Source organism: Bradyrhizobium sp. 22 (assembly GCF_000482425.1).
Taxonomy (GTDB): Bacteria; Pseudomonadota; Alphaproteobacteria; order Rhizobiales; family Xanthobacteraceae; genus Bradyrhizobium; species Bradyrhizobium japonicum_B.
Genome location: NZ_KI519399.1, coordinates 2,593,604 through 2,649,073 on the forward strand (window position 1 = coordinate 2,593,604; position 55,470 = coordinate 2,649,073).

57 protein-coding genes (2 of these 57 only partly in view) are annotated in these 55,470 nt (G+C 66.2%); 27 read left to right on the forward strand and 30 right to left on the reverse strand.

The window, feature by feature from the left end:
* Together K410_RS0113490 and K410_RS0113500 are read left to right on the forward strand one after the other, a co-directional pair.
* Positions 1-534, forward strand: partial view of a S8 family serine peptidase gene (locus tag K410_RS0113490; RefSeq protein ID WP_155253382.1) — the end only. Its footprint begins 1,152 nt before the window's first position; only the last 534 of its 1,686 coding nucleotides appear in the window; its start codon lies off the left edge, out of view; the stop codon is at positions 532-534.
* Positions 535-1,140: 606 nt separating this feature from the next.
* On the forward strand, positions 1,141-1,854 hold the full coding sequence (locus K410_RS0113500; protein WP_028135364.1) for a TIGR03809 family protein: 714 nt from the start codon (positions 1,141-1,143) through the stop codon (positions 1,852-1,854).
* A gap of 126 nt (positions 1,855-1,980) precedes the next feature.
* On the opposite strand, the gene K410_RS0113505 is transcribed toward K410_RS0113500, so the two are convergent.
* The 8 genes from K410_RS0113505 to K410_RS0113540 form a co-directional block, all read right to left on the reverse strand.
* A complete protein-coding gene (locus K410_RS0113505) occupies positions 1,981-3,351 on the reverse strand; it encodes a TIGR03808 family TAT-translocated repetitive protein (RefSeq protein ID WP_028135365.1) in 1,371 nt (456 codons plus the stop codon).
* A 198-nt stretch (positions 3,352-3,549) separates the two neighbouring features.
* Positions 3,550-4,206, reverse strand: a complete 657-nt coding sequence (locus tag K410_RS0113510) for a pyroglutamyl-peptidase I (RefSeq protein ID WP_028135366.1) — start codon at positions 4,204-4,206, stop codon at positions 3,550-3,552.
* Complete coding sequence (gene meaB / locus K410_RS0113515) at positions 4,203-5,189, reverse strand: methylmalonyl Co-A mutase-associated GTPase MeaB (protein WP_028135367.1); 987 nt, start codon at positions 5,187-5,189, stop codon at positions 4,203-4,205. Before meaB ends, K410_RS0113510 begins: the two co-directional genes overlap by 4 nt.
* Positions 5,190-5,209: 20 nt before the next feature.
* Positions 5,210-5,554, reverse strand: coding sequence for a HepT-like ribonuclease domain-containing protein (locus tag K410_RS0113520; protein ID WP_028135368.1), 345 nt, complete (start codon positions 5,552-5,554; stop codon positions 5,210-5,212).
* Positions 5,555-5,869, reverse strand: coding sequence for a nucleotidyltransferase family protein (locus tag K410_RS0113525; RefSeq protein ID WP_028135369.1), 315 nt, complete (start codon positions 5,867-5,869; stop codon positions 5,555-5,557).
* An 88-nt stretch (positions 5,870-5,957) separates the two neighbouring features.
* Positions 5,958-7,469 (reverse strand): tripartite tricarboxylate transporter permease, encoded by a 1,512-nt coding sequence (locus tag K410_RS0113530; protein ID WP_028135370.1) that lies wholly within the window; start codon positions 7,467-7,469, stop codon positions 5,958-5,960.
* 4 nt (positions 7,470-7,473) lie between these two features.
* Positions 7,474-7,965, reverse strand: coding sequence for a tripartite tricarboxylate transporter TctB family protein (locus tag K410_RS0113535; protein ID WP_028135371.1), 492 nt, complete (start codon positions 7,963-7,965; stop codon positions 7,474-7,476).
* Between the two features lie 273 nt (positions 7,966-8,238).
* Entirely contained in the window at positions 8,239-9,231 is a 993-nt protein-coding gene (locus tag K410_RS0113540; RefSeq protein ID WP_028135372.1) for a tripartite tricarboxylate transporter substrate binding protein, read from the reverse strand.
* A 38-nt stretch (positions 9,232-9,269) separates the two neighbouring features.
* Between K410_RS0113540 and K410_RS0113545 the strand changes: the two genes are divergently transcribed.
* Positions 9,270-9,926, forward strand: coding sequence for an SRPBCC family protein (locus K410_RS0113545; protein WP_245269373.1), 657 nt, complete (start codon positions 9,270-9,272; stop codon positions 9,924-9,926).
* A 7-nt stretch (positions 9,927-9,933) separates the two neighbouring features.
* Here the strand turns inward: K410_RS0113545 and K410_RS0113550 are convergent, their stop codons facing one another.
* The 9 genes from K410_RS0113550 to K410_RS0113590 form a co-directional block, all read right to left on the reverse strand.
* Positions 9,934-10,707 carry a DUF3298 and DUF4163 domain-containing protein gene (locus tag K410_RS0113550; protein ID WP_028135374.1) on the reverse strand — a complete coding sequence of 258 codons (774 nt, stop codon included), beginning with the start codon at positions 10,705-10,707 and terminating at the stop codon, positions 9,934-9,936.
* A 53-nt stretch (positions 10,708-10,760) separates the two neighbouring features.
* Positions 10,761-12,917 (reverse strand): methylmalonyl-CoA mutase, encoded by a 2,157-nt coding sequence (gene scpA, locus K410_RS0113555; protein WP_028135375.1) that lies wholly within the window; start codon positions 12,915-12,917, stop codon positions 10,761-10,763.
* 23 nt (positions 12,918-12,940) lie between these two features.
* A complete protein-coding gene (locus tag K410_RS0113560; protein WP_028135376.1) occupies positions 12,941-13,405 on the reverse strand; it encodes a GFA family protein in 465 nt (154 codons plus the stop codon).
* Positions 13,402-15,273 (reverse strand): methylmalonyl-CoA mutase family protein, encoded by a 1,872-nt coding sequence (locus tag K410_RS0113565; RefSeq protein ID WP_028135377.1) that lies wholly within the window; start codon positions 15,271-15,273, stop codon positions 13,402-13,404. Before K410_RS0113565 ends, K410_RS0113560 begins: the two co-directional genes overlap by 4 nt.
* 81 nt (positions 15,274-15,354) lie before the next feature.
* On the reverse strand, positions 15,355-15,846 hold the full coding sequence (gene folK / locus K410_RS0113570) for a 2-amino-4-hydroxy-6-hydroxymethyldihydropteridine diphosphokinase (protein WP_028135378.1): 492 nt from the start codon (positions 15,844-15,846) through the stop codon (positions 15,355-15,357).
* A 1-nt stretch (position 15,847) separates the two neighbouring features.
* A complete protein-coding gene (folB, locus tag K410_RS0113575) occupies positions 15,848-16,216 on the reverse strand; it encodes a dihydroneopterin aldolase (RefSeq protein ID WP_028135379.1) in 369 nt (122 codons plus the stop codon).
* Entirely contained in the window at positions 16,213-17,073 is an 861-nt protein-coding gene (folP, locus tag K410_RS0113580; RefSeq protein WP_028135380.1) for a dihydropteroate synthase, read from the reverse strand. The genes folB and folP overlap by 4 nt, the downstream gene beginning before the upstream one ends.
* 228 nt (positions 17,074-17,301) lie before the next feature.
* Positions 17,302-17,709: a DUF4332 domain-containing protein gene (locus K410_RS0113585; protein ID WP_028135381.1), complete on the reverse strand. Its 408-nt coding sequence runs from the start codon at positions 17,707-17,709 to the stop codon at positions 17,302-17,304.
* Positions 17,710-17,735: 26 nt separating this feature from the next.
* Positions 17,736-18,101: a hypothetical protein gene (locus K410_RS0113590; RefSeq protein ID WP_028135382.1), complete on the reverse strand. Its 366-nt coding sequence runs from the start codon at positions 18,099-18,101 to the stop codon at positions 17,736-17,738.
* Between the two features lie 350 nt (positions 18,102-18,451).
* Between K410_RS0113590 and K410_RS0113595 the strand changes: the two genes are divergently transcribed.
* Positions 18,452-20,071, forward strand: coding sequence for a helicase HerA-like domain-containing protein (locus K410_RS0113595; RefSeq protein ID WP_028135383.1), 1,620 nt, complete (start codon positions 18,452-18,454; stop codon positions 20,069-20,071).
* A gap of 117 nt (positions 20,072-20,188) precedes the next feature.
* Positions 20,189-21,583, forward strand: coding sequence for a M20/M25/M40 family metallo-hydrolase (locus K410_RS0113600; protein WP_028135384.1), 1,395 nt, complete (start codon positions 20,189-20,191; stop codon positions 21,581-21,583).
* A gap of 282 nt (positions 21,584-21,865) precedes the next feature.
* On the opposite strand, the gene K410_RS0113605 is transcribed toward K410_RS0113600, so the two are convergent.
* Both K410_RS0113605 and K410_RS0113610 read right to left on the reverse strand, forming a co-directional pair.
* Entirely contained in the window at positions 21,866-22,645 is a 780-nt protein-coding gene (locus K410_RS0113605) for a class II aldolase/adducin family protein (RefSeq protein ID WP_028135385.1), read from the reverse strand.
* A gap of 157 nt (positions 22,646-22,802) precedes the next feature.
* On the reverse strand, positions 22,803-24,452 hold the full coding sequence (locus K410_RS0113610) for a glycosyltransferase family 39 protein (RefSeq protein ID WP_028135386.1): 1,650 nt from the start codon (positions 24,450-24,452) through the stop codon (positions 22,803-22,805).
* Between the two features lie 311 nt (positions 24,453-24,763).
* On the opposite strand from K410_RS0113610, the gene K410_RS0113615 reads away from it, so the two are divergent.
* Positions 24,764-25,621 carry a hypothetical protein gene (locus K410_RS0113615; RefSeq protein WP_028135387.1) on the forward strand — a complete coding sequence of 286 codons (858 nt, stop codon included), beginning with the start codon at positions 24,764-24,766 and terminating at the stop codon, positions 25,619-25,621.
* Positions 25,622-25,749: 128 nt separating this feature from the next.
* Positions 25,750-26,169, forward strand: a complete 420-nt coding sequence (locus K410_RS0113620) for a Ros/MucR family transcriptional regulator (protein WP_028135388.1) — start codon at positions 25,750-25,752, stop codon at positions 26,167-26,169.
* A 113-nt stretch (positions 26,170-26,282) separates the two neighbouring features.
* On the opposite strand, the gene K410_RS0113625 is transcribed toward K410_RS0113620, so the two are convergent.
* Together K410_RS0113625 and K410_RS0113630 are read right to left on the reverse strand one after the other, a co-directional pair.
* Positions 26,283-26,711 carry a SufE family protein gene (locus tag K410_RS0113625; protein WP_028135389.1) on the reverse strand — a complete coding sequence of 143 codons (429 nt, stop codon included), beginning with the start codon at positions 26,709-26,711 and terminating at the stop codon, positions 26,283-26,285.
* 67 nt (positions 26,712-26,778) lie between these two features.
* The gene (locus tag K410_RS0113630; RefSeq protein WP_028135390.1) at positions 26,779-27,222 is read right to left on the reverse strand and encodes a DUF5330 domain-containing protein; all 444 of its coding nucleotides are present in this window, start codon (positions 27,220-27,222) and stop codon (positions 26,779-26,781) included.
* A 410-nt stretch (positions 27,223-27,632) separates the two neighbouring features.
* Here K410_RS0113630 and K410_RS0113635 point away from each other — a divergent pair, with 410 nt between their 5' ends.
* From K410_RS0113635 to K410_RS0113650, 4 genes are all read left to right on the forward strand, one after another.
* Complete coding sequence (locus K410_RS0113635; RefSeq protein WP_028135391.1) at positions 27,633-29,513, forward strand: PAS domain-containing sensor histidine kinase; 1,881 nt, start codon at positions 27,633-27,635, stop codon at positions 29,511-29,513.
* The gene (locus tag K410_RS0113640; RefSeq protein WP_028135392.1) at positions 29,506-30,240 is read left to right on the forward strand and encodes a peptidoglycan-binding domain-containing protein; all 735 of its coding nucleotides are present in this window, start codon (positions 29,506-29,508) and stop codon (positions 30,238-30,240) included. Before K410_RS0113635 ends, K410_RS0113640 begins: the two co-directional genes overlap by 8 nt.
* Positions 30,241-30,383: 143 nt before the next feature.
* The gene (locus tag K410_RS0113645) at positions 30,384-30,593 is read left to right on the forward strand and encodes a hypothetical protein (RefSeq protein WP_028135393.1); all 210 of its coding nucleotides are present in this window, start codon (positions 30,384-30,386) and stop codon (positions 30,591-30,593) included.
* A 53-nt stretch (positions 30,594-30,646) separates the two neighbouring features.
* Positions 30,647-30,991, forward strand: a complete 345-nt coding sequence (locus K410_RS0113650) for a DUF1491 family protein (RefSeq protein ID WP_028135394.1) — start codon at positions 30,647-30,649, stop codon at positions 30,989-30,991.
* 154 nt (positions 30,992-31,145) lie between these two features.
* Here K410_RS0113650 and K410_RS0113655 read toward each other — a convergent pair whose 3' ends face one another.
* Positions 31,146-32,123, reverse strand: coding sequence for a DUF2336 domain-containing protein (locus K410_RS0113655; RefSeq protein WP_028135395.1), 978 nt, complete (start codon positions 32,121-32,123; stop codon positions 31,146-31,148).
* A gap of 254 nt (positions 32,124-32,377) precedes the next feature.
* On the opposite strand from K410_RS0113655, the gene K410_RS0113660 reads away from it, so the two are divergent.
* The 6 genes from K410_RS0113660 to K410_RS0113685 all read left to right on the forward strand — a co-directional run bounded on the left by K410_RS0113660 (position 32,378) and on the right by K410_RS0113685 (position 38,405).
* Entirely contained in the window at positions 32,378-32,566 is a 189-nt protein-coding gene (locus K410_RS0113660; protein WP_028135396.1) for a hypothetical protein, read from the forward strand.
* Positions 32,567-32,582: 16 nt separating this feature from the next.
* Entirely contained in the window at positions 32,583-33,344 is a 762-nt protein-coding gene (locus tag K410_RS0113665; RefSeq protein ID WP_028135397.1) for a hypothetical protein, read from the forward strand.
* Positions 33,345-33,565: 221 nt separating this feature from the next.
* A complete protein-coding gene (locus tag K410_RS0113670) occupies positions 33,566-36,970 on the forward strand; it encodes a CHAT domain-containing protein (RefSeq protein ID WP_028135398.1) in 3,405 nt (1,134 codons plus the stop codon).
* 30 nt (positions 36,971-37,000) lie between these two features.
* Complete coding sequence (locus K410_RS0113675; RefSeq protein ID WP_028135399.1) at positions 37,001-37,444, forward strand: hypothetical protein; 444 nt, start codon at positions 37,001-37,003, stop codon at positions 37,442-37,444.
* A complete protein-coding gene (locus K410_RS38450; RefSeq protein WP_080672157.1) occupies positions 37,441-37,638 on the forward strand; it encodes a hypothetical protein in 198 nt (65 codons plus the stop codon). The genes K410_RS0113675 and K410_RS38450 overlap by 4 nt, the downstream gene beginning before the upstream one ends.
* Before the next feature lie 2 nt (positions 37,639-37,640).
* Complete coding sequence (locus K410_RS0113685) at positions 37,641-38,405, forward strand: hypothetical protein (protein ID WP_028135400.1); 765 nt, start codon at positions 37,641-37,643, stop codon at positions 38,403-38,405.
* 68 nt (positions 38,406-38,473) lie between these two features.
* Here K410_RS0113685 and K410_RS41000 read toward each other — a convergent pair whose 3' ends face one another.
* Positions 38,474-38,647 carry a hypothetical protein gene (locus K410_RS41000; RefSeq protein ID WP_245269487.1) on the reverse strand — a complete coding sequence of 58 codons (174 nt, stop codon included), beginning with the start codon at positions 38,645-38,647 and terminating at the stop codon, positions 38,474-38,476.
* A gap of 4 nt (positions 38,648-38,651) precedes the next feature.
* On the opposite strand from K410_RS41000, the gene K410_RS0113690 reads away from it, so the two are divergent.
* From K410_RS0113690 to K410_RS0113715, 6 genes are all read left to right on the forward strand, one after another.
* Positions 38,652-38,909: a hypothetical protein gene (locus tag K410_RS0113690; protein WP_349509797.1), complete on the forward strand. Its 258-nt coding sequence runs from the start codon at positions 38,652-38,654 to the stop codon at positions 38,907-38,909.
* A gap of 102 nt (positions 38,910-39,011) precedes the next feature.
* Entirely contained in the window at positions 39,012-39,404 is a 393-nt protein-coding gene (locus K410_RS0113695) for a FixH family protein (RefSeq protein ID WP_028135402.1), read from the forward strand.
* A gap of 79 nt (positions 39,405-39,483) precedes the next feature.
* Entirely contained in the window at positions 39,484-40,905 is a 1,422-nt protein-coding gene (locus K410_RS0113700) for an efflux RND transporter periplasmic adaptor subunit (protein ID WP_028135403.1), read from the forward strand.
* Positions 40,902-44,093 (forward strand): efflux RND transporter permease subunit, encoded by a 3,192-nt coding sequence (locus K410_RS0113705; protein WP_028135404.1) that lies wholly within the window; start codon positions 40,902-40,904, stop codon positions 44,091-44,093. The genes K410_RS0113700 and K410_RS0113705 overlap by 4 nt, the downstream gene beginning before the upstream one ends.
* 108 nt (positions 44,094-44,201) lie before the next feature.
* Positions 44,202-44,768, forward strand: coding sequence for a class I SAM-dependent methyltransferase (locus tag K410_RS0113710; RefSeq protein WP_028135405.1), 567 nt, complete (start codon positions 44,202-44,204; stop codon positions 44,766-44,768).
* Positions 44,769-44,868: 100 nt separating this feature from the next.
* The gene (locus K410_RS0113715) at positions 44,869-45,312 is read left to right on the forward strand and encodes a DUF411 domain-containing protein (RefSeq protein WP_245269376.1); all 444 of its coding nucleotides are present in this window, start codon (positions 44,869-44,871) and stop codon (positions 45,310-45,312) included.
* A gap of 338 nt (positions 45,313-45,650) precedes the next feature.
* Here K410_RS0113715 and K410_RS0113720 read toward each other — a convergent pair whose 3' ends face one another.
* The 4 genes from K410_RS0113720 to K410_RS0113735 all read right to left on the reverse strand — a co-directional run bounded on the left by K410_RS0113720 (position 45,651) and on the right by K410_RS0113735 (position 48,163).
* Positions 45,651-46,058: a GFA family protein gene (locus K410_RS0113720; protein WP_028135407.1), complete on the reverse strand. Its 408-nt coding sequence runs from the start codon at positions 46,056-46,058 to the stop codon at positions 45,651-45,653.
* Between the two features lie 164 nt (positions 46,059-46,222).
* Positions 46,223-47,278 carry an ACR3 family arsenite efflux transporter gene (gene arsB / locus K410_RS0113725; RefSeq protein WP_028135408.1) on the reverse strand — a complete coding sequence of 352 codons (1,056 nt, stop codon included), beginning with the start codon at positions 47,276-47,278 and terminating at the stop codon, positions 46,223-46,225.
* Positions 47,279-47,280: 2 nt separating this feature from the next.
* Positions 47,281-47,808: an arsenate reductase ArsC gene (locus tag K410_RS0113730; protein WP_028135409.1), complete on the reverse strand. Its 528-nt coding sequence runs from the start codon at positions 47,806-47,808 to the stop codon at positions 47,281-47,283.
* A complete protein-coding gene (locus K410_RS0113735) occupies positions 47,801-48,163 on the reverse strand; it encodes an ArsR/SmtB family transcription factor (RefSeq protein ID WP_028135410.1) in 363 nt (120 codons plus the stop codon). Before K410_RS0113735 ends, K410_RS0113730 begins: the two co-directional genes overlap by 8 nt.
* A 124-nt stretch (positions 48,164-48,287) precedes the next feature.
* On the opposite strand from K410_RS0113735, the gene K410_RS0113740 reads away from it, so the two are divergent.
* The 4 genes from K410_RS0113740 (at position 48,288) to K410_RS0113755 (ending at position 52,439) form a co-directional block, all read left to right on the forward strand.
* Positions 48,288-48,605 (forward strand): ArsR/SmtB family transcription factor, encoded by a 318-nt coding sequence (locus tag K410_RS0113740; RefSeq protein ID WP_028135411.1) that lies wholly within the window; start codon positions 48,288-48,290, stop codon positions 48,603-48,605.
* 61 nt (positions 48,606-48,666) lie between these two features.
* Positions 48,667-50,025 carry an NAD(P)-binding domain-containing protein gene (locus tag K410_RS0113745; RefSeq protein ID WP_028135412.1) on the forward strand — a complete coding sequence of 453 codons (1,359 nt, stop codon included), beginning with the start codon at positions 48,667-48,669 and terminating at the stop codon, positions 50,023-50,025.
* Positions 50,025-51,212 carry an MFS transporter gene (locus tag K410_RS0113750; RefSeq protein WP_028135413.1) on the forward strand — a complete coding sequence of 396 codons (1,188 nt, stop codon included), beginning with the start codon at positions 50,025-50,027 and terminating at the stop codon, positions 51,210-51,212. Before K410_RS0113745 ends, K410_RS0113750 begins: the two co-directional genes overlap by 1 nt.
* A 54-nt stretch (positions 51,213-51,266) precedes the next feature.
* A complete protein-coding gene (locus K410_RS0113755; protein ID WP_049820035.1) occupies positions 51,267-52,439 on the forward strand; it encodes an MFS transporter in 1,173 nt (390 codons plus the stop codon).
* A gap of 248 nt (positions 52,440-52,687) precedes the next feature.
* Here K410_RS0113755 and K410_RS0113760 read toward each other — a convergent pair whose 3' ends face one another.
* The 3 genes in view from K410_RS0113760 to K410_RS0113770 are tightly spaced (at most 9 nt apart) and all read right to left on the reverse strand, a layout consistent with a single transcriptional unit that may run on beyond the window.
* Positions 52,688-53,272, reverse strand: a complete 585-nt coding sequence (locus tag K410_RS0113760) for a DUF1254 domain-containing protein (protein ID WP_028135415.1) — start codon at positions 53,270-53,272, stop codon at positions 52,688-52,690.
* The gene (locus K410_RS0113765; RefSeq protein WP_028135416.1) at positions 53,269-53,847 is read right to left on the reverse strand and encodes a DUF1214 domain-containing protein; all 579 of its coding nucleotides are present in this window, start codon (positions 53,845-53,847) and stop codon (positions 53,269-53,271) included. The genes K410_RS0113760 and K410_RS0113765 overlap by 4 nt, the downstream gene beginning before the upstream one ends.
* Positions 53,848-53,856: 9 nt before the next feature.
* Positions 53,857-55,470 carry the 3' portion of a transglycosylase domain-containing protein gene (locus K410_RS0113770; protein ID WP_028135417.1) on the reverse strand. 666 nt of this gene lie beyond the right edge of the window, so only the last 1,614 of its 2,280 coding nucleotides appear in the window; its start codon lies beyond the right edge, outside the window; it ends in the stop codon at positions 53,857-53,859.

Here is a 55,470-nt window from a genome sequence, read left to right on the forward strand (position 1 = left end):
GCCGGCGCGAAATCGCCGCCGCTGTATCCGGCCGCCAATCCCAACGTCATCGCGGTCAGCGCGACCGACCAGCAGGACAGGCTGTTCACCGCCTCCAACCGTGGCAATTACATCGCCCTCGCGGCGCCCGGGGTCGACATCTTCCTGCCGGCGCCGGACGGCAAATACCAGATGACGTCCGGCACCTCGTTCTCGGCGGCCTATGTCTCCGGCGTCGCGGCGTTGCTGCTCGAGCGCAATTACGCCTTGAAGCCGGAAGCGCTGCGCATGACGCTGGCGAAGACCGCACGCGACCTCGGCTCGCCCGGGCGTGACGAACTGTTCGGCGACGGTCAGACCGATGCGTTTGCCGCGGTGATGGCCGTTCCCGCCGACAGCGCCACGCCGGTCGCGGCTGCGTCCGGTACAACAAAACGTGAAGATGCCGGCAAGCGTCGCGATGAGCCCAATAGCCGCGCGATCGAACAACCCTCGCTGTCGAGCGCGGAAGAGAAAGCCACGGATTCTCAGGCGGATAGGCCGACGGCGCGATAGCGGCTGCGACAAAGATGCACGCGCGCCGAAGGCCAAAAAAGCGAACGGCGCCTTGAACGTTCAGCTCCCTGCCACGACCAAATTATGTGGGAGCGGTCATCCCTCCCCATAGGTCATATCAGGCGCGAGCGCCCATCCACCCCAAGCGCCCATATGGCTCGACCCGTCCGGTTGTCCCCCCGGACGGGTCTTTTCTTTCCAGGATACTTTTTGAGCGCAGCGGATTCCGGTTCGCGTGACGAAGATGCCTCAAGACCAGAATCCGCAGCATCGATGCTTCGGGGCGTCGAATTCTTTGAAACGCAGCGGACGCTCAGCTTTCGGTTGAAAGGTCACGCCGGCATCCACGTCCGGCCCGGGCAAAGCAAGCAGCAGGTCCGCTATGCCTGTGCGAAGCTTGACTCCAAAACGCAGCAAATCTCCGCACGACTACGGTATTTGACGACGCGGGCAGCGTCGTTGCTGGACAAGTCAAATCTTTTCCACAAAATATTCATGTCGCGTAGAAATTGATTCGTGTGCGTTGCGTCCCCCCATCCGTGTTCTCTCCTGACGGGCTGGTCCATGACACATCGCCAAGAATCCGATTGCGCGTCTGATCGCGTCGTGGCTGCTGGCCGCGATGTCGCGGCGCGCTGGTGCGCTCTCGCCGAGCAGCGGCTGCAGCATCTCTCCGAAATGTTCGAGACCGGCCGCTGGCGCCGATATCACTCCGAGATCGCATTCCTCGAAAACATCCAGGAAGCCAAGCTCGCGGTCCAGACCTGGCGCGCGCTCGCAACCGGTGGAGACGTCGCCGAGGCGGCGGCAAGCGTGACCCCGGCATTCGGCTGGTCGCCGGCGACCATGCCCCGCGTATTTCCGCGCGAGCAGCAGCCGCAGACGGTGCAGCCGAAGTCCGTCCACATCGCCCCCGAGACCGCCGTGCCGGTCAGGCTTGATCCGACGCCGGACGTCCTTGCCGAGGTCACCGAAGCGCTGCCCGCCGCGCCCGTGGCCCCGGCGTCATTTACCGCGCCTGCCGAGATGCCACCGCTCAAGGCTCCCGCTGCGAGGGCGCCGCTCACCGCCCCCGCCGTGAGATCGCCGCTCGCCGCGCCAGCCGCATTGGCTCAGTTCACCGCGCCGGAAGTGAAGCCACCGCTCGCGGTGCCTGCCGCGAAGCCGCCAAAGGCTGTGCCTGCCGCGATGGCGGCGCTCCTGTCGCAATTCGTCCCTCCGGCCGAGGAAGTCGTCGCAGCCCCCGAGCGCGTCGTCGAATTCACCTTCAGCCTCGACGGCCTGGAAGCCAAGTACCCGCTGCTCAGGAATGCGTTCTAACGCTCCGAAGGTTGGCGGAGGGAAGCAACCGCGGCTCTCGCTCCGTCATCCTGAGGCGCGAGCCGGGGGACTCGAGGCGTCCCGTGGCGAGCCTCGAAGGATGAACGGCCCGGCCGCCGGCCGCGCCTACCTTCGGACCGCATTGCCGCCGAGCACCACCTGCGCAAATCGTTGCGCGCCCTCTGCCGACAGATCCGAGGTCACGGCACGGGCGTGATCGAGGCCGACGACGGCGCCGCGCGGGGTCTCCGAGATCATGTTGTTGTTGACGAGCGCGATGCCGGCGCCCGGCATGACGGAGACGCCCACACCCGCCAGTGCCCTGCGGATCACGTTGCCCGTGATTGCGACGTCGCGCAGATATCGGCCCCAGCCGGCGACGATGCCGTAGGACGGCGCGTTCTCGATCACGTTGCCGGTCACCGACGTATCCGCCTCGACGTAGATGCCGACGCCGGCATCGTCGTCCGGCGCGGTGCCGATCGGCCGCTTCGGGATCAGATTGCGGATGATGTTGCCCTGGACCACGGCGATGCGGCCGCCTTCGTTGAAATTGCACACGGAGACGCCGACGGCGGCGCCATCGACCGTGTTGTTGGCGATCACGGCGGCTTCGAACGCGAACTCCGAATAGAGCGCGACCTCGCGCACGTCGCTGACGCTGTTGCCGGTGATGTGGATATTGGAGGCCGAATTGCCGCGCACCGCGGAATAGTCGCAGTTCCTGATGCGGTTGCCGCGCACGATCACGTTGCCGGCACGGAAAGCGTTGATGGCATTGCCGTACTGCCCGGAGCCGCCTGGGCCCGCCTTGATGTTCTCGATGCGGTTATCGGCGACCAACGTGCCGTCGTCGCCGATCGACGTGCGCAGGATCTCGATGCCATTGGCATTGGTGCCGAGAATCGTGTTGCGGGAGACGTTGAGGCCTTTGGCATCGAACGACACCAAAGCCGTCACGGCGATGTCGGTGAAGATATTGCCGGAGATCACGCCGGACACCTGCTCGAGCCAGATGCCGCTGCCGCCCGAATTCGTGATCTCGCAATCGGCGATGCGGACGTCGCGTCCGCCGAGAAGGTGGACCAGGCCGCGCCGGGCCGGCAGCGCAATGCCGCCGCCGTCTAAAGCGATGCCGGAAAGACCGACGGAGTTCGAACCCTCGCTCTGGATCGCCGAGGTCCCGCCGGTGAAGAGAATCTTCGTTGCTCCGCGCACACCGATCAATTGTGCGCCGTGCGGCAGCCGCAGCAGCCCGCTGCGGTAAACGCCGGGCGGCAATGCCAGCGGCATCTGCGCCCGCGCGGCTTCATCGATCGCACGTTGGAGCACGCGGGTCTGATCCTCGCTGCTGCCGGGGCGCACGCCGTATTGCGTGGCATCGCGGCCGAGCAGGGACGTCAGCGGTGCCGCGCGCGCGGCGTCGGCCGGCATGGCCAGCGCACCGGCAATGCCGGCGGTGGAAGCTCCGATGAGGTGACGGCGATTGAGGTCCATGACGCGTCCTCCGGCGGACGCGGGCGTCCGCGAGGCTTAGGTAGCGCAGGGCGGCCGAGGGCGCGGGGATTGTTCGCGGTAGGGTTAAATGTTTACCGCCAAGACGCTGCCGCAGGGTGGGCAAAGCGAAGCGTGCCCACGATTTGCTGGCTGACGGAACGAGATGGTGGGCACGGCGCAAGGGCGCCTTTGCCCACGCTACGAAATCCGCATGGTCCGCTGCTTCCGTGCCAACTGCACCATCTCCATCAACATCGCTTCCCCCGCGTCCACCAGTTCCTCCAGCGTGATCCGCGGCGCCGCCTTGCGGCGCGCGGCGCTGCTGCGCGCGAGCAGGGGGATATGGACGAACGCCGCAAGCTGCGGACGACCCGCCCTGACGTTCTCGATCGCGCGCCAGCTCAAATAATTGCAGAGATAGGCGCCGGCATCGCGCGAGGACCGTGCATCGATGCCGGTGAGGCGCGCGGCGCGCAGCAGTCTTGCCGTGTGCGGGCCGAACGTCATGGCGTCCGCGTGGCCGGCGATGCCGCGCTTGCTCGATCGGGTGTTGGCGGCATCGGGCCAGAGCATGGTGACGGCATTGCGCGCACGGGTCTCGATCCGCAGGTAAGGCGTGCGCGCAGCGAGGCCGAACATCAGAAGCGCATCCGGCTTCGCTTTCGCGAGCAACTCGGGCAATTGCCGGTCGACCGCGGCATAGGTGACCGGGAAGATGTGGCTGGCGATCGCGACATCATCGAGTGCCGGGCGGCGCAATTGCGCCAGCCGCGCCACCAGCGGCTGGGTCGGGTTATGGGGCGCGCCGGGAAACGGCCCGAAGCCGGTGAGGAGAATGCGGAGTTTTTCGCTCATTGCAGCAATCCCAGGATCTGCTCGGCGGCGAGTGCCGGGGTGAGGTGGCCCTCGGCGACCTCGGCTTCGATCTTCCGGACCTTGGTGCGAACCGACGCCTCGCTGCGCAGCCGCGCCAGCATGCGCTGCTCCAGCATCGACCACATCCACTTCACCTGCTGCTCGCGCCGGCGCGCGGCGAAATCGCCGGAGGCATTCATCGCTTTGCGGTGGTCGAGCACCTTCTGCCAGAGCTCGGCGATGCCGGTGCCGGCCAGTGCCGAATAGGTGACGACGGGGGGATGCCAGTGCTCGGATCGCGGAGCCAGGATATGCAGCGCGCCGCGATAGTCCGCGGCGGTGATGTTTGCGCGCTTGAGATTGTCGCCGTCGGCCTTGTTGATCGCGATCATGTCGGCGAGCTCGACGAGGCCCTTCTTGATGCCCTGCAATTCGTCGCCGCCGCCCGGCAGCATCAGGGCGAGAAAGAAATCGGTCATGTCGCAGACCGCGGTCTCGGACTGGCCGATGCCGACGGTCTCGACCAGCACGACGTCAAAGCCGGCCGCCTCGCACAGCAGCATCGCCTCGCGGGTCTTCGCCGCGACGCCGCCGAGCGTGCCCGAGGACGGCGACGGCCGGATGAAGGCGTGGTCGGAGGCCGACAGCCGCGCCATCCGCGTCTTGTCGCCGAGGATCGAGCCGCCGCTGCGCGCCGAGGACGGGTCGACCGCGAGCACCGCGACCTCATGGCCCTGTTCGATGAGATACGTGCCCAGCGCATCGATGGTGGTGGATTTGCCGACGCCGGGCGAGCCGGTGATGCCGACGCGGAACGCCTTGCCGGTGTCCGGCAGCAGCATCTGCACCAGCTCGCGCGCCAGCGCCTGATGGTCGCCGCGCCGGCTCTCCACCAGCGTGATGGCGCGCGCCAGCGCCGCGCGGCTGCCGGCGCGGAGCTCCTTGGCGAGGGTCTTGATGTCGATGGATTTGCCAATAGTCATGATTTTTTCGCGTCCAACCGCTAGCGGCCCGACATGCGAATGTGTCTTTCAGCGCAGGATTTCAACGGTGGAAGGTGAGCTTGAATGATGTCCCAGACGATCTCGGCTTTCGTCATATGGTAGGCATGACGTAGAAGATTTCCGAAGTCGATCATCCTGCGCCAGTCGATTTCAGGCTCGGTTCGCTTGATCTCATCCGGGATGAATCTTGAAGCCTCGCAGATGATTTCGAGAAGGCGTTCGATTGCCAGACGGGCGGTCCTTTCTGAGACGAACTGATCGAAGCTGAGGCCCTTCACGATGCTTTCGATGTCGGTGATGGCTTCCAGAATATCTCGCAGCCGGTCTTCCGCGGTCGGCGGCATTCAGAAGACCTCAACCAAATCATCCGCGATCCGCTCGGCCATGCGTGGCTTCAGCAAGTCTCGCATCGAGATCTGCGCTCGAAGGCCGACCTCATCCTCGATCAGGTGCAGGACCCTGAAATAGTCGAACCGCGGCGTTTCCTCGCGCGAATTGGTCTCGATCAGAACATCAAGATCGCTATCGAGCCGGGCGTCGCCACGGGCGCGGGACCCGAACAGGTACAGGCGGGTGACCCCCGCGGCTCTCAGGGCGGGAGCAAGCTCTCTGAGCTTTCCGACAATCGTCTCGAGCGGAATGTCTGCGACCTCTGTCATGGCCCGATACTAGCACAGGGTTGCAGACTGGCCCAGCCGCCGGCCTCGACCGCCCCGGGGTGGGGCAGGGCGAGAACCCCCGCCGATATCACCTGCTCGCCGCTGCAGCGGCTTGAGGCTGCTTCACCTTGCGCCAGATCCACACCATCACCGGCCAGAGCAGGGCACCGATCGCCATGGCGGCGAGAATGGCTGCGATGGGACGTTCGAAGAACGGCAGAATGCTGCCGTCGGACTTGATCAGCGAGGTCACGAAGGCTTGCTCGACCATGGTGCCCATGACGATGCCGAGCACCATGGCAGCGACGGGATAGCCGTTCGTCTCCATGACATAGCCGATCACGCCGAAGGTGGCGACGGTGACGACGCCGAACATGTTGTTGCCGATCGCGAACGAGCCGACCGCGCAGCACAGCATGATGATCGGCATGATGGCCGAGCGCGGCGCCAGCAGGATGTAGGCGGCGACCCGGATCATGGCGATGCCGAGCGGGATCATCATGATGTTGGCGATGATGAACATCAGGTAGATCGCGTACATGCTCGACGCCTTCTCGGTGAACAGCGTCGGGCCCGGGTTGAGACCCTTCATGTAGAGCACGCCGATCGCGATCGCGGCGATGGTGTCGCCGGGAATGCCGAACAGCAGCGAGGGCACCCAGCCCGAGGCGATGCTGGCATTGTTGCTGGCGCCGGCCTCGACCAGGCCCTCGACGTGGCCGGTGCCGAACTTTTCCGGCTCCTTGGAGAAGCGTTTCGACATCGCATAGGAGACCCAGGCGGCCATGTCGGCACCGGCGCCGGGCAGCACGCCGATGATGATGCCGACGATGTTTCCGCGCGTCATCTGCCAGCGATACAGCTTGGTCAGCTTCCACTGGCCGGCCAGGATGCTGCCGAATTTTCGGCGCGGCAGCGGCGGCGGCTCCGGCGTCAGCATCGCGCGCATCACCTGCGCCACCGCGAACACGCCGACCAGCGCCGGGATCGGCTCGATGCCGCCGAACAGGTCGGTGAGGCCGAAGGTGAAGCGCGGCACACCGCCGGGATTCTCGATGCCGATGCAGGCAACGAGCAGGCCGATGAACATGCCGGCGATCGCCTTCACCGGCGAGGAGCGCGCGACCAGAGTCGCGCACATCAGGCCGAGCAGCGCCAGCCAGAAATATTCGAAGGTCGAGAACGACAGCGCGATCTCGGCGAGCGGCGGCGCCAGGATCATCAGCGACAGCACGCCGGCGATGCCGCCGACGGCGGAAAACCACACGCCGGCCCCGAGCGCGAGTTCGGCCTGGCCCTTGCGCGTCATGGCATAGGCCTCGTCCGCATAGGCGGCGGAGGCGGGCGTGCCGGGAATGCGCAAGAGCGCGCCGGGGATGTCGCCCGAGAAGATCGCCATCGAGGATGCCGCGACGATGGTCGCGATCGCCGCGATCGGCGACAGGTAGAACGTGACCGGGACGAGCAGGGCGGTCGCCATGGTTGCCGACAGGCCCGGCAGCGAGCCGATCACGAGGCCGTACACTGAGGCTGCGAACATCGAGATGATGACCTCCCACGTGGAGATCAGCGCGAACGCATCGAGCAGGGTTTTCAGCATGGGATTACCAGGGCGTCGGCAGCAGGCCGGCGGGCAGCGGCACGCGGAGCAGCTTGCCGAAGATGAGGTGGACGGCGAAGGGCGAGAGCGCGGCGAGCGGCAGGGCCAGCTTCCACCTGGCGCCGAGCGCCGTCGAGGTGACGTAGACCATGATCGCTGCGGTGATGATGAAGCCGAGCCTGTCGGCTGCAACCACGTAGAACAGCAGCAGCAGCGGCGGCAGCAAAGCGCGCAGGCCATAGAGCCTGCCCTGCGGCGGCGGGGCTGCTGCCTGACCGTCCTCCAGCGGGATCAGCTCTTCCTCCTCCTCGAAGGAGTGGCCGATGCCGAACACGATCGCGAGCCCGCATAGTGCAAGGCCGCAGCCGATCACCAGCGGGAACACGTTGGGGCCGACCGGCTGTCCGGGCACCGGCGGCAGGATCCAACCGCCATAGGCGGCCGCCGCGCCGAGGGCGACGAGAAACGATCCCGTGACGGAGTCGGGAAGACGCATGGAAGAAGTCCTGTCAGAATTCCGGGAGGTGGGCTCCGTCTCCCCGCGTGGGCCGGGCCAGCGCATATGCGGAAGGTGCTCGGCCTGCATGGTTCGAGACGCCCGCTTTCGCGGGCTCCTCACCATGAGGGTCTGATATCTCGCCGCAGAACGCGACCTCATCCTGAGGGCCCGCCGCAGGCGGGCATCTCGAAGGATGGGCTGCAAGCGAGCTACTCGCCGCCTTCTTCTCCATACGCGATAGCCTCGCCGCACGCGAGGAGAGGTGAACAATCACGCCTTGCTGAGGCCGGCCGCCTTCATCGCCTCGCCCATCTGGGCGTCGCCCTTGTCCATGAAGCTGGCGAAATGGGCGGCATCGCCCCACACCGTGCCGAAGCCGCGATTGCTCATGAAGTCCTTGAACTCGGCGGAGTCGTAGACCTTCTTCAGCGCCGCAGTGAGCTTGGTTGCGATCTCAGGCGGCAGGTTCTTCGGCCCGGCAATGCCGCGCCAGGCGCCGGTCGCGTAGTCGATGCCCATCGCTTCCTTCAGCGTCGGCACGTCCTTGAAGACCGGGTTGCGCGCCGGCGCCATGATGGCGAGGCTCCTGGCTTTGCCGGCCTCGATGATGGCGCGCGCCTCCGGCACCGAGCAGGTGGTGAGGTCGAGCCCGCCGGCGGCGAGATCCTGCATCGCGGGCGCCGCACCGTTCGACGGCACCCAGGCGACCTGGTTGGCGGGCAGGCCCATCGCCTGCATCCAGCCGACCAGCGCCAGATGCCAGATGCCGCCCTGGCCGGTGCCCGAAGCCTTGAACTTGCCGGGAGGCGCGGCCTTGATCGCGTCAGCGAGTTCCTTGACGGTCTTGTAGGGCGAGGACGAGGAGACCTGGATGCCGGGGGGATCCTCGTTCATCAGGGCCAGCGGCGTGTAGCTCTTCGGCGTCAGCTCGGTGAGGCCCTGCCAGTGCATCATCGAGATTTCGACGGTGAGCATGCCGATCGTGTAGCCGTCGGGCTGCGCGGTCGCGATCGCGCTGTGTCCGACCACGCCGGAGCCGCCGGTGCGGTTGACCACGTTGAAGGGCTGGCCGAGATCCTTCTCCAGCAGTGCGGCGACGATGCGCGCGGTCGCATCGGTGCCGCCGCCGGCGCCCCAGGGCACGATCACGGTGACCGGCCGGGCCGGATAGGCCTGAGCGAGTGCGGGCTTGAATCCGAAAGCGGCGGATGCCGCGACGGCGGCGGTCGAAGCCGCAAAGGTACGGCGCGAAATCTTGGACATTGAATGCCTCCCAGCGGCGCCCGTGATGCCGGGCGCTCTTGATCAATGGCGACATTCTAGTCGGCTTTGCAGCACCGCCGCAAGGTAGCGCTACCAAGGAGATCGACATGTTGTGTGAAAACAGCATGCCCTTCGGATGGACCGTCGGAAATCGGGTGGGTTTTGCCGGCATGCTTGGCCAACCTGAGCGCGTAACCACAGCCAAAGGCAAGCTATCGATGACTCAAGCCTATTACAGCGCCGTGCTGGACTGCCCGCTGGACGACGTCTGGTCGCTGATCCGCGACTTCAACAATTATCCCGCTTACATCGACGGCGTCAGCGAGAGCGTGATCGAGGACGACAAGCGCGGCGATGAAGTCGGCGCCATCAGACGCTTCTGCTATCTCGGGAACTGGATCCGTCAGCGCCTGGTCGATCATTCGGACCGGCAGCACACCCTGACCTATGCCGGTCTCGAAGCGCTGCCGTATCCGCCAGAGGACGGAAACTGGGCGCCCGCGCCGACGCGCTATCAAGGCACCATGCATCTGCGCCCGATCGTGGAAGGCGACCGCACCCTGATCGAATGGTCGGTCGCCCTCGAGACGGAGCCTGCGGACGCCGACCGCTGGCAAGCCCTGTTTGCATCCTGGATTCCCGCTTGGACGGATTCGCTTGCGCGGACATTGGCGCGCACCCATCCGCGGTCTTAGCGATCGCTCACAGCTCCTCGGCGTCACCCTTCGGCCGTGCGCCGCCGAAGATGCGGGTGCCTTCGGCGCTCAGGTAAGGCTTCAGCGTCTCCCACGGCACGAAGGCGACATACTCGCCCTCAGCATAGGGACCGACGGCGTAGGGCGGATAGTGGAAGGTGAGGCCGGAGCTCTTGCCCGCTTCGGTCGAGGGCGCCAGCGTCACGGCGCCGATCTTCAGCAGGCTCGGTTTCAACTCCTTGAACCATTCGTCGGTCGCGGTCTCGCCGGCGTCGCGCTTCTGCTTCTCGGCTTTCAGCGAGGTGATGATGGCCTTCACCATCGCCTTCATGGTCGGCCCGCTATCGGCAGTCTCGGTGAAGAACGGGCGGATCGAGATGCGCTTGGTGTCGACCTTGTCCCACAGGATCGTGTTCACGTCCGAGTTCGGATGCGCACCCCTCGTATTCATGTAGTCGTTGCGCAGGATGCTGACATAGCGGTCCGCAACGACGGAGCGGATCTCATACTTGCGCTCGAACTCCCAGCCACCGTCCCTGGAGAACTGCGGATCGGCCTTGCGCGCGGCGGCAGCTTCCGCGGCATTCTTGTCGAGCCACTTCTTGCCTTCGGCGAGGCAGTTCGCCGCGAGCGCAGCATCTGCCTTGATCCTGTCGTCGAGGAACACGCGTGCCTCGATGCTCCTGGTCTTGACGATCGCGTCGGGCTTGGGGTCGGCGGCGTGGGCGGGACCGAACAGTGCGCTGCAAACCATGGCGACAGCGAGCGCACGCGTGAGCATTGGCGCGAGAAACATCACGCAAAATCCTTCTTGCCGGAAGATAGATGCCGAAGCTACTCCGCCGCCTCGCTATGCCCGAGGCGGGCGTTCAGCTTGCGGATCAGTTCCTCGGCGGCTTCCGCGATCACCGTGCCCGGCGGGAAGATCGCCTCCGCACCAGCGGCATAGAGCGCATCGTAATCCTGCGGCGGCACCACGCCGCCGACGATGATCATGATGTCGTCGCGGCCCTGCTTCTTCAGCGCCGCCTTCAGCTCCGGCACGGCGGTGAGGTGCGCGGCGGCGAGCGAGGAGACGCCGAGGATGTGCACGTCGTTCTCGACCGCCTGCCGGGCGGCTTCGTCGGCGGTCGCAAACAGCGGCCCGATGTCGACGTCGAAGCCGATGTCGGCGAAGGCCGAGGCGATCACCTTCTGGCCGCGGTCGTGCCCGTCCTGGCCGATCTTGGCGACCAGGATGCGCGGGCGGCGGCCTTCCGCCTCCTCGAAGGCGTCGATCAGCGCCTGAACCTTCTCGACCTGGTTGCCCATGCTGGACGCCTCCCGCTTGTAGACGCCGGTGATGGATTTGATCTCGGCGCGGTGCCGGCCGAACACCTTCTCCATCGCGTCCGAGATCTCGCCGACGGTCGCCTTGGCCCGCGCCGCGTCGATGGCGAGCGCGAGCAGATTGCCGTTGCCTTCGCCGGCCGAGCGCGTGATCGCGGCGAGCGCGGCATCGACGTCCTTCTGGTTGCGCTCGGCTTTCAGCCGCGTCAGCTTGTCGATCTGCAGGCGGCGGACGTTGGAATTGTCGACCTTCAGGATCTCGATCTTGTCGTCGTCGGTCGGCTTGTACTTGTTGACGCCGATCACCGCCTGCTTGCCGGCGTCGATGCGTGCCTGCGTCTTGGCCGAAGCCTCCTCGATCCGCAGCTTCGGCAGGCCGGCCTCGATCGCCTTGGCCATGCCGCCGAGCTCCTCGACCTCCTGGATGTGGGCCCACGCCTTGGCCGCGAGGTCGCGCGTCAGCCGCTCGACATAATATGAGCCGCCCCAGGGATCGATGATGCGGGTGGTGCCGCTCTCCTGCTGCAGGAACAGCTGGGTGTTGCGGGCGATGCGCGCCGAGAAGTCGGTCGGCAGCGCCAGGGCTTCGTCGAGCGCATTGGTGTGCAGCGACTGGGTGTGGCCTTGGGTGGCCGCCATCGCCTCGACCGTGGTGCGCATCACGTTGTTGAAGACGTCCTGCGCGGTCAGCGACCAGCCAGAGGTCTGGCTATGCGTACGCAGCGACAGCGAGCGCGGGTCCCTGGGGTTGAACGGTTTCAGGAGCTTCGCCCAGAGCAGGCGCGCGGCGCGCAGCTTGGCGACCTCCATGAAGAAGTTCATGCCGATCGCCCAGAAGAACGACAGGCGCGGCGCGAAGCGGTCGACGTCGAGACCGGCGGCAAGGCCGGCGCGCAAATATTCGACGCCGTCGGCTAGCGTATAGGCAAGCTCGAGGTCCTGCGTCGCCCCGGCCTCCTGCATGTGATAGCCGGAGATCGAGATCGAATTGTATTTCGGCATCTTCTGCGAGGTGTACGCGAAGATGTCCGAGATGATCCGCATCGAGGGCGCGGGCGGATAGATATAGGTGTTGCGCACCATGAACTCTTTCAGAATGTCGTTCTGAATGGTGCCCGATAGCTTCTCCGGCGGCACGCCCTGTTCCTCGGCGGCGGCGACGTAGAGCGCGAGGATCGGCAGCACCGCACCGTTCATGGTCATGGATACGCTCATCTGGTCGAGCGGAATCCCTGCGAACAGCGTGCGCATGTCGTAGATGGAGTCGATGGCGACGCCGGCCATCCCGACGTCGCCGCCAACGCGCGGATGATCCGAGTCGTAGCCGCGATGGGTGGCGAGATCGAACGCGACCGAGAGGCCCTTTTGCCCGGCCGCCAGGTTGCGGCGGTAGAACGCGTTGGAATCCTCTGCCGTGGAGAAGCCGGCATATTGCCTGACGGTCCAGGGCTGGTTGACGTACATCGTCGGGTAGGGACCGCGCAGATAGGGCGCGATGCCGGGATAGGTCTCGAGGAAGTCGAGCCCGGCGAGATCGGCTTCGCCATAAGCGGGCTTCACCAGAATGCCCTCGGGCGTCAGCCACGGCTCGGCGCTGCCGGCGGGTGCGGCAGTGGTTGCGCTCTCGAAGGCGACATCGGCAAAGTTCGGAATGCGGCTCATGGCTTCAACCATATCATAGGCGCTCAATCATGATCCGGATGCTGATGGCTGACGATGGTCGCCATCTTCTCCGGTCCGTAATTCTGCTGCGTGGTCTGGCTCGGCAGGTTGGCGATGCCGACGACCCAGCCGAGGCGGGATTCGGTGCCGAACTGCCGCGTCGGGATCACCCGGTCAGGGCGATCGAAGGCGCCGGTCATGATCTCGATCCGGTCGCCGTCGATGCGGCCGAAGCTCAGCGGCGTGCCGCAGGCGGGGCAAAATCCGCGCTCGGCAATGGTGGAGGAGCGGAAGAACGACGGCTGTCCCCTGGTCCAGGCGAAATCGGACTTGTTGATGTCGGCAAAGGATGCGAACGGCGCGCCGGCTGCCTTCTGGCACATGCGGCAATGGCAGATCGAGACCCGGTTCGGCGCCGTCGTCACGGCAAAGCGCACCGCGCCGCATTGGCAGCCGCCGGTGAGAACGGGTTTGCTGGCGTCGGTCATGGCTGCTCCATCCGTCGGTAGGCGTCCTGCAGCGTGGCAAGCGCATCGCCTCCGGCGAAGACAAAATCCGTGACGCCGGCGGCCCGCAGCGCCGCCTCGGCATCAGCAGGGCGGCCCGCCAGATAGATATGTCGGGCGCCCGCACTTTGCAGGGCCTTCGCGGCAGGTTCCGCCTGACCGGCGTAGACCTTGTCGCTGGAACAGATGCAGGCGAGCCCGGCGCCGGAGGCCTTGAAGGCGGCGGCCAGCCTGGCCGGATCGGCAAAGCCCTCGCTGTCGATGGCCTGGATGCCGCCGGCCTCGAAGAAGCTCTTGGCGAAGGTCGCGCGGGCCGTGAAATCGGCGGGCGTGCCGAGATTGGCAAGGAATACTCTGGGCCGCGCGCCGCGTGCCTTCAGCACGGCGTCCGATTTGTCGCGCAGCGCCTCGAACGGTTCCGCGAGCCGGATCGGCGGCAGCGGATCGAACCTGTATTTCTGCTCGCCGTAAGGTGCCAGCGCAATCGGCGTCGCCGTCAGCACGGTCGCTTCGCTCTCGTGCAGGTTTGGGAACTCGCTGGCGCCGGTCAGCACGTCGCGGCGCTTTGCGATGTTGGCCTCACGCGCCTTGCGCGCGGCCGCGACCTTGCTCTGAAACAGGCCTTGCTGAAGCGCGGCAAAGGCGCCGCCGGCCTTTTCGCTCTCCCGGAACAGGGCCCAGGCGGCCTCGCAGAGCTGCGCCGTCAGCGTCTCGATGCCGCCGCTGCCGGCCGCGGGATCGCTGACCTTGGCGAGGTTGCTTTCTTCCAGGAGCAGCAGCTGCGTGTTGCGCGCCACGCGCCGCGCAAACGGATCGGGCAGACCGAGCGCCAGCGTATGCGGCAGCACCGTGATCGCGTTGGCGCCGGCTAGGCCGGCCGCGAAGGTCGCGATGGTCGCGCGCAGCATGTTCACGTAGGGGTCGCGCTGCGTCAGCATGCGCCAGGCCGTATCGGCGGCGATGAACAGCGGCTTCGGCGCGAGCCCGCACGCCGTTTCGATGCGCGCCCAGAGCAGCCGTAGCGCGCGGAATTTGGCCATGGTCAGGAACTGGTCCGCATCGGCGGAAAGCCGTGCATAGATCATGCCCTGCGCCGCTTCCAGCGGAATGCCGGCGCCTTCGATCGCGCGCAGATAAGCGACGCCGCAGGCGAGCACGAAGCCGAGCTCCTGCACCTCGGAGCCGCCGGCATCGTGGATCACGCGTCCGTCGGCGGAAGCGAACGGCCCCTTGAACCCGAGCGCAGAGAGGCCTTTGATAGCGTCGGTGATTGCGGGCGCGATTTCGTCCCAGGTATAGGGGCTGTGTCCCCACACCGCGCCCGCCGCGAGCGGATCGAGCCCGAAGCGGATGTTGCAGGCGGCGGGATCGATGCCTTGGCTCTTCACATATTCCGCGACATGGATCGCTGCCATCCGAGACTGCGGACCGACCTCGAGCTCGAGGCCGATCCCGGCGTCGAGATGAATATCCTTCAGGACCTTTGCCACCGCGTCGGCTGATGGTTCCAGCCCGAAACCGCGCGCGCCATTGGCGCCGGCGAACACCAGCGCGAGCCCGGTCGCGCCGTTCTCAAGGTCCTGCAACGCCTGCGCATTCGCGAGCGCTGCATCGGGATGGTCGATCCGCTGCATGATTTGCCAGGGCGCGGCGGCCGGCCGCCCCATTACGGGCGCAACGCCCTTGGCGCGCGGATAGAGCGGATCGATCTTGATCCCGTCATAGGTCTTGCCGACCAGCTTCTCGAACGGCGCGCCCTTCAGCACGCCATCGACCAGCTTGCGCCAGTCTTCGACAGTTGCCTTGGGAAAATCCGCCGCCAGCGGCAGGTCGTCAGTCACTGAGGTCATGCGGCGAGAGGCTCCCGAGCGTGTCGTTATTCGCAGGCGAAATTGCCACGGCGGACCGTCCCTGCAAACGGTTGTTTTTGGTTAACCGGTATCCGGAAGCCGCTCAATGCCTTGCGTCGAGACGCTGGCGAGCCCGTCGCGCACACGAATGCCCGAGATCACGCGCTCGGGTGCGATTTCGGCCAGCGGCACCAGCACGAAAGCGCGTTCGAACAGGCGCGGATGCGGCAAGGTCAGGTCGGGCTTCTGCAAGGACACATCGTCATAGGCGATCATGTCGAGATCGAGCGTGCGGGGGCCCCAGCGCCGATCCTTCTGCCGCGTTCGGCCGAACTTCTGTTCGACTTTCTGCAGCACGAACAGAAGCGCGTGCGGATCGAGGCCGGTCTCGATCTCGATGCAGGCGTTGATGAAGGGAGCCTGGTCCTCGTCGCCCCAGGGCGGCGTGGCATAGTCCGAGGAGCGCGCGATCAATGCGCCTTGCGCCATGCCGCAGATATGGGCGATCGCCTTCTTGAACGTCGCGCGGACATCGCCGACATTGCCGCCGAGCGCGATCAGCACGCTCGCCATTTCAGGGATGCCGCGAGCGCGTCAGCACGATGCCGACGTCGTCGAAGATCGCGGCGATCGGCGCATGCGGCTTGTGCACGGTGACCTTCACGGCGCGGATGCGCGGGAAGTGCGACAGGATGGCGTCGGCCACCGCGCCCGCCGCGCGTTCGAGCAGCTTGTAATTGGTGTTCTTGAACGCCGCCGTCGTCGTCGCCACGACTTCGGCGTAGGACACCGTGTCGGAAAGCCGGTCGCTGCGCGAAGGCTCCGACAGGTCGGTATAGAGTTCGAGATCGATGACGAAGCGCTGGCCGACCTCGGTCTCGTGGTCCATCACGCCGTGGCGGGCGTGGATCGACAGGCCGGTGACGAAGATCGTGTCGGTCATTGCTTGCCCTCGATTGCGTTCGCCACACGCAGCGCCTGCAAGGTCTCGGCGACGTCATGGGTGCGGATGATCCTGGCGCCGCGCTGCGCGGCGATCAGATGCGCGGCGATCGAGCCGGCGAGCCGCTCCTTCGGCTCGGACGGCGATACGGAAGAGATGAAGCGCTTGCGCGAGGCGCCAACCAGGATCGGCAGGCCGAACATCTCGAATTCGCGCAGGCGCGCCAGCGCAGTCATGCTCTGCTCGGCGGTCTTGCCGAAGCCGATGCCGGGATCGAGCACGATCCTGTCGCGCGCGATGCCGGCCTTTGCGGCGATGTCGAGCGAGCGCAGGAAGAACGTCTTCATGTCCGTGATGATGTCGATGGCGGGATCGGCGTCGTCGCGGTTGTGCATGACGATGACGGGCACGCCTCTTTTGGCCACCAGCGGCGCCATGGCGGGATCGCGTTGCAGGCCCCAGACGTCATTGGCGATCGTCGCGCCCTGGTCGAGCGCGAAGGCCACCACCTCCGCCTTCATGCTGTCGATCGAGACCGGCACGCCGAGGGCGACGACCCCAGCCAGCACCGGCTTCAGCCGGGCGAGCTCGTCGTCCGCGGTAACGGGCTTGGCTCCCTTGTAGGGCCGGGTGGACTCGGCGCCGATATCGATGATGTCGACGCCGGCCTCGATCATCGCCCGCGCCCGTGCCAGCGCCAGCTCCGGCGTGATGAACTCGCCGCCGTCGGAGAAGGAGTCCGGGGTGACGTTGAGCACGCCCATCACCGCCGGGATCGGCCGTTCCAGCAGCGTCCGCAGCACATCTGGCCCGGCCGAGCCGGCCGGCGGGACGGATGGGGAGGGCGAGGCATTCATGGCGCCCGCTTTAGCGGGCGGGGAGGGGGAGTCAAGCGGAGACGTTGCCTCGTGCCCCGGACGCAGCGCAGCGCTTCCCCGGCGATGCGAAGCATCGTCCGGTGCAGCGGTGCGCTGCAGAGCTGGGGCCCATGTTGCCGAGAGTTGTTTGCGCGGTATGGGTCCCGGCTCTGCGCCGCAACGCCCAGGGCGTTGCAGCGCGTCCGGGACATGAGACCGAACGCGGAGCTAATACGTGATCTTCGGCTGCAGCTTCTTCGCCTTGGCGATGATGTCGCCGACCGACTTCTCTGAGGGCAGGATTCGCAGCAGCTTCTTCTTTTCGTTGGCGTCGCGCATGCTCTGGGCGAGCCTTGCCGGATTCCTGTAGGCGAGCTCGCGCACGGTGGTGACGCCGGCGGCGCGGACCAGGCCGACCTTGGCCCGGCCCATGCCGGGGATGCGCATGTAGTCGGACACGTTGGCCCATTCCAGCAGCAGCTGCTCGCTGATGCCGGTCTTGGCGGAAAGCGCCTTGCGGCCCTTCACCGTGCCGGCCGCCTCGAGCAGCGCGTCGGTGGTGCGGATGCCCTGCGCCTTCAGCTTGTTGGCGGCAAAGGCCGACAGGCCCTCAATCTCGGAGATCGGATATGTCATGATACTCGATATGAAATGCCGAAGCTTCAGGCGAACTGGCTGAGGCCCGGCGTCCCCGCAACGATCCTGCCCATCTGATCCGCTCCGATTTTGTCTCGACCGTAGCGGAAAAGTTCACGGGCGACGTTTTGAATCTCGGACATGCCGAGCCCCAGGCCCATCAGGCGCGTGCCGACCGCCATCAAGCCGCCCCCCATCAGCCGCGACAGCCCGCCGCCGCTCCTGGATGCCTCGATTGCGGCTTCCGCTCCGGGAATCTGATCGATCAGGGCCTGCACGCTATCGGGAGGACCCTCGCTGCGGAGGAAGCCCAGGATGATGCCGACGGTCTTTTCAGCGACAGCACTATCTATGCTGGCGTTTGTCGCCAGCCGCCCGATCAGTTCGTCCATAAGGTCCGCCCCTCAGCCGGTTTCATGCCGGAGTATTTCTTTCGAGAATGATCTTGAGCCGGTGTGATGTGAAATTCAAGCGATGAACGCGGGCGCCGGAGCGATTCATCCTCCAAGGCGCGAAAAGTGTTGCAGCGGTGCAAGAGCGGAGATGGAATCGGCGAAAAATTGCCGCGTTGCGAACGGTCCGCTCCTACTTTCGGCTGATGTCGTCCGTCTGTTTCCGGCGATGTCGCGTGCTTCGAGCGCGTTGAATGGTTTTAATCGGCCCGCGACATGCGTTAAACTACGGAACTGGTGCATTCGAGTTTCGATACGTGAAACCCGGCAAGAAGAGATCAGAGAGAAGAATGACCGCACAGGACAGCAAGCTCGGCGATACCGACGACAAGATCTTCGTCGGCAAGGGAGACGAGCAGGCCTGGCTGACGCTGGCGCTCGCCAATCGCCACGGCCTCGTCACCGGTGCAACCGGAACGGGCAAGACCGTGACGCTCCAGGTGATGGCGGAAGGATTTGCGCGCGCCGGTGTTCCGGTCTTCGCCGCCGACATCAAGGGCGACCTCTCCGGCATCTCGGAGGTCGGCGTGCCCGCGGACTTCATCCTCAAGCGCGCCTCCGCAATGGGGCTGAATTTCCAACCCGACCAGTTCTCGACGGTGTTCTGGGACGTGTTCGGCGAGCAGGGCCATCCGGTGCGCGCGACCGTCACCGAGATGGGGCCGCTTCTGCTGGCGCGCATGCTCGATCTGAACGACGTGCAGGAAGGCGTGCTCAACGTCGCCTTTCGTGTCGCCGACGACGCCGGGCTCACCCTCGTCGATATGAAGGATCTGCGCGCGCTGCTCGACGCCATCGTGCCCAATGGCGGGAAGAAAGCGGCGGACGCGGAGGAGGATCCGCTCGCCGTCATCCGCAAGGCCGCGCAGGGGTTCGGCAACGTCACCAAGGCCACCGTCGGCACCATCCAGCGCCAGCTGCTGGTGCTGGAGAACCAGGGCGGCACCAAATTCTTCGGCGAGCCGGCGCTGGCGCTGGAGGATTTCATGAAGACCGACCGCGACGGCCGCGGCATGGTCAATATCCTGGTCGCCGACAAGCTGCTGCAGAACCCAAGGCTCTATGCGACCTTCCTGCTCTGGATGTTGTCGGAGCTGTTCGAAGAGCTGCCCGAGGCCGGCGATCTGCCCAAGCCGAAGCTGGTGTTCTTCTTCGACGAGGCGCATCTGCTGTTCAATGACGCGCCCAAGGCGCTGCTCGACAAGATCGAGCAGGTGGTGCGCCTGATCCGCTCCAAGGGCATCGGCGTCTACTTCGTGACGCAGAATCCGATCGACGTGCCGGACCGTGTACTCGGACAGCTGGGTAACCGGGTGCAGCACGCGCTGCGCGCCTTCACCCCGCGCGACCAGAAGGCGGTCGCGGCTGCGGCCCAGACCTTCCGGCCCAACCCGAAGCTCGACACGGCCAAGGTGATCACGGAACTCGGCAAGGGCGAGGCGCTGGTGTCCTTCCTCGAGGGCAATGGCACGCCGGCCATGGTCGAGCGGGTGATGATCCGTCCGCCGTCGGCCCGCATCGGATCGATCACGCCCGACGAGCGCAAGGCGATCATGGCTGCGAGCCCGGTGAAGGGCAAATACGACACCGCCGTCGACGAAGAATCCGCCTACGAGATGATCCAGAAGCGCATTGCCGGCACCGCGGCGACGGCCGACAGCCCGGCTGGCGGGAGCGGCGGCATTCTCGGCCAGATCGGCTCGATCGTCGGCACCGTGTTCGGCACCAACGTCAAGCGCGGACGGCTGTCGACCGGCCAGGTCATCGCGCGCGACGTGACGCGATCGGTCACCAACCAGGTGATCGGCGGGATGGCGGCCAATATCGGCAAATCGCTCGGCGGCCAGCTCGGCGGCTCGATCGGTCGCACGCTGGTACGCGGCGCGCTCGGCGGATTGCTGCGGCGCTAAAGCGCATCCTTCCGGAGGCGCGCCTTCGGCGGGGTTGCGATGTCGTGACGTGGCTGGCACCGCCGCGGCGGCAGCGCTAAAAGCGCATCTCGATACCCGGCAATCAGGAATACGATCATGGCCAATGCGCAGCTTCAATCCGTGCTCGACCACATCGACAAGGATTTCGACAACAGCCTGGAGCGTCTGTTCGCGCTGCTCAGGATCAAGTCGATCTCGGCGGATCCGGCCTTTGCCGGGGATTGCAAGGCGGCGGCGGACCATCTCGCCAAGGACATTGCGAGCCTCGGTGTTGCCACCGAGGTGAGGCCGACCGCGGGCCATCCCGCCATCGTCGGCAAGACCGGGGCCGGCGGGCGGCCGCATGTGATCTTCTACGGTCATTACGACGTGCAGCCGGTCGATCCGCTCGATCTCTGGCACCGCCCACCGTTCGAGCCCGTGGTGACCGACCACGCCGACGGCCGCAAGATCATCGTCGCGCGCGGCGCCGAGGACGACAAGGGCCAGGTGATGACCTTCGTGGAAGCCTGCCGCGCCTGGAAGAAGGTGACGGGCTCGCTGCCGATCGACGTCACCTTCCTGATCGAGGGTGAGGAGGAGGTCGGCTCGAAGAATTTCGTGCCCTTCATCGAGGCCAACAAGGACGAGTTCAAGGCCGACTACGTGCTGGTCTGCGACACTGGCATGTGGGACCGCAACACGCCGGCGATCACGACCTCGCTGCGCGGCCTGCTCTATGAAGAGCTGAAGATCACCGCCGCCAATCGCGACCTGCATTCCGGCGTGTTCGGCGGCAGCGCGATGAACCCGATCCGGGTGCTGACGAAAATCCTGGGCGGGCTGTTCGACGACGACAACCGCATCACCATTCCGGGCTTCTATGACGGGGTGAAGGATCTGCCGCCCGACATCCTCGCGCAATGGAAGAAGCTCAACCTGACGCCCGAGATGTTCCTGAAGCCGATCGGCCTGTCGATCCCTGCCGGCGAGAAGGGGCGCCTCTTGATCGAGCAGGCCTCGTCGCGCCCGACCTGCGACGTCAACGGCATTTGGGGCGGCTATATCGGCGAGGGTTCCAAGACGGTGATCCCCTCGCATGCCTCCGCCAAGGTCTCGTTCCGCCTGGTCGAAGGGCAGGACCCGCAAAAGATCCGCAAAGCCTTCCGCGATTACGTCACCGCACGGCTCCCGGGCGACTGCAAGGTCGAGTTCGGCGACCATTCCGCCGCGCCCGCCGTCGCCCTCGACTGGAACATGAAGCCGCTCGCCGCCGCCAGCAAGGCGCTCACGGAAGAATGGGGCAAGGAGACCGTGCTGATGGGCTCCGGCGCCTCGATCCCGATCGTCGCCGACTTCAAGCGCACGCTCGGCCTCGACTCGCTGCTGGTCGGCTTCGGCCTCGACGACGACAACATCCACTCTCCGAACGAGAAGTACGACCTGCGCAGCTTCCAGAAAGGCATCCGCTCCTGGGCCCGCATCCTGGCGGCCCTGGCGGAGGTGAAATAGGCACGGGTGCAGTCGTGCTGCAGGGTGGGCAAAGCGCAGCGTGCCCACCCTGCGAGACCTCTCCTCGTCATTGCGAGCGCAATCCAGAAATCCCTCCGCGGAAGCAGTCTGGATTGCTTCGTCGCATCAGCGCAAAATTGCTATGCAATTTTGTCGCGAACTCCTCGCAATGACGGCGGAGTGCGTCCCCAAACAAAAACGCCGCCCGGAATTGGGCGGCGTTTCATTCCATGACGTGCAGAGGTAGTTCGACGAAGAGACTACCTCAAATTCTTGAAAATCTCAAGACCGGTAGCCCGGAAGCTCGCGGTCGAGCTTGCGCAGCAGCGGCGGCCACACGAGGTTGTTCGCGCGCAGCTCGGCGCGGTCGCGGTTGGCGAGCAACTCGGCGTTCTTCTCGATCGCGATCTGCTCGACCGGATAGACCGGCGTGCCGAGCGCGCGGGTGCGCACCTGCATCGAGCAGGCGCGCTCGAGGTGGTACATGCGCTCGAAGGCGGAGGCGACCGAGCGGCCGACCGTGAGCGTGCCGTGATTGCGCAGTAGCATGTGGTTGTGGTCGCCGAGATCCTTCTGCAGCCGCGGCCGCTCTTCGTGGTCCAGTGCGATGCCTTCGTAGTCGTGATAGGCGAGGTCGTGGGTGACGAGCTGAGCGGTCTGGTTCAGCGGCAACAGGCCTTCGGCGCTGCTCGACACCGCGGTGCCGTCGAGCGTGTGGAGGTGCAGCACGCAGATCGCGTCCTCGCGGACCTCGTGGATCGCCGAATGAATGGTGAAGCCCGCCGGATTGATGCTGTATTCGCTCTCGGAGAGCTGGTTGCCGTGCAAATCGACCTTGACGAGGCTCGACGCCGTGATCTCCTCGAACATCAATCCGTAGGGGTTGATGAGGAAGTGATGGTCGGGACCGGGCACGCGCGCGGAGATGTGGGTGTCGACCAGATCGTCCCAGCCGTACAGCGCGACCAGGCGATAGCAGGCGGCGAGATTGACCCGTTGCTGCCACTCGGCCTCCGTCATATCAGACGGCACTTCCTTCAGGCGCGCTTCCGCTGGCGACATGGCTGATCTCTCCGAACATCGTTGTTGCGGGGAGGGAGCGTAGACTTGCAAATGGCTGGCAGCAAGGCGCGTCGGGAGCGCGGCAGTCAAGTGTCACCCGCATGCTTGTCCGCCGTAGCTCGAAGAGCGAAGGCGGAAGCGCTACGGGAGAACATCATTACGGCGCCGGGATCGACAGCAGGCTGGAGATGCTGCGGCCGCGGATGTCGTAGACGCGGGCGAACACCACGTCGTCGCGCTTGATCTCGACCATCACCGGCGCGGTCAGGCCCTTGCAGTAGAACTCGCTGAGCGTCATGGCGAAATCGGCTGCGCTGGAATCCCAGCCGATGGTGAAGTCGGGGCCGAGGGCGACCTGCGCCGGGCGCTGCGGACCGCACACCGCGACCTTCCATTTGCGGTTCGCTGGCGGCACCTCCTGGCGCTCGACGATCTGCTCGCGCAATCCGTCGGAGGCCTGCTTCAGCGCGAGGCCCCAATAGTCCAGCATGAAGCGGCTGTCGGCGCCGCGCACGGTGCCGGCGATGTGGTTGAAGTGTGTGTATTGATAGGGATGCAGCCGGATCATCTCGGCGAGCGGCAACGCGAGGCCGAAGCAGAAGGTGGCGAGCACGACGGGCTGCCAGGTGCGGTGATTGGCACGCAGGCGCTCCATCGCCCGGGCGAAAGCGACGCCGCCGAGCACCGCCATCGGCGGAATCACGAACACGAAATGGCGGATGCCGTTGTACAGCGCCGGCCGCTTCACCATCGCGATCGCAAGCGGCAGGGTCGCAGCCAGCGTCAGCATCAGCATGATGGTCTTGCGCCGCGCCGGCACTTCGCCTCGCGCCAGCATGGCGAAGGTGCTGAACACCGCGCCGGCCATCAACACCAGCATCACCTCGGGCAGCTGGAGCGCGAACAGCGTCGGCAGATAGGACCACGGCATGTCCGGCACCGACACGATCGCGCCGTCGAACATCTCCTTCCACGGCTTCTCGAAGAAGTGCGAGAAGTAGGTCAGCGCCCGGAAGGGATTGCCGGGTTCCATGATCGACCACGGCCAGAGCAGGCCCATCAGGAGATAGCCGAACGCGAGGCCGGGCAGCAGCACATAAACGACATGGGCGAAGCGGCGCGCCGACTCGCGCAGGCCCTGGCTGCGCAGTTCCTCCAGGAACAGCGGGATGAAGCCGAGCATGGCGTAGACCAGGGCGAGCCCGCCGAGAACGCGGCAGCCGAGCGCAAGACCGGCGCCGAGCCCGACGATCAGGATCGTGCGCGGCGAGGGCTGCGGATATTCCTCGGCGAGCCGGACGAGGCCCAGCATCAGGATGATCATGGCCACCGCGAAGGGCGCGTCCTTCGGGTTCATGAACATGTGGCCGTAGAAGATCGGGCACAAAGCGAGCAGCAGGAGCGCGGCAAGACCGGCGAGCGGGCCGCCGATGCGGCGGCCGAGCCGCCATGTCACTGCGAGCCCGATCACGCCGACGATGGCGCCGACCAGGCGTCGCGTTTCGAACAATTCGAGCGGAATGATCTTGTGCAGGAGGGCCGCGACCATGTCGAAGCCGCCGCCATACATGTAGAGATTGGCGAAGGAGAGCGCCGCATTGTCCTTGAAGCCGGAACCGAACATGCGCAGCAGCAGGTCGGCATATTCGGCGTGGGTGTAATCGTCCCAGCCGAGGCCGTAGTCGCGGAAGGTCAGGCCCGCAACGACAGCGACCACGGCCAGCACCAGCATGGCGAGATCGTCGCAAGTCCGTTCGACCGAGCGCCGTTGAGGCGTGTCGATCGCCGACGTCGTGATGGATGTCATGGCTATTGGCGCCCCGGAATCCCCTCTTGGCCCTGCTGGTGCGCGCGGGCCTCAACCCCGGTTTCCCTATAGCGCAGTTCCATTACCAAGTAATTGGGCATTATGGCTAAATTCCTGATGCGCCGCAGCAATTCCCGATTTCAGGGCAAGCCTAGCAGTAGCGAGCCCTGTCTGAAGGGAATGTGAATAAGTCCCTGATTTCCTTCCCGTTAGGAACGCGGGCTGCAATTGGCCGTTGGCGCGGAACGGCGTATGACGATATCGTGGCGTGACGGGTCGCGTGTGGATGTGTGCGGCCGGGGGTGAGTTCGATGACCTTGGCATTGTTGATCGCGGGGATTTTCGCCGTCGTGGCGGGCCTCCTTTCGATCCTGTTCGGCTTCTCCGTGAGGGAGTTCAGCCTCGGCAGTCCCCTCATAATCGCGGGAACGATCGCCGTCTGCTCCGGACTGTTACTGGCGGGCCTCTATCTCGTGGTCGCGGAGCTGCGGGGCATAGCTCGCCGGCTGGCCGGTGCGCCGTCCGAAGTGCGGGTCAGGCCCGTGCTGCCGGGCCTCGCCGCGTCAGGCGCCGTTGCGCCCGAGCCGATGCCTGCCTCGGCGGCTAGGACCGAGCCGGCGCCACCGCCGTCATCGCCCGCAGGCCCGCCGCCGTGGCAGAGCGAAGCCTCCGCGCGCGAGCGGCCTCGCTCCGAGACAGCGCCGGAGCCGGAAGCTCCGACGCCGCCGGCGACTCCCGAAGCGCCGCGCCGGCGCAACCTGTTGTTCGCCTCGACCTCGCGCAAGGAGCGCGAGCGCGCGGAGGCGAAGACGACCGAGGGAGCGCCGCCGCCTCTCGAAGCGCCCGCGGCGCAGGACGCTCCGCCTGCCAGCTTCGACGACGCTTGGCCGAAGCCGGAGCGCATGCGCCCGCCGGAGCCGCCGGCCGGCTCGCGCCGGCCGCCGCCGCGCCCGCCCTCCGCGGAAGCCGCTCCCGCGCCTCCGCCGCCCGCACCTGAGCCGGCGGCCGCGCCCGAGCAGCCGCCCGTGACCGTGCTCAAGTCCGGAATCGTCGACGGCATGGCCTATTCGCTCTATTCCGACGGCTCGATCGAAGCGCAGATGCCGGAGGGCATGATGCGCTTTGCCTCCATCGACGAGCTCCGTTCCCATCTCGACCAGCGCGGCTGAGCAGAAGTGAGCGCCGCCGTTGTTGTGGCCTCGTCGGTCGTCGACTTGTTTCGGCCGAACGGCTTGTTGACAGGCAATGGTCCGGCGTCGTCTATCCCGTAAGGCGCAAGGTGGAGAGAGGCGGGCCGATGTCGGACGCTGGGGCGAAGAATTTCATCGAGCTGACGGCGAGCATCGTGTCGGCCTATCTCAGCAACAATCCGACGCCGGCCGCGGAGATTCCGAACTTGATCAGCCAGGTGCATGGCGCCCTGGTGCGGGTGTCGTCAGGCCGCACCGAGACCGCGCCGCTCGAGCCGGCCAAGCCGGCGGTCTCGCTGAAGAAGTCGGTCGCGCCCGATTATCTGGTCTGCCTGGAAGACGGCAAGCGCTTCAAATCGCTGAAGCGCCATCTGCGCACCCAGTACAACATGACGCCGGAGCAATACCGCGAGAAATGGGGCCTGCCGGCCGACTATCCCATGGTCGCGCCGAACTACGCGGTGGCGCGCTCGCAGCTCGCCAAGCAGATGGGCCTCGGACAGCAGCAGCGGAAGAAGGGGAAGTAGCGCGGGTCACTGCTCTCGCAGGGTGGGTCAGCGCAGCGTAACCCACCACTTCTGCTTCTGCGGATAGAGAAGGGTGGGTTACGGCTTCGCCCAACCCACCCTACGAAGCTTCTTCACGTCGCTTCGGCGAGCGCCTCTCTCGCGTCGGTCTTGATGCGCTCGACCATCGAGCGCAGGCCGTTGGAGCGCTGCGGCGTCAGATGATCGCGAAAGCCGAACTCGTCGAACACGGCGATGGCGTCGGTGTCCAGAATCTGCTGCGGCGTCCGGCCCGAATAGAGCGAGAGCACGATCGCCACCAGCCCGCGCACGATATGCGCGTCGCTGTCGCCGCGATACCTCAGGATCGGCGCGCCATGGCTGCGGTCGACCAGCTTCTGCAGCCAGACCTGGCTGACGCAGCCGTTCACCTTGTTCTCGGCGGAGTGCTCGGCCTCCGGCATCGGTTCCAGGGTTCGGCCCAGCTCGATGACGTACCGGTAGCGGTCGTCCCACTCGTCCAGAAGCTCGAAATTGTCCCTGATTTCGTCGATCGTCGTCATGCTGGCCCATGTTCCCGCTTCCCGCCAATATAGGGATGCGAGGCGCCGAAATCGATAGGGTTTGACGCTAATTCGCCGGCTGCGGGCCGCGCCATTCCAGCGCGAGGTCGTCCTGGCTCAGGGTGTCGCGCGGCGCTTCGCTCGAGACGGCATCGCCTTCGCCGGCCATCGCGATCGAGCCGGTATGGTCGGGCGCCTTCTTGTCGGTCTTGTCGATCTTCTCGGTCTTGTCGTGGCCGATCTGCTCTTTCTTGTCGTTGATGATCTGGTAGATCTTGCGCGCGCCGTCCTGGGCGCGCTGGCCGATGATGGTCGCGGCCTGGCCGCCGACCTCGCAGGCCGCCGGCTGGCGCTTGCAGAACTGGGTCATGTCGGAGACGGCCGCGGTCGCAGCCTGAACCGCGTCGGCAGCGCCGATCTGCGGCAGCTTGTCCGATTCGGGCGTCTTGTCCCGTGGCAGGAGCACCAGCACCAGCCCGAGCCAGAATGTGATGCGGAGCAGAAAGCGCATCTTGTCGACCTGTATGGTAGATCCCGTCCGCGGCGATGGTCCGCGCGCGTTCCGACCTAGCAACTCTCGATAAATCGCAAGTCATTGCCTTGAGCTTAATTCGCGGAAAAATGGCGCAAAATTCTTCGGGATCGACGGCGTCGTAAATTTTCGATTGACGCCGCGGCCCGTGATTCTGCCGGCAGGCATATCCACCAATTCGAAACCATCAGCGGGAAGATGAAACCCTGTGTTCACCATCCGCAGCGAAGACGTCGTCAAATCGTCTAAAAAGCCCCGCGATGTTCCGGCGTCCGGTCGCGCGTCCCGCCGCCTTAGCACTCGTTTAAGGTCGCTCTGACACGGTGGCTCAACGACAAGGAGGCGTTCCGGCGCGTCTTCTACGACGATTGAGCCGAAGCGCGAGACCCGTGACAGTTTTGAGTATCATCCGCGATTGTCTCGATGCACTGCTGCATCCCTCCGCGCGTTCCGATGCGCTGATGCGAGCGCGCCATCGTGCCTTCATGGCGCCGCGGCTGCTCGGCAGCCTGGGCGCCTTCGCCGCATTCCCGGTCTATCTCGCCATGCGGGGCGCGCCGAGCGCGGTCGAGGTCGCCGCTTTCGCATGGCTGATCGCGCCGATTTTGTTGTCCTGGTTCCTGTCGCGCACCGGACGCTATGAAGGCGCGCATGTGCTGTCGTCGCTGGCGCTCGCCGGGCTGATCATGGCGGTCGCGGGCAGCACGGGCGGTATCGAATCGTTCGCCGCGGTCTGGCTGGTCGTGGTTCCGCTCGAAGCCGCGCTGTCGGCCTCGCGCCGTGTCGCCGCCTTCGCCTCATTGCTCGCGCTGTCCTGTGCGGGCCTCCTGATCCTGCTCGGTCAGCTCGGCTGGCTGCCGTCCGCCGACATCAGCGCCGCGGAACGCGGCGTGCTGATGGCCTGCGGCGTCGTCTCGGCGACGCTCTATGCCGCGGGCCTTGCCTTCGGCGCGGAATCGCTGGCACGCACCAGCGTGGCGCTGCTCTCGCGCGAAGAGGAGCGCTATCGCCTGCTCGCCCGCAACATGAGCGATGTGATCTCGCGGCATCAGCGCAACGGCGCGGTGCAGTTCATCTCGCCGGCGGCGGAGGCCATGCTCGGCCTGCCGGTGGCGCAATTGCTCGGTCACGGCCTGTTCGACCGCGTCCATGTCGCCGATCGCCCGGCCTATCTCACCGCGTTGTCCGATGCCGCGCGCGGCGAGGTGCGCAGCGTCGAGTTCCGGCTGCGGCGCGAGGCTGATGGTTCGGAGCGCGGTCAGGTCGATTTTCTCTGGGTCCAGATGCGCTGCCGCCCGCTCGACCAGGACATGAGCCACAATTCGGATAGGGACGTCACGCGTGAGGCCGAGGTCGTCGCGGTGATGCGCGACGTCACCGACCACAAGCTGTCCGAGCAGGCGCTCGAGCAGGCGCGCAGCGCCGCCGAAACGGCTGACGCCGCCAAGACGCGCTTCCTCGCCACCATGAGTCACGAGCTGCGGACGCCGCTGAACGCCATCATCGGATTCTCGGAGATGATCGCGCAGGAGCAGGCCCTGATGCTGGGCGCGGCCCAGCGCCGGGAATATGCCCAGCTCATCAACGATTCCGGCCAGCATCTCTTGTCGGTCGTCAACGGCATCCTGGACATGTCGAAGATGGAATCGGGCAATTTCGAGATCGCGTCCGAGCCGTTCGCGCCGCGCGCCTCGCTCCTGCATTGCTGCAATCTGTTAGCGCTGAAGGCGCGGGAGAACGGCATCGACCTCATTACCGACGCGCCGCACGACCTGCCTGTCATGACCGGCGATCCCAGGGCCTTCAAGCAGATCGTGCTCAATCTCGTTGCCAACGCCATCAAGTTCACCGAGCGCGGCGGTCAGGTTTCCGTCTCCGCCGCGGTGACCGGCTCGCAGCTGATGCTGCGCGTCAGCGACACCGGCGTCGGCATCGCGCCCGACGATCTCCAGCGCATCGGCGCGCCGTTCTTCCAGGCGGGCAAGACCTATCAGCGCCGTCACGAAGGCACCGGTCTTGGACTTTCGATCGTGAAGAGCCTCGTGGCGTTGCATCTCGGCGAATTGACGGTACAAAGCAGGTTGGGAGAGGGCACCGCCGTCACCGTCAGGCTGCCGCTGGTCTACACGCCGCCGCAAGTCAGGCCGGCCGAGAGCAAGATCGCGACGCTGACGCCGGTGCTGCGCCAGGAACTTCAAGGTCAGGAGCTTCAAGACCAAGCTCACGACCAGTCTCAGGACCAACCCGCTCTGGTGAAGAAAAGTGCCTAAGAAGTCTGCCAAGGACCAAGCCGCTCCGCGCCGCCGCGGTGCCAAGGCCGCGACGGTCGATGTCGAGACCGAGCGCAACCTCGTGATGCGCGTGCTGCTGCACAGCCCCAAGGACACGCTGGCCGGTCTTGTCGCAGTCGCGGCGGTCGGCGCGATCGTTGCCAATGCGCTGTTCCTGCAGACCGGCCGGCACCCGGCGCCGATGTTCGGCACCGTGATCAATCTGCCCGCGCCGTCATCGATGCAGCTGTCGAATCCCCTGCCGCGTCCGCGCCCCGTCGGCGCCGACAGCTCGCCGCTCGAGCCGCGCGCGACTGAGTTCCGCGCCGAGCCCAAGCCTGCCGAGCCCAAGCCTGCCGAGCCCAAGCCTGCCGAGCGCGCCGCCGAGAAGGCGCCGGAGAAGCCCGTCGAGGCGACCGCATCGACGCGCGCGAACGATCCCATGACCAACCTGGTCAAGCAGACGACCTCGACCCCGCCGTCCGCCATGCGCCCGCCCGCCCCGATTCCCGCGCCGCAGAGCCCGGCGGCACGGCGTGTCGCCGGCGTGCAGCGCGCGCTGTCCGAATACGGCTACGGCAATCTGAAGATCACGGGCACGTTGAACGGCGAGACCCAGTCCGCGATCCAGAAGTTCGAGCGCGAGCACAAGATGCAGGTCACCGGCCAGCTCTCCGATCGGCTGCTGCGCGAGCTCGGTGCCGCGATCGGCCGCCCCGTCGAATAAGCGCGTCGCTGTCATTGACGCCGATCAAGGTGCGGCATCGCCGCGAGGCTGCGTCCCGCTTGGGGCGATTTGCTTGGGATCAATGACAGCCGCCAGCCTTTGCGATCATGATCGCCCGTCTTCAACGAGGAAGAGAGGGTGCCATGTTCAAGGTCTCCGTTCTGGTCTGGATCATGCTGGGTACGGTGCTGGCGGGCGTCAGCCTGATCGTCGTGCTGATGGTGCCTAGCTTCGCCGCCGATTCCATCAGAAACATCCCCTATGCGGTCGCCGTCGGCTTTGCGCTTGCCATGCCGCTGTCATATCTCGTCGCGCGCCAGATCAATGGTGGGCAAGGCATCGGCAAGGCGTGACAATCGGACGCTGACACTGGCGGCGCGCGTCACGCCGGCCTATCGTTCGACTCATGCGCTTGAAATCCAACATATGGGTCGCCGCCTATCTGCGCCGGTGCCAGACCGAAGGCGTGTTCGGCGCGGTGCGCCGGCGCGGCGCCGAGGAGGCGGGAGCGGTGTTCGTGAAGGTGTCGCTGCTCAACGGCCATGCGATGCTTTACGTGCCGGCCCCGCAGACCTCTTACGACGACGGCCGCCCCGTCGATCGCTTCTTCGTGCCGGTGGCGCCGCAACCTCTGCCGGAGCACACCATCGAGGAACGGCTGACCAAGGAAATTCGTTTCGACCCCGATGCCTGGATCGTCGAGACCGAGGATCGCGCCGGACGGCACTTTCTGGAGCTGGCGAAGACGTAACTACCGCCGTCATTGCGAGGAGCGAAGCGACGAAGCAATCCAGAATTTCTCTGCGGAGGGATTCTGGATTGCTTCGCTGCGCTCGCAATGACGGAGCTTTGCAGAGGTGTCAGCGCCCAACGCTCCATCCGGGCTACGGGCTCAACCGTCCGCGCTACCGCTCCGACGACCCGCCGCTGCCCTTCCGCACCGCCGGCAGCGCACCCGGCTGCACGCCGGGCCGCGTCTGGCTCGCGCCGGCGCGGGCGCGCTGGCGTTCGCCATCGTGCAGGGACGGCTGGTACTTGGCGCGGGTGACGGCGAGCGTCGAGCCGCGCCAGGCCGCCAGCATCACCAGCGCCGAGCGGTCGCTGAGGCGGTCGTAGAGCCGCGCCAGCCGGTACACCTCGTTCACGGAATTGCCGATCGCCGGCTTGAAGAACAGCAGGATGCGCTGGAAGTTCGGGCTCGGCATGTCGAGCGCCCGCGCCGCGACCGCGAGGGCTTCGCCGCCGGCATCGTCGACGATCTGGGCTGCGACGCGCGAGGGCAGGATCAGGCTGTCGCCGAGCTCCAGGGCGAAGCTCTCGACGTCGCCCGCGATGGCCGCCATCTCCAGGATCTGAATCGCGCGCTTGGCACGCACGGTCGGGATCCGCGGTGCGGCCTTCAGCGGGGTCTGCGCCAGATTGTGCAGGATCAGCGCGCGCTCGGATGGGCCGGCGCCGAAGAACATGTCGTGGATCTCGGCAGCGTCCTTCGGCTGCATTGCCATGCTGGCGGCCATGCGCCGTTCGGCGTCGCTCGGCGTGCGGGCTGGGGTGGGAGGCGGCGCGGGCGCCGGGATCTCGCGGGCGAGCGGAACCCTGCGACCCTCCTGGGCCGCGACCAGCCCGAGCTTCTGCAGCACCGGGACGGGCGTCAGCGGATAGATCGCGAGCTTGGCCTTGACGGCCGCGCGCGTCGCATCGTCGACCTGGTCGATCAGCCGCGTCGCAAGCTCGGTGAATTGGCGCTGCTCGTCCTCGCTGTGGACGCGGGTCTGGACATAGAGGTCGGTCAGCACGCGCAGCAGCGTCGGCCGAACATCGACGCCTTCGCGGCGGGAGAGGGACATCAGCCCGTCGAATCCGGGAAACAGCGACTTGGTCATGGAGAGATACGCGACCTGGAAAATATACTGGTCGCCAGCCTAGCGCAGGCTCCTTTAAAGGCTCGTTAAGGAAAACGAGGCGTGAAGGAAGCCGCTCGCTTTGGAGCGATCCCGTGCCTGAACGGGACGCCGCGGCCGGCCCGTGCGGCTACGGTCGCTGGGCCGCGTTTACACCCCGTTAACCATGAGCTGATCTTAATGAATCGCATGTTGCAGGGGCGCGTTCGGTCGCGCGGCAATTGAAGAGAGCTGACATGGGGACCATCATTGAATTTCCGGCCGGTCGCCGGGTGGGCTCGTCGGGCGATGTCGCTCCGCGCGCGGACATGGGAACGATCCTGATCCTTCCCGCCATCCGGATCGAGCGCGAGGCGGATGAAACCAGCGGCGACCGCGGCCCAGAGCAGGGCACAGCGCCGGGGCGTCGTCGTCGCCGTCGCTGACATCCGGCTTCAGGCAATGCCGGACACCATCCGCCAGATCCGGCCGGTCAGATCGGCCGTCCTGCTCGCGCTGCTTGCCGCCACGCTCGGCGCCTGCAGCGGCGGCGATTTCGGCCGCACCCGCGAGAGCATGCGCAGCGACGACATGCATCGCTGGCTGGGCGCGGAGGTCACGTCCAGCGTCGGCCTGAAGCCTTCGCAATTCCAGCTCACCGACGAGGAGCGCCAGCTGCGCGACCTCGCCTATCCCATGATCGAGCCGCCGCTGTCGCGCCCCGCATGGAAGAGCGTGTTCGGCGACTACAAGGCGTTACCCTCGCCCTGGCGGCAGAAGGTCGTGTTCGACCGCACCATGTACGGACGCACGCTGATCGACGAGCCGCACCGCTCGCACTCCTCGCGCTACGCGCTGCTGATCGAGGACGTGCGCAACGACATCACCCGCTTCGAGCCGTTCTTCGCCTCCGCGATCCGTGTCATCGACCTCGACAGGAAGCGCGATGCCAGCATGGCCCGCGTCTCCGCGCTTTCGCCGAGGGAGAGGGACGATGCGGTCGCGCGCATGCAGGAGAACTCGCTGATCGTGCAGTGGGTGCAGCAATGCCTGGAGCAGCGCGTCTCGTCCTACCGCTGGGCGCTGGAGCGCCTGGTGATCCAGGCCCCCGACGGCATGGCCGCCGACGCCGACCGCCTGATCGGCGAGCTCGCCGCCCAGACCGCGAACCCGCCGGTCCAGGCGCAACCGCCCTACGGCCGCGCGGTCATTTCGAAAGGCTGAAAGCGCGGGCCGGCCGCCCGTCGACGCGGCGATCGTGCGACGCCGCTTGTCGACGCGAACCGGGCCGGACCCGGCGGTGCTCCAATTCCTGGCCCCCGGACGGACCGTTGAAGCCCTGTTGAGCGCGTTCGGGAACCGCATTGATAGTGCTTGTCCTTCCCGGCCGGCCGGATAGGATTGTCCCGTTTCTTCAAAGTCATTTTACCCGAAGGTCCTTCGAGATGAGCTTAGACGCCGCGCGTCCTTTCAAGAGCCGTCTGGATGTTTCCCCGCGCCACCTGCTGGCACTTGCCATTCTGCTCGGATCGGCCGGCTCCGCCGCCGCGTTGAGCAGGGAAGCAGCGCTGGAGAATTGCCGCATGAGTGTCGGCAAGCCGATCGTGCAGGCCTGCATGCGCGCAGGCGGAGGCGCCAATCTCGAAGCCTGCCGCGCCAAGGCATCGCCTCAGGTCAGAGCCTGTGCGATGGCGGCGCTGAATGCCGCCAATGGCCGCGCCAACGTCGCGGTCGAGCTTCCCAAGGAAGCGGCACCCAAGCTCGAACTCGGTACGGCGCTGCCGAAGGATTTCGTCGCGCCGCCCCGCAGCATCGCCGACATCACGGCCGTCCTCGACGGCGACAAGCCCGACGAGAAGACGATCGCGGAGTTGCAATCGGACGCCGACGCCGTACCGACGGGGAAAGAGTCGCGGGCTGATCTGGCGCAGCTCTATTTCGACCGCGCCAATGCACGTGCCCAGCTCGGCCGGCTCACCGAAGCGATGACCGACGCAGACAAGGCCGTGGAAGTCGGGCGCGGCGCCGTCGGCCCGAACGCGCTGGGGCGGATGCTGCAGCTGCAGTCCTTGCAGCACTCGCTTGCAGGCGATCCGAAACGTGCGCTCGAGATCATGCAAAGGCTGTTGCGTGAATCGGCCAGCATGCCGGGCGCCAAGGGATTGCAGTTCGTGACGAACCGCGGGATTGCGGCCGTCCTCATCCAGATGGGCGACATCGCGCAGGCTGAAGCCTATCTGCGCCGCAGCCAGACCGTGATTCAGGAGGCTCGCACCAGCGGCCATCCCAACTGGCGATCGGCTTATGCCAAGTTCGGCCAGAGCTGGGAAGGCGAGACGGAGCTCACGCGCGCCATGATCTTCGAGGCGCGCGGGCAGTTTGCCGACGCCGAGGCGGCCTATCGCAACGCCGAGCTGCGCAAGCGCGCGAGCACGAAGGCGATCCTGGCAGCGGACAATGCGCCGGCGGAAACCGTTTTGCTGCAGGCGATCGACGGCACCGTGCTGAGCCAGGCGCGCATGAAGGCCAAGCAAGGCCGTCTCGCCGAGGCCGAGGTGGATGCGCGTCGCGCGCTGCTCTCGCGCCTGAAGGACACCGGAAAGTACAACTCGGTTACGCCACGCTTCGTCATGGGCCTGGCGGGCATACTGGTCGACCAGGGTCGCTACGAAGAGGCCGAGAAGCTGGGCCGCGTCGCGCTCGAGATCAACAACAAGGTCGGCGTGCCCGAGCAATCGCAAGCGACGGTGCAATTGCTGTCGCAGCTCGCCGGCATTCTGACGCTCCGCCGCCAGAATGCCGAAGCCAGCGAGATGTTTGCCCGGATCGACAAAGCGGTCGCCGGCTGGGATCCGCAGCGTCGCCAGGTGTTCGAGCTCAATCCCTCCCGCATCCTGTCGCTCTATGGTTCCGGGCAGTTGGACGCGGGCATCGCGGCCGCCGAGCAGCTCCTGAAGAAGCAGATCGCCCGGGTCGGGGAAAATCACTTCGACACCGCGTCGGCTCGCGGCACGCTGGCCGTCGGCCTGATGCGCGCCCGCCGCGATGCCGAGGCGATCCGCGAGTACAAGGCCGCCATTCCGGTGATGATGGCGAGCGCCAACGAGAACGCCGATGATGAGAACACGACGGTGGTCGCGGCGCGCAGCCAGCGGCTGCAGACCATCGTCGAGAGCTACTTGGTGCTGCTTGCGAGGGCCGAAGGGACCGGCAAGGATGTCGGCGAGGAGACGTTCAGCCTCGCCGACGCCATCCGCGGCCGCTCGGTCCAGCAGGCGCTGGCGGCGTCGAGTGCGCGTGCGGCGGCCAAGGATCCCGCGCTCGCCGAGCTCGTGCGCAAGGAGCAGGACCTGACCAAGCAGGTCAACGCCCAGCTCGGCACGCTCAACAATGTGCTCGCGCTTCCAGCAGCGGAACGCGACGAGAAGGGCGTTGCACAAATACAGGCATCGATCGCGGCGTTGCGCAGCCAGCGGGACAAGGCGCGCCTGGAGATCAAGCAGAAGTTCCCGATTTATGCCGACCTCGTCTCGCCCAAGCCGCCGAGCGTCGCCGAGATCCGCGCGACGCTGGCCGATGACGAGGCGATGCTGTCGTTTTATTTCGGCCAGAATGGCAGCTTCGTCTGGGCGGTGCCGAAGTCGGGACCGGTGGCATTCGCCGCCGTGCCTGCCAAGATCGGCGACATCGAGAGCAAGATCCGCAAGCTGCGCGAAGCCCTCGAGCCGCCGGCGGCGATGATCTCGGACATTCCGCCCTTCGACCTCGCGCTCGGCCACGAGCTCTACGAGTTGCTGCTCAAGCCGGTTGAGAGCGGCTGGAAGCCGGCCAGGAACCTGATCGTCGTCACCAATGGCGCGCTCGGCCTGTTGCCGCTGTCCTTGTTGCCCACGGCACCGGCGCAGGTGGCTGCCGAGGAGGACCCGCTCTTCGTCGGCTATCGCAACGTGCCGTGGCTGGCGCGAACCCATGCCGTGTCGACGGTGCCGTCCGCGGCGGCGTTGCGCACGCTCCGGCAATTGCCGCCCGGCAAGCCCGGCCGCGGCGACCTCGTCGCCTTCGGCGATCCCTATTTCAACGGTGAACAGCAGGCCGAGGCGGACGGCGGCGGGGAGAAGATCCAGGTCGCCGACGCCGGCGGCAATGTCACGCGCGGTGGCCCGCTGAAGCGGCGCAACAGTCCGAAGCTGGACGGCGTCGACAGCGCCGAGCTCGGTTTGCTGCCCCGGCTTCCCGATACCGCGGACGAGCTGAAATCGATCGCGCTGGCGCTGCAGGCCGATCCCTCGAAGGTGCTGTTCCTCGGCAAGGACGCCACCGAGAGCACGGTCAAGACCATGAATCTGTCCGGCTTCAGGATCCTGGCCTTCGCCACCCATGGCCTCGTCCCTGGCGAGCTGAACGGTCTGACGCAGCCGGCGCTCGCTCTCTCGTCGCCGGCTGTGACGGGGGAAAGCGGCGACGGTCTTCTGACCATGGAGGAGATTCTCGGCCTCAAGCTCGATGCGGATTGGGTGATCCTGTCGGCCTGCAACACCGGCGCGGGCGCCGGCGCGGGGGCCGAGGCGGCATCCGGACTCGGGCGCGCGTTCTTCTACGCCGGAACGCGTGCGCTGCTGGTGACGAACTGGTCGGTGCATTCGCAATCGGCGCGGCAATTGGTGACGGATCTGTTCAAGCGGCAGGCCGACGATCCGAAACTGTCGCGCAGCGAGGCGCTGCGCCAGGCGGCGATGGCCCTCGTCGATGGCCCCGGCTATCTCGACAGCGAGGGCAAGACCGAGTTTGCCTATGCGCATCCGCTGTTCTGGGCGCCGTACACGATCATCGGCGATGGCGGCGTGCGGTGATGACAAGGTGAGGGAAGGGGTGAACGGACCATGAAGCGGAATGTCTTGTTGGGGGTAATGGCGGCAGCCTTGTTGCTTTCGGCACCTGCGCGCGCCACGCAATTGATCACGGAGGAGGAAGCCAAGCTGCCGCCGCCGAAGGGAGCGGTCGCAGCCGACCGTCGTGGCATCCTGCGCGGTCCGAAGGTCGAATTCATCTCGCCCGGCGGCGCCGTCAGCTCACCGATGCCGCTGGTGTTGAAGTTCGAGTCGTTCGGCGGGGCAAAGATCGATCCGGAGTCGGTCAAGATGATCTTCCTCCGGACGCCGAACGTGGACCTCACCCCGCGGGTCAAGCCGTTCGTGAAGGCGGACGGCATCAACATCCAGGACGCGGAGCTGCCCCCCGGCGAATACGCCGTGCGGGTCGACATCAAGGACAGCGACGGCCGGTCGGGCACGACCGTCTTCACGCTGAAGGTCGCACCCAAGTGAGCTGCCCTTATTGCTGCGCCGAAACCGCGGAGGGTGCTCTGGTTTGCGGCGACTGCGGGCGCGACATCGCCGTTCCCGCGACGCTGATGGCGGAGCGTGACGATCTCCTGCGCAAGCGCCAGGAGCTGCGCGACGAGCTGAAACGGGCCAGAGACGAGGCCGAGGCCTTCATGAGGCGGAGGCATTCGCGCTAGCGATGGAATGTCCGTTCTGCGCCGAGACGATCAAGGACGAGGCCATTGCGTGCATGCACTGCTCGCGCGACCTGCGCGTGGTGCGGCCGACCCTGCTCGAGATCGAAGAGATCGTCGCCGATCTGGACAGGCTCAGGCGCGATCTCGACCGGGTCAATGTCCGGCTCGAACGGTACAAGAATCCGCTGCGCTATTTCACGACGCATGCGGTTCTCTACGTCGCGATACCGTCCCTTCTTCTGGTAATCGCGCATGTACTCGTGACCATCACCTTCAACGTGTCGCCGATCCCGCTCCGGATCGCCTCGATCGTCATACCGCTGCTGTTCGGATTCGTGGCCTACCCGCTGCACCGGGTTTCGACCTTGACGGCCCTGGTGCTGGGGTTCCTGGCAGCAGCCGTCAGCGTCCTGTCGATGCTGACGGTCACGGGAATTCACGACCACGTTCCGATCCTGCCGGAAGCCTGGATCGAATGGCGCGAAGTGTTCGAATATGGCGCCAGCATCCTGCTTGCCTTCGTCTCCGGAAACATCCTCAGCGTCGTGATCTTCCAGGTGCTGCCGCGCGTGCTGACCCAGGGCGGCAAGCCGAACGCGTTCGCCTTCCGCGTGGCGCGCCTGCTCGGGCAGCACGTCGGCGAAGAGCAACTGCGCCGCCGCGCCCGCCTGATCCAGGACCTGATGCAGACGGTCGGCCCGCTGGCTGGCGTCGCCGCGACCGCCGTCGGCTCCATCTATGCCGGCTTGAAGGGCCTGCTGGGATAGCCCGGCCTTTAACCCGGGCCAATTTGTCGACCGCGGTAAAGACCCTGCTCACGAATGCTTGATCCGGATCAACGAGCGCCGCTGGCTTCGGGATATGTTAAAAGAAAGACGTTGCGGCCCCGAAAGGCAAGTCGATCATCGATGAGGTTCGTCCGTACCATCCTGGCATTCGCGATCGCCATATCCTTGGCGATGCTGCCGGCTGGCGTGTCCGCATCCAGCCTTGCGATGTCGTCGGACATGCAGATGGCCATGCCGATCGGCGGCGACGCCGAGATGGCGATGGACGATTGCTGCCCAGACATGACGGGAACGCCTGCCCAGACCATTGGCTACAAATGCGGGATGGGCTTCTGCTGCGTCGGCGGGCTCGTTGCGCTCGACGACGTCAGGCCCGTCGCCGTCGGGTATTTCGCCGTTGCGGCGAGCACGATCGCCATCCCCGAGGATCAGGTCGTCTCCGTCCGCGGCGGCAGTCCTCCCTTCCGGCCTCCTCGAATCTGATCTCGCCAAGCTCAAGGACGCGAGCGGCATTGCCTGCGCGCGTCGACGGCTGACGTGCGCGCTATGCGCCACGGCGAATGAACAGATCATGAGGACAGGACAATGCTTGCCAAATTCAGCACAGCGGCGCTCGCCGCCACCCTTTCGCTTGCCGCTTCCGCCGCCATGGCGGGCGCCGGCGACTACGCCTTCGAGCCCGTCAACGCGCAGATGAAGAAGGGCGACGACGTCACGCTCTCGGTTCGCCTGACCAACAAGCAGACCGGCAAGCCCGTGGCGGACGCCGTCATCTTCAAGACCCGCGTCGACATGGCCCCGGACGGGATGGCGGAGATGGTCTCCGATGTCGCGCCGCTGCCCTCGAAGGAGCCGGGCGTCTACGCCTTCAAGACCGACCTGCCGATGGCGGGCCGTTACCAGGTCACGCTGTCCGCCAAGGTGCAGGGCGAGCCCGAGACCGTCACCGGCAAGGTGATCGTCACGGCGACCAAGTGAGCGTGCGGACGCCGTCGGCGGCGTCCGCACTTCTCTTTCCCATTAAAATGGACGCGCGCCCGGCGCGCGAAGACACACCATGAAGACGCTGCGTCTCCTGACGATTCTCGCGCTCGGCGGCGGCCTCGCCTCAGCCGCGTATTGGTTCTCGCACGAGGGGAGTTGGTCGGTTCATGCCGAGGCGACCCCGGCTGCGGCCGAGGCGAACCGGTCTCCGCTCTATTACCGCGACCCGAGTGGCGCGCCGCTCTGGTCCGCCGCTCCGAGGAAGGACGACCGCGGCCGCGACTATCTGCCGGTCTACGACGACGATCAGGCTGCCGCGGCGGCCTCGAAACCGGCGCAGGCGGAATCATCGCGAAAGATCCTCTACTACCGCAATCCCATGGGTCTGCCCGACACCTCGCCGGTGCCGAAGAAGGATCCGATGGGGATGAACTATATCCCCGTCTACGAAGGCGACGAGGTCGACGACGGCACGGTGAAGCTCTCGCCGGGCAAGATCCAGCGCACCGGCGTGAGATCCGAGCCGGTCGAACGGCGCGCGATCCGCGTTACGGTCAAGGCGCCCGGCACGATCCAGCTCGACGAGCGCCGCGTCTCGGTGATCGCGATGCGCGCCGAGAGCTTCGTGCAGAAGGTCGCCGACGTCACCACCGGCACGCGCGTGAAGGCGGGCCAGCCCCTGATGGAAATCTACAGTTCGGCGGTCGCCTCCGCCGCGGCGGAATATCTCTCCACCATCACCTCGAAGACGGTGGGCGGCGTCGAGATGTACGGGCGCGGCTCGCGGCAACGGCTGGTCAATCTCGACGTGCCCGAGCCGGTCATCGCCGAGATGGAGAAGACGCGCGTCACCCCCGTCACCGTCCATTGGTCGGCACCGCGCGACGGCATCGTGCTCGAGCGCAGCGCGATCGAAGGCATGCGCGCCAATCCCGGCGACGTGCTGTTCAGGATCGCGGACATCTCGCAGGTCTGGGCGCTGGTCGACGTCGCCGAGCGCGATCTCGGCAATGTCGCGGTGGGGCAGTCGGTGGCGGTGCGCGCGCGGAGCTTTCCCGGGCGTACCTTCAGCGGCAGGATCGCCGTGGTCTATCCGCAGGTGAACCGCGAGACGAGGACGGTTCGCGTCCGGATCGAGCTCGCCAATCCGGATGCGGCGCTGCTGCCGGACATGTACGTCGATGCCGACATCGACACGGCCGACGGCGCGCCGGTGCTGGCGATCCAGGACAGCTCGGTGCTCGACACCGGTACGCGCCAGGCCGTTCTCGTCGACAAGGGCGAGGGGCGCTTCGAGCCGCGCGAGGTGAAGCTCGGCCGGCGCGGCGGCGGCTACATCGAGGTGCGGGATGGACTCGGCGAGGGCGAGGCCGTGGTCACATCCGCCAACTTCCTGATCGATGCGGAAAGCAACCTGAAGGCCGCGCTCAAGGGCTTTGCGGAAGGAGCGCCTCAGGCTCCCGAACCCGGTCATGCGACGGGAGAGCACAAATGATCGCCCGCATCATCGCCTGGTCGGCGCGCAATCTGCTGCTGGTGCTGTTCGGCACCGCCTTTGCGGCCGCGGCCGGTCTCTATGCGCTGATCCATCTGCCGCTGGATGCGATCCCGGACCTCTCGGACACCCAGGTCATCGTCTACACCGAATATCCCGGCCAGGCGCCGCAGGTGATCGAGGACCAGGTCACCTATCCCTTGACCACGGCGATGCTGACTGTGCCGAAATCCAAGGTCGTGCGCGGCTTCTCGTTCTTCGGCGCCTCGTTCGTCTACGTGATCTTCGAGGACGGCACCGACATCTACTGGGCGCGCTCGCGCGTCCTGGAGTTCCTGAACGGCGCTGCGTCGCGGCTGCCCGCCGGCGTCAGCCCGACCATCGGTCCCGATGCGACCGGCGTCGGCTGGGTCTACCAATATGCGGTGCTGTCGAAGGAATTGAACCTGGCGGACACCCGAACGATCCAGGACTGGAATCTGAAGTTCGCGCTGGCCAAGGCCGAAGGCGTCGCCGAGGTCGCCAGCATCGGCGGCTTCGTCAAGCAGTACAACGTGGTGCTCGATCCGCAGCGGATGCGCGATCGCGGCATCAGCATGCAGAAGATCCGTGAAGCCATCCGCGCCAGCAACGCCGATGTCGGCGGCCGCACGGTCGAGCTCGCCGAGTTCGAATACGTCATCCGCGGCAAGGGCTACATCAAGAGCATCAACGATCTCGGCAACATCGTGCTGAAGACGAGCAACGGCACGCCGGTGCTGCTCCGCGACGTCGCCAATGTCGAGCTCGGCCCGGACGAGCGCAGGGGCATCACCGAGCTGAACGGCGAGGGTGAGGTCGCGAGCGGCATCGTGTTGCAGCGCTTCGGCGTCAACGCCCTCGACGTCATCGAGAACGTCAAGAGCCGATTCAAGGAGATCGCGAGCAGCCTGCCGAAATCGGTCGAGATCGTCCCGGTCTACGACCGCTCCGGCCTGATCTACGCGGCCATCGACACGCTCAAGCACACCTTGTTCGAGGAGAGCATCGTCGTCGCGCTGGTCTGCATCGTGTTCCTGCTGCACGTCCGCAGCGCGCTGGTCGCGATCCTGATGCTGCCGGTCGGCGTGCTGATGGCGTTCGGCGCCATGAAGCTGCTCGGCCTCGGCTCGAACATCATGAGCTTAGGAGGCATTGCGATCGCGATCGGTGCCATGGTGGATGCCGCGATCGTCATGATCGAGAACGCCCACAAGCATCTCGAACGCGCCGCGCCCGGTCAGTCCCGCGTCCAGATCCTGATCGAGGCCGCATCCGAGGTCGGGCCCGCGCTGTTCTTCAGCCTGCTGATCATCACCGTGTCGTTCATGCCGATCTTCACGCTGGAATCGCAGGAGGGACGGCTGTTCAGCCCGCTCGCCTTCACCAAGACGTTCGCGATGGCGGCTGCGGCCCTCTTGTCCGTCACCCTGGTGCCGGCGCTGATGGTGATCTTCGTCCGCGGCAGGATCGTGCCGGAGCACAGGAATTTCATCAACCGCTTCCTGATCTGGATCTATCGGCCCGTGATCAAGGGCGTGCTCCGCGCCAGGACGCTGGTGATCCTGGCCTCGCTCGTCGTGCTCGCCGTCACGATCTGGCCCGCCCGGCAGCTCGGCACCGAGTTCATGCCGACGCTGAACGAGGGCACGCTGCTCTACATGCCGACGACGCTGCCCGGCATCTCCGTCACCAAGGCGGCCGAGCTGATGCAGACGCAGGACCGCATCATCAAGTCGTTCCCCGAGATCGCCTCGGTCTACGGCAAGGCGGGGCGAGCGGCGACCGCGACCGATCCGGCGCCGACCGAGATGTTCGAGACCGTGGTCAACCTGAAGCCTAGGGAGCAATGGCGTCCCGGCGTCACCGTCGACAGCCTGATCGCTGAGATGGACAAGGCGCTGCAATTCCCGGGCGTCTCCAACGCCTGGACCATGCCGATCAAGGCACGCATCGACATGCTGTCGACCGGCATCCGCACGCCCGTCGGCGTCAAGGTCATGGGCACCGACCTCGTCGAGATCGACCGGCTGGCGCGGCAGGTCGAGCGGGTGATCAAGACCGTGCCGGGCACGTCCTCGGCCTACGCCGAGCGCGGCATCGGCGGCTATTATCTCGAGATCGTCCCCGACCGCGAAGCGCTCGCCCGCTACGGCATCTTGATCCAGGACGTGCAGGACACCATCGCCGCCGCGCTCGGCGGCCAGACGGTGACGACCACCGTGGAGGGCCGGCAGCGCTTCACCGTGAACATGCGCTATCCGCGCGACCTGCGCGACAATCCCAAGGCCATCGCCAGCGACATCCTGGTGCCGATGCCGGCGGGCGGCGCCGTGCCGCTCGGCGAGGTCGCCAAGGTCGAGCCGGCGCGCGGGCCGACCTCGATCCGGACCGAGAATGGCCAGCTCGCGACCTACATCTACGTCGACATCCGCGATCGCGACATCGGCAGCTACGTCGCGGACGCGCAACGCGCGGTGACGGAGAGCATCCAGTTTCCCGCCGGCACTTATGTGGTCTGGAGCGGCCAGTACGAATACCTCCAGCGCGCGGCAGCGCGCCTCAAGATCGTCGTGCCGGTGACGCTGACGATCATCTTCCTGCTGCTGTACCTGAACTTCAAGGCGCTGACCGAGACCCTGATCGTGATGCTGTCGTTGCCGTTCGCGCTGGTCGGCGGCATCTGGATGATGTGGTGGTTCGGCTTCAACCTGTCGGTCGCGGTCGCCGTCGGCTTCATCGCGCTCGCAGGCGTCGCCGCCGAGACCGGCGTCGTGATGCTGATCTACCTCGATCACGCCCTGGCCGAGACGAAGGCGAGGCGCGACGCCGAGGGCAGGGTCTTCACCCGAGCCGATCTCCACGGCGCCATCATGGTGGGCGCGGTCGAGCGCGTCAGGCCCAAGATGATGACCGTGGTCGCCATCATGGCGGGCCTGCTGCCGATCATGTGGAGCACCGGAGCCGGATCGGAGATCATGCAGCGCATCGCGCTGCCGATGATCGGCGGGATGATCTCATCGACGCTGCTGACGCTGATCGTGATCCCCGCGATTTTCGGCCTGGTCAAGGGCGTCCACCTGCCGCCCGAGGCCGAGGACAAGGGACAACCGACCGAAATGACAAAGCCGATCAGTCCGGAATTGCGGGTGCTGCAGTCTGCCGAATGAGGTCAGTGATGTCGAACGACTGTCAGGAATGGCAGGGCGATGGAATTGATCGCCGCATTGGCCGTCACCGCGCTAGTATTGGGGACGGCATTACCAGGAGATGCGCGCATGGGCTTCTACAACGACGTCATTCTGCCCCGGCAACGCGCGGCTCGCGCGGCCCAGGGCCGGGTCCTCGAGATCGGCGTCGGGTCCGGCCGCAACCTGCCGTTCTACGGAGCTACAGTGACGCAGCTTGTGGGTCTCGAGCCCGCTCCAAGGCTTCTCGATATGGCGCGACACGCGCCGCGTCTGGAGACTCCTGTCGATCTCGTCGAAGCTTCGGCCGAGGCTATGCCGATCGAGAACCGCAGCATCGACACGGTGCTGACGACCTGGACCATGTGCAGCATTCCGGACGTCGATCGCGCGATGACGGAGGCCCGCCGTGTGCTGAAACCGGGAGGGAAGCTGATCTTCGTCGAGCATGGCCGCGCGCCCGAACCGAACGTGCGCTGGTGGCAGGATCGCCTGACCCCCGCATGGATGCGCATCTCGGGCGGTTGTCATCTCAACCGGGACATCGCTGACATCTTGACTCGCAACGGCTTTCGCATCGACGAGATGCGCACCGGCTATATGAACGGGCTGAAGCCCATGACGTTTATGTACGAGGGCCAGGCGAGCCCCCGTTGATGCCTGCGACGCTCCGGCCTCGAGGTCCAGCGATGAAGAAGGGAATCCGAAGATGAGGGAACGCGGACATGTGATGACCCGTCGGTCACTTGCAGGGCTGATGGCGGCGGCAATGGCGGCAGTGCTGGCCAGCCCTGCCGTTGCGGCGCAGGCCCAAGACGGCACCATCACGGTGCATAGGGATCCGAGCTGCGGTTGTTGCGCGGGCTGGGTGCAGCATCTCCGGGACGCAGGATTTCTCGTCCAGGTGGAGGAGACCGCCGATCTCGACGCGGTTCGGAATCGTCTCGGCATCCCCTCGGACCTGGCCGCGTGTCACACGGCGGAGGTCGCAGGTTATCTCATCGAGGGACATGTGCCGGCAGCAGCCGTGCGGCGCCTCCTCTCGGAGCGCCCCATTGCGAAAGGGCTCGCTGTGCCGGGCATGCCGGTCGGATCGCCCGGGATGGAGGGCGGCAAGCCGGAGCCTTACACGGTCGTGCTGTTCGGTGCCGATGGTCAAAGGCCATTCATGCGCTTTTTCGGCTCGCAGGTGATCGGTTGAGCTGGATATGGCGAGCTGCGCGGGTACGCGTCTGGCGATGCTGCGCCACCATCGATGAGCTGATGCACGAGCCGAACGTTGCCAATCCTCCGATGACTAGGGCTATCGCATATGAGAGCTTTTCTCTGCGGCCATCCTTCGAGACGCCGCGCAAGGCGGGCTCCTCAGGATGAGGGCGGAGTGCGCGGCGGCAGATTCAACGGGCACTGACGCCGATGAGCCTCATCCTGAGGAGGCGCGTAAGCGCCGTCTCGAAGGACGAGGCGTGCGCGCAGGCGCCGCCACGAGTCATACCTGCCCTTGATGACGCCAAAAGAGCCGGCGGTCATCCTCCGCCGCTATGGCTGTGGCGGATAGCGCTCGAACGCCGGCAGTTCGTGCGCATGCTCCATCCAGTGCAGACGTTCGGCGACCTGGATCTGCATCGTCGGCGGCACGGCCTCGGGATCGTCGTAGGTCGCGCTCTGGATGTCGATCATTCCGGGCACCAGGCTGGCATTGAAGTAGAACAGGCCGGTGCCGCAATTGCCGCAAAAATGCCGCCGACCGTGTTCCGACGAGCTGTAGATCCTGGGCTCGCCCTTGGTCACCTTGACGGCGTTCTCCGGATACATCGTCCAGCCGACCACCGGAGCGCCGGCGTGGAGCCGGCAATCGCGGCAATGGCACAGCGCGTGCACGATCGCGTCGCCCTCGACCTCATAACGGATTGCGCCGCAGTGACAGCCGCCGGTGATGGTGCTCATGCGTTTCTCCCGATCGCGAATTGGCTTTGCCGATCGATAGCTCTCGCAATTTGCGGCAGCAACGGCGCAATCGATTTGCGCTTGCGTCCTACTGTCGCGTGACAGCTGCTGCCATCACGCGCTGATCTGCGATGGGTTCTGGAAAATGTCTCGGGCTGAACGCCTTACTGGCGGGCTTCCAAAGCCGCCGGGGCGCTTGCAGCGCCCGCTTCATACCAGCCCCGCGTCGCCTTGACGATGCGGACGACGGAGAGCATCACGGGCACCTCGACCAGCACGCCGACCACGGTCGCCAGTGCAGCGCCGGAATCCAGGCCGAACAGGCTGATCGCGGCGGCGACCGCCAGCTCGAAGAAATTGCTCGCGCCGATGAGGGCGGCTGGAGCGGCGACACACCAGGCCACGCCAAGCCGTCGGCTCAGCCAGTACGCCAAGCCCGCATTGAGATAGACCTGGACCAGGATCGGCACGGCGAGGATGGCAATGACGAGCGGCTGGCTGACGATCTGCTCGCCCTGGAAACCGAACAGCAGCACCAATGTGGCGAGCAGCGCGACCAGGGACAGAGGCTGCAGCGTGCGCATGACGCGGTCGAAGCCGGCAGTGCCGCTTCGCAGCAGCACCTTGCGCCACAGCTGTGCGACGATCACGGGAACCACGATGTAGAGCAGGACGGAGAGCAGCAGCGTGCCCCAGGGCACGCTGATCGAGGCCACACCCAGCAGCAGTCCCACCAGCGGCGCGAACAGGAACACCATGATCACGTCGTTCAGGGCGACCTGGCTCAGCGTGTAGTGAGGCTCGCCCTCGCACAGGTTCGACCACACGAACACCATCGCGGTGCAGGGCGCGGCCGCCAGCAGGATCAAGCCGGCGATGTAGGACGAAATCTGGCCGGCCGGCAGCAGCGGCGCGAAGAGATGGCCGATGAAGAAGGAGCCGAGCAGCGCCATCGAGAACGGCTTCACCGCCCAATTGATGAAGAGGGTGACGCCGACGCCGCGCCAATGTTTCCGCACCTCGCCCAGCGAGCCGAAGTCGATCTTCAGCAGCATCGGCACGATCATGAGCCAGATCAGGACCGCGACCGGCAGGTTGACCTTGGCGACCTCGGCAGCCGCGACCGTGCCGAAGAAACCGGGCATGACGTGCCCCAGCGCGACGCCGACGACGATGCAAAGCGCGACCCACAGCGTGAGGTATCGTTCGAAGATGCCCATCGTCACGCCACGTCGTCTCTGTTGGACGTCGCGCCGTCGGAGCGGCCGATCTCGCGCAGCCTGGTGCCGAGCGAGAGCTTGTCAATGCTCCGCAGCGGAAGGCTCACGAACGTATCAATCCGGTTCTTCAGATAGCGGAACGCGGTGACGAACGCCGCCTGCTTCTCCAGATCCGTGCCTTCGGCAGCGGCAGGGTCCTCGATGCCCCAGTGCGCGGTCATCGGCTGGCCTGGCCAGATCGGACAGGACTCGCCGGCGGCGTTGTCGCAAACGGTAAAGACGAAATCCATCACCGGGGCATCGGGCGCGGCGAACTCGAGCCAACTCTTCGAGCGCATTCCGTCGGTCGGGTACTCCAGGGTCTCGAGCGTGCGCAGCGCCAGCGGATGCACCGCGCCCTTTGGCGTGCTTCCGGCGGAAAAGGCCCGAAAGCGGCCGGCACCGTCCTTGCGAAGGATTGACTCGGCCAGGATGGATCGCGCCGAATTGCCGGTGCATAGAAACAGGACGTTGTAGATCGGGTCAGGCACGGCTTCGCTCCTTACGTTTCGGCGGGCAGCAGGATTGCAGGGTTTCGACGACGGGATTGCAGACCTCGGGACGTCCGCCGCAGCAATCGCGCAACAGGAACACCGCGATGTCGCGGAATTCGCCGAGATTGGCGCGGTAGACGATCGAGCGGCTGTGCCGCTCGGAGGAGACGAGGCGCGCCCGGCTCAGGATCGCCAGATGCGCGGACAGCGTATTCTGCGGAACCTCCAGCACGCGGGCGAGATCGCCGGCGGCAAGCCCGTCGGGCTCGTGCCTCACCAGCGTCCGGAATGCCTCCAGGCGGGTCGGCTGGGCCAGTGCGGCGAGGGCGAGGACGGCTTCTTCATTTTCCATATATCCAGATTTACGGAAATATGAGGTCGAGTCAAGCCGGAATCTGGTCCCCGGTCACGTCATAATTCGAATATTCTAGAAGTATGGTTTGACAGCGCATGCGAACGAGTGCAGCATGAGTGTCATGAAGATCGCCGACGCAGCAGCACGTCTGGAGGCCCTGGGCAATCAAACCCGGCTCCAGATTTACCGGGCCTTGGTCCGGGCCGGGCACGCGGGCATGCCCGTCGGCCGTCTGCAGGAGAAGCTGAAGATTCCGGCATCGACGCTGTCGCATCACATCAAGGCCCTCGTTGCGGTCGGACTCGTCAGCCAGGTCAGGGAATCGACCACGCTGATCTGCCACGCGAACTTTGACGCGATGCGCGGCCTCCTCGCCTTCATGGTTGCGGAATGCTGCGCCGACGAAGCCGGGTGCAACGGAGCGCAAACGGCGGCGTGATCCTTTTGCGAACTTATTCGATGATTCTAGAAAGATGGGAGAAGCTGGGATGAACGCCAAAATGAACGACAAGACGGTCGCCATCATCGGGGCAGGGCCGGTCGGCCTCGCTGCCGCAGCTCATGTGCTCGAACGCGGCATGTCGCCGATCGTGCTCGAGGCCGGGCCTGAAGCCGCGCACGCGATCCGCCAATGGCAGCATGTCCAGCTGTTCTCGCCATGGGAATACAATGTCGACAAGGCGGCGGCGCGCCTGCTCGCGCCGACGGGATGGAATTCGCCGGACCCGCAATCCTATCCGGCCGGCGGCGAGCTGATCGACCGCTATCTGACGCCGCTCGCCACACGGACGCCGCTGCGCGACACGATCCGGACGTCGAGCCGGGTCACCGCGATCAGCCGCGCCGGCTTCGACAAGGCGAAGACGAAGGGCAGGGAGCAGGCGCCGTTCGAGATCCGCTATCAGAACGGCAGGGGGCCCGAGGTGCTGCGGGCCGATGCCGTGATCGACGTCTCGGGCACGTGGTTCTCGCCCAATCCCGCTGGCAGCAACGGTTTGCCCGCGATCGGCGAACGCGAGCGCGCCGACCGCATCGCCTATGGCATGCCGGATGTGCGGGGCACGGAGCGCGCCAGATACGCCGGCAAGATTGTCGCCGTGCTCGGTGCCGGCCATTCCGCGGTCGGTACGCTGATTGATCTCGCGCAGCTCGCGGGCGAGGTACCGGGCACGCAAGCGATCTGGCTGTTGCGCGGCGCCGATCCCGCCAAGTCTTTCGGCGGCGGCCGCAACGACAAGCTTGCCGCCCGCGGCGAACTGGGCTCCGCCTTTGCCGCGCTCGTGACCGCCGGCAAGATCAGGGTGGAGAGCGAATTCGGTGTCACGCACCTTTCGGAGTCCGAAGGCCGCCTCAGGATCTCGGCCGGCAGCGGCTGCGGTGCGCGCAGCGTGGTGGCGGACGAGCTCGTCGTCTCCACCGGCTTTCGCCCCGATCTGTCGTTCCTGTCCGAATTGCGGCTGCGGCTCGATCCGGCCATCGAGGCGCCTGCCGCGCTGGCGCCGCTGATCGATCCTAACGAGCACAGCTGCGGCACGGTCCGTCCGCACGGCGCGCGCGAGCTCGCGCACGACGAACCGGGCTTCTATCTCGCCGGCATGAAGTCCTACGGCCGTGCGCCGACCTTCCTGATGATGACCGGATACGAACAGGTCCGCTCCATCGTGGCCGACATCGCCGGTGACAAGGCGGCTGCAGCGCGCGTCGAGCTCGTGCTGCCGGAGACCGGCGTCTGCACGCGCGGTGGTGTCGAGGCGGCGGATGCGGGATGCTGTGGCGGTCCAGCGAAGGAGGAGACGTCGGCCTGCTGCGCCGCTGACGAAAAAGCCAAGCAGGCAGGCCGCACCGGCTGCGGCTGCTGATGAGCAGCCTCGCTGCGGCCGGGACTGAGCGGCCGCTCTCTGTTGTTCTCGCGCTCGGAACCGCGCAGACCATTGCGTGGGCATCGAGCTACTATCTTCCGGCCATCCTGGCGGCGCCGATTGCGAGCGATCTCGGACTTGTGCCGACATACGTGTTCGGTGCGCTGTCGGCCGCGCTCGTCATCTCCGGGCTGCTCGGCCCGCGCGTCGGCCACGCCATCGATACGTTCGGAGGGCGCGGCCTGCTTGCCGTATCGAATCTCGTTTTTGCGGCAGGCCTGCTCCTCCTCTCGGCGGCGCATGGCGTGGTGGTGCTGATCGCATCCTGGATAGTGCTCGGGATTGCCATGGGCTTGGGCCTGTATGAGGCGGCCTTTGCGACGCTTGCGCGCATCTATGGCAGCAATGCGCGACGAACGATCACCGGAATCACCCTGATTGCCGGTTTCGCCAGCACCCTCGGCTGGCCGCTCACGACGTGGCTGGCCGCCGAGTATGGCTGGCGCTTCGCCTGCCAGGTCTGGGCGGTGATTCATCTTGGCCTTGCGCTCCCGCTCAATCTGTCGCTGCCGCGCGCCGTTCCACTAGACCAGTCGCATCGGCCCGATCCAGGCGCTAGCCAGAGACCCGGACGGCAGAGCGAGACCTTGGCGATGGTGCTGTTGGCTTACATGTTCGCGGCGGCAGCCTTCGTCAGCTCGGGTGTCTCGGCTATCCTGCCGACCATGCTGGTTGCGTTCGGTGCAACGCCGGCCCAGGCCCTGATTGCAGGAGCACTGGTCGGGCCGGCCCAGGTTGGCGCCCGCCTTCTGGAAGCAGGATGGCTCGGCCGGTTTCATCCGCTGCTGTCGGCAAGGCTGGCCATGCTCATGAATCCGATCGGTGTGATTGCACTGGTCATGGGCGGTCCCTTCTTCGCATCGACTTTCACGGTGCTGTATGGCGCAGGCAACGGCATCATCACCATTGCCCGCGGTACGCTTCCGCTGGCATTGTTCGGTCCGTCAGGGTTCGGCAGGCGGGTCGGCATGATCTCGCTGCCTTCGCGAGCCACCGGCGCGCTCGCGCCACTCGCACTCGGCGTGATGGTGGAGCATTTTGGCAGCAGCGCGCTATGGATCAGCGCGCTGGCCTCGATCTCCGCATTTTTCGCACTGCTGATGCTGCGTGCTGACCAGACCAGATAGGACCGACGGGAGGAGAGCATTCGCAGCCTGAGCGGAGGACCGTTGATTGCGGCGATGTGCATCGGGCAGCTCGGCAATCTGCTGCCGCACGTGACGCTGTCCGCGAATCTGGCGCAGCATCTGATGCCGGCATGGGGGCTGTCCGCCGCCGAAGGCGGGTTGATGGCGAGCGGCTATGCGTTCGGCTACATGCTGGCCGTCCCGGTGCTGACGACGCTGACCGATCGCATCGACGCGCGGATCGTGCTGCTGTGCGGCTCCATCGTCAGCGGGCTTGCGACCATCGCCTTCGGCATCTTTGCCGAGGGATTCTGGTCGGGGACCGTCATCTGGTCGCTCGCAGGATTGGGCTTCGCCGGCGCCTACATGCCGGGGCTGAAGGCGCTGACGGACCGGTTACCCGCCGGCGACAGCTCGCGGGCGGTGACGCTGTACACGTCGAGCTTCTCGGTCGGCGTCGGCCTGTCGTTCCTGCTCGCGCAGGTCCTCGCCGACCGCTGGGGATGGCGGAGCGCGTTCTACGTCACCGGCGCCGGCCCCGTCGCGATGGTGATCGCGTGCCTGCTGATCGAGGGACGGCAGCCAGCGCCGAAGTCCGGGCGTCTTCTCGACTTCGCACCCGTCCTCGCCAATCGCGAGGCGCTCGGCTACATCCTCGGTTACGGCGCCCACTGCTTCGAGCTCTACGGCATTCGCACCTGGCTGGTCGGGTTCTGGACCTTCGTCGTTGCGCATCAAGGCGAGCCGTCCTGGATGACGCCGGTGCTGATGAGCTTCTGCTTCGCGGTGATCTCGATGCCCGCCAGCATCCTCGGCAACGAGGCCGCGCTGAAATTCGGACGGCATCGCGCCATCACCGTCGTGATGATGGCGTCGGCCTGCGTCGCGCTGGTGATCGGCTTCAACGCGAGCGCCCCGGCCTGGGTGCTCGCGCTGCTGCTGATGATCTACGGCGTGACCGTGCCCGCCGATTCAGGCGCGCTCACCGCCGGCATGTCCGCGGCGGCCGTCTCCGAGCATCGCGGCGCCACCCTGGCCCTGCACTCGACGGTCGGCTTCGGTCTGTCGGCGCTCGGCGCCTGGGGAACCGGCGTCGCACTCGATCTCGCCGGCGGCCCGCAGAGTGCAAGCGGCTGGCTGCTGGTGTTCACCGTGCTCGCGGCCGGAATCGCGCTGGGGCCAGTGGCGCTGCTGTGGGCGCGAAGAGGGCATTCCGGCAAGCCGTGAGCACACTTGCTCGGCGTGAGAAAGTCGCGCTCCCGCCAAGCCGTCCGCGACGGATTGCTCCGCGCTGGCGCAACGCACTCTCGATGATCGAAGCGTGCCGGTGTTTTGCCCGACGTGTGAAAGCGGGCAGATTCAGCCTGAAGCCTCAACAACATCGCTGCGAAGAGCACAATGATTTCAACACCCCCGCACCTGTGCATGGGGTTGTTTTCGCAATTTTTTGTTTGGCACTGCCGAACCGGCAGCCCTCAGCGCCGGCCGCGCTTGGTGTCGGCCTTGGCCGGCGGCTCGGTCTGCGGCGCGCAGGTCGCGGCTTGCAGCGTTGCCTGCGCCTGCGGCATCAGGCCGGGCTCGGGGGCGAGCGCCTTCATCACGATCAGGCCGGTGGCGGTCGGGGAATCGATGATCAGGCGGTCGGCCGCGGTGACCTCCTCGTCCTCGGGCAGCTCGCTGTGCTGCGCCTCGGTCATCAAATCGAGCTCGATCACCTTGCGACCCGCCGAGCGGTCGTTGATGGCGTAATAGGCGATCTCGTTGCGGGTGTAGAACGACACCGAGGTGTAGGCCTGACTGACCGGCACGGTGAGCTTGATCGGTCCGCCCGAGAGGTCATAGCGGCAGATCGCCAGCGCGAACGCCGGGTCCATGAACGGCATCGGCGAAGTGTTGGGATCGGCGAGGGGAAGCTGGGTGACGCCGTTCACCTTCGTCATCGGCGTCAGCCGCGAATAGGCGTCCTGCGTCGCGATCCGCGGCAGCGCCAGCACGCTGACGAGATGGACCACGAGGCCCAGCACGATGCCGGCAACGATGGTGAAGGCCAGGCGGATCATGAGCAGCCCGCCGTGCTGATGCTGGGCATCGGCGCATCGCGCTGGGTGCGCGTGGCGACGCCGACCGGGGTGTCGTAGAGGCGCAGCATCAGGGCGTAGCGCTCGATGCCGCCGGTCGGCAGCCAGTTCCCGGCGCGCGAGCGCGAGGCGATGCGGATCTCGAACGAGCCGTCGGAGGACCGCACGATCTCCTGGCTGGTGAAGCCGTAGCGCTGCAGCGAGTTCGCAACGAGATGGCCCTTGCGGTCGTACAGCGTCAGCGTCCAGAACCGCGCCGGCGGCGTCACGCCGGAGACGATCACGTCGCAGCGGCCGTCGAGCGGCTTCTTCTTGTCGTCGGTGGTGGCGGTGAAGGCGACGCCGTCGCCGGTGCCGATCGGCAGCTCGCCGCTGCGGACGATGGTGGCGCGCGAATAGGGATCGACGTCGGCGGTGCCGGTGCGCGGCCGCGCGGTCCAGGCGCCGATGGTCAGCGCGCCGATGTCGGTGCCGCGCGTCGTCGTCATCCAGGTCGCGCCGACGCCGACCACCGTCGCGAGCAGAAGGGCCGTCAATGTGATCAGGATCAGCCGCACTTGTTTCGATCAGTTCTTGCGCGGGGCCGAGGCGTTGGCCTTCTCTTCCGCATAGTTCTGCGGGAACGCGAGCGCGCTCGTCGCCGGGGATGGTTTGCTGTCGGCATCCGCCGATTTCCGCGCCGTCCTGGCTGCGTCGTCCAGCAGCTTCTCGACCCGCACCAGGATGTCGGCGCCGCGCTTGGTCAGCACCGGCGGCGGACCCGGCTTGGTCTCCAGGATCTTCGGCGCCGCGTTGGCCTGCGCGTTGCTGACATGCTGCGGCGGCAGCTTCTGGCCCATGCCGATGCCGGGGATCTCCCGGACCTCGACGCCCTGATGCGCCGCCAGCATGATGTCGTGCCAGGTCTGCGCCGGCAGCGAGCCGCCGGTCATGCGGTTGGTCGGCGAGTAATCGTCGTTGCCGTACCACACCGCGCAGGTGAAGTTGCCGGTGTAGCCGACGAACCAGGCGTCGCGATACGCATTGGTCGTGCCGGTCTTGCCCGCGGTCGGGATGCCGTCGAGCGCGGCGCGGCGCGCGGTGCCCTCGCTGACCACGTGGCTCATCATGCCGGCCATGTCGGCGGCGACGGAAGCCGGGATCGCCTGCCGCGGCTTCGGCCCGTCGCGGTCCCAGCGCCAGACCAGGTCGCCGGCGCCGGTGCGCACCTCCAGCACCGCATGCGGCGTCACCGCCTTGCCGCGGTTGGGGAAGGTCGCGTAGGCCACGGCGTGCTCGAGCACGGTGACCTCGTCCGAGCCGATCGGCAGCGACGGCGTGTCGGGCAGTGGCGCCTTGAGACCGAAGCGGCGCGCCACCTCGACGATCTTGGCGCGGCCGACCTTGGCGGGGTTCTGCGTCTTGGGCTCGTTCTTCCGGCCGATCTCGATCGACAGCTTCACCGGCACCACGTTGATCGAGCGCGTGATCGCCTGCGTCAGCGTCACCGAGCCCGAATAGGAATGGCCATAGTTCTGCGGGCACCAATTGCCGATGCAGACCGGGCCGTCGACCACGATCGAGTTCGGCGTGTAACCGTTCAGCAGCGCGGTGGTGTAGACGTAGGGCTTGAACGAGGAGCCGGGCTGGCGATAGGCGTCGGTGGCGCGGTTGAACTGGCTGGCGCCGTAGTCGCGGCCGCCGACCATGGCGCGGATGCCGCCGTCGAGATCGGCGACCACGGTCGCAGCCTGCGTCGCGTGATAGTCGCGGCCGAACTGGCGCAGCTGGTTCTCGACCGCGTCTTCGGCCGCCTTCTGCACGTTGGTGTCGATCGCGGTGCGGACCACGAAGACGCGCTCGGTGTAGGACTTCGGGAAGGTGTCGACCAGCTTGCGCATCTCCTCGAAGGCGTAGTCGAGATAATAGTTCGGCGAGGCCTCGTCGCGGCGGTCGACCGCGAAAGCCGGATTGCGGCGGGCGCCGAACACCTGGCCCTCGGTCATGAAGCCGGCGTCGACGAGATTGTCGAGCACGACGTTGGCGCGGGCGCGCGCGGCGGGCAGGTTGATGTGGGGGGCGTACTTGGTCGGGGCCTTGAACAGGCCGGCGAGCATCGCGGCTTCCGCCAAGGTCACGTCGCGTGCCGACTTGTTGAAGTAGAAATGCGCCGCGCCGTCGACGCCGAAGGTGCCGCCGCC

Coding starts and splice junctions, on each gene's coding strand:
- K410_RS0113505 (WP_028135365.1), bottom strand. CDS start 3,351: ATGGACCTCAATCGCCGTCACCTCATCGGAGCTTCCACCGCCGGCATT.
- K410_RS0113510 (WP_028135366.1), bottom strand. CDS start 4,206: ATGAGCGAAAAACTCCGCATTCTCCTCACCGGCTTCGGGCCGTTTCCC.
- meaB (WP_028135367.1), bottom strand. CDS start 5,189: ATGACTATTGGCAAATCCATCGACATCAAGACCCTCGCCAAGGAGCTC.
- K410_RS0113520 (WP_028135368.1), bottom strand. CDS start 5,554: ATGCCGCCGACCGCGGAAGACCGGCTGCGAGATATTCTGGAAGCCATC.
- K410_RS0113525 (WP_028135369.1), bottom strand. CDS start 5,869: ATGACAGAGGTCGCAGACATTCCGCTCGAGACGATTGTCGGAAAGCTC.
- K410_RS0113530 (WP_028135370.1), bottom strand. CDS start 7,469: ATGCTGAAAACCCTGCTCGATGCGTTCGCGCTGATCTCCACGTGGGAG.
- K410_RS0113535 (WP_028135371.1), bottom strand. CDS start 7,965: ATGCGTCTTCCCGACTCCGTCACGGGATCGTTTCTCGTCGCCCTCGGC.
- K410_RS0113540 (WP_028135372.1), bottom strand. CDS start 9,231: ATGTCCAAGATTTCGCGCCGTACCTTTGCGGCTTCGACCGCCGCCGTC.
- K410_RS0113550 (WP_028135374.1), bottom strand. CDS start 10,707: ATGCTCACGCGTGCGCTCGCTGTCGCCATGGTTTGCAGCGCACTGTTC.
- scpA (WP_028135375.1), bottom strand. CDS start 12,917: ATGAGCCGCATTCCGAACTTTGCCGATGTCGCCTTCGAGAGCGCAACC.
- K410_RS0113560 (WP_028135376.1), bottom strand. CDS start 13,405: ATGACCGACGCCAGCAAACCCGTTCTCACCGGCGGCTGCCAATGCGGC.
- K410_RS0113565 (WP_028135377.1), bottom strand. CDS start 15,273: ATGACCTCAGTGACTGACGACCTGCCGCTGGCGGCGGATTTTCCCAAG.
- folK (WP_028135378.1), bottom strand. CDS start 15,846: ATGGCGAGCGTGCTGATCGCGCTCGGCGGCAATGTCGGCGATGTCCGC.
- folB (WP_028135379.1), bottom strand. CDS start 16,216: ATGACCGACACGATCTTCGTCACCGGCCTGTCGATCCACGCCCGCCAC.
- folP (WP_028135380.1), bottom strand. CDS start 17,073: ATGAATGCCTCGCCCTCCCCATCCGTCCCGCCGGCCGGCTCGGCCGGG.
- K410_RS0113585 (WP_028135381.1), bottom strand. CDS start 17,709: ATGACATATCCGATCTCCGAGATTGAGGGCCTGTCGGCCTTTGCCGCC.
- K410_RS0113590 (WP_028135382.1), bottom strand. CDS start 18,101: ATGGACGAACTGATCGGGCGGCTGGCGACAAACGCCAGCATAGATAGT.
- K410_RS0113595 (WP_028135383.1), top strand. CDS start 18,452: ATGACCGCACAGGACAGCAAGCTCGGCGATACCGACGACAAGATCTTC.
- K410_RS0113600 (WP_028135384.1), top strand. CDS start 20,189: ATGGCCAATGCGCAGCTTCAATCCGTGCTCGACCACATCGACAAGGAT.
- K410_RS0113605 (WP_028135385.1), bottom strand. CDS start 22,645: ATGTCGCCAGCGGAAGCGCGCCTGAAGGAAGTGCCGTCTGATATGACG.
- K410_RS0113610 (WP_028135386.1), bottom strand. CDS start 24,452: ATGACATCCATCACGACGTCGGCGATCGACACGCCTCAACGGCGCTCG.
- K410_RS0113615 (WP_028135387.1), top strand. CDS start 24,764: ATGACCTTGGCATTGTTGATCGCGGGGATTTTCGCCGTCGTGGCGGGC.
- K410_RS0113620 (WP_028135388.1), top strand. CDS start 25,750: ATGTCGGACGCTGGGGCGAAGAATTTCATCGAGCTGACGGCGAGCATC.
- K410_RS0113625 (WP_028135389.1), bottom strand. CDS start 26,711: ATGACGACGATCGACGAAATCAGGGACAATTTCGAGCTTCTGGACGAG.
- K410_RS0113630 (WP_028135390.1), bottom strand. CDS start 27,222: ATGCGCTTTCTGCTCCGCATCACATTCTGGCTCGGGCTGGTGCTGGTG.
- K410_RS0113645 (WP_028135393.1), top strand. CDS start 30,384: ATGTTCAAGGTCTCCGTTCTGGTCTGGATCATGCTGGGTACGGTGCTG.
- K410_RS0113650 (WP_028135394.1), top strand. CDS start 30,647: ATGCGCTTGAAATCCAACATATGGGTCGCCGCCTATCTGCGCCGGTGC.
- K410_RS0113655 (WP_028135395.1), bottom strand. CDS start 32,123: ATGACCAAGTCGCTGTTTCCCGGATTCGACGGGCTGATGTCCCTCTCC.
- K410_RS0113660 (WP_028135396.1), top strand. CDS start 32,378: ATGGGGACCATCATTGAATTTCCGGCCGGTCGCCGGGTGGGCTCGTCG.
- K410_RS0113665 (WP_028135397.1), top strand. CDS start 32,583: ATGCCGGACACCATCCGCCAGATCCGGCCGGTCAGATCGGCCGTCCTG.
- K410_RS0113670 (WP_028135398.1), top strand. CDS start 33,566: ATGAGCTTAGACGCCGCGCGTCCTTTCAAGAGCCGTCTGGATGTTTCC.
- K410_RS0113675 (WP_028135399.1), top strand. CDS start 37,001: ATGAAGCGGAATGTCTTGTTGGGGGTAATGGCGGCAGCCTTGTTGCTT.
- K410_RS0113685 (WP_028135400.1), top strand. CDS start 37,641: ATGGAATGTCCGTTCTGCGCCGAGACGATCAAGGACGAGGCCATTGCG.
- K410_RS41000 (WP_245269487.1), bottom strand. CDS start 38,647: ATGTCCGACGACATCGCAAGGCTGGATGCGGACACGCCAGCCGGCAGC.
- K410_RS0113690 (WP_349509797.1), top strand. CDS start 38,652: ATGGCCATGCCGATCGGCGGCGACGCCGAGATGGCGATGGACGATTGC.
- K410_RS0113695 (WP_028135402.1), top strand. CDS start 39,012: ATGCTTGCCAAATTCAGCACAGCGGCGCTCGCCGCCACCCTTTCGCTT.
- K410_RS0113700 (WP_028135403.1), top strand. CDS start 39,484: ATGAAGACGCTGCGTCTCCTGACGATTCTCGCGCTCGGCGGCGGCCTC.
- K410_RS0113705 (WP_028135404.1), top strand. CDS start 40,902: ATGATCGCCCGCATCATCGCCTGGTCGGCGCGCAATCTGCTGCTGGTG.
- K410_RS0113710 (WP_028135405.1), top strand. CDS start 44,202: ATGGGCTTCTACAACGACGTCATTCTGCCCCGGCAACGCGCGGCTCGC.
- K410_RS0113715 (WP_245269376.1), top strand. CDS start 44,869: ATGGCGGCGGCAATGGCGGCAGTGCTGGCCAGCCCTGCCGTTGCGGCG.
- K410_RS0113720 (WP_028135407.1), bottom strand. CDS start 46,058: ATGAGCACCATCACCGGCGGCTGTCACTGCGGCGCAATCCGTTATGAG.
- arsB (WP_028135408.1), bottom strand. CDS start 47,278: ATGGGCATCTTCGAACGATACCTCACGCTGTGGGTCGCGCTTTGCATC.
- K410_RS0113735 (WP_028135410.1), bottom strand. CDS start 48,163: ATGGAAAATGAAGAAGCCGTCCTCGCCCTCGCCGCACTGGCCCAGCCG.
- K410_RS0113740 (WP_028135411.1), top strand. CDS start 48,288: ATGAAGATCGCCGACGCAGCAGCACGTCTGGAGGCCCTGGGCAATCAA.
- K410_RS0113745 (WP_028135412.1), top strand. CDS start 48,667: ATGAACGACAAGACGGTCGCCATCATCGGGGCAGGGCCGGTCGGCCTC.
- K410_RS0113750 (WP_028135413.1), top strand. CDS start 50,025: ATGAGCAGCCTCGCTGCGGCCGGGACTGAGCGGCCGCTCTCTGTTGTT.
- K410_RS0113755 (WP_049820035.1), top strand. CDS start 51,267: ATGTGCATCGGGCAGCTCGGCAATCTGCTGCCGCACGTGACGCTGTCC.
- K410_RS0113760 (WP_028135415.1), bottom strand. CDS start 53,272: ATGATCCGCCTGGCCTTCACCATCGTTGCCGGCATCGTGCTGGGCCTC.